General features: G+C 57.5%; 54 protein-coding genes and 1 tRNA gene (1 of these 55 running past the window's edge). 43 read left to right on the top strand and 12 right to left on the bottom strand.

Annotated features, from left to right (window positions below; all coding sequences use genetic code 11):
* Positions 1–131 precede the first annotated feature (131 nt).
* Positions 132–206 (top strand) — tRNA-Gln (locus ABLV64_RS16650).
* A 119-nt stretch (positions 207–325) separates the two neighbouring features.
* On the opposite strand, the gene ubiF is transcribed toward ABLV64_RS16650, so the two are convergent.
* Positions 326–1,501: a 3-demethoxyubiquinol 3-hydroxylase gene (ubiF, locus tag ABLV64_RS16655; RefSeq protein ID WP_217325039.1), complete on the bottom strand. Its 1,176-nt coding sequence runs from the start codon at positions 1,499–1,501 to the stop codon at positions 326–328.
* Positions 1,502–1,680: 179 nt separating this feature from the next.
* On the opposite strand from ubiF, the gene miaB reads away from it, so the two are divergent.
* From miaB to ABLV64_RS16710, 11 genes are all read left to right on the top strand, one after another.
* Positions 1,681–3,105, top strand: a complete 1,425-nt coding sequence (gene miaB, locus ABLV64_RS16660) for a tRNA (N6-isopentenyl adenosine(37)-C2)-methylthiotransferase MiaB (protein ID WP_004885906.1) — start codon at positions 1,681–1,683, stop codon at positions 3,103–3,105.
* A 153-nt stretch (positions 3,106–3,258) separates the two neighbouring features.
* Positions 3,259–4,305, top strand: a complete 1,047-nt coding sequence (locus ABLV64_RS16665) for a PhoH family protein (protein WP_004176871.1) — start codon at positions 3,259–3,261, stop codon at positions 4,303–4,305.
* Positions 4,302–4,775, top strand: coding sequence for an rRNA maturation RNase YbeY (ybeY, locus tag ABLV64_RS16670; protein ID WP_002894722.1), 474 nt, complete (start codon positions 4,302–4,304; stop codon positions 4,773–4,775). Before ABLV64_RS16665 ends, ybeY begins: the two co-directional genes overlap by 4 nt.
* Positions 4,776–4,921: 146 nt before the next feature.
* Positions 4,922–5,800, top strand: coding sequence for a CNNM family magnesium/cobalt transport protein CorC (gene corC / locus ABLV64_RS16675; protein ID WP_004197606.1), 879 nt, complete (start codon positions 4,922–4,924; stop codon positions 5,798–5,800).
* A gap of 127 nt (positions 5,801–5,927) precedes the next feature.
* Positions 5,928–7,466, top strand: a complete 1,539-nt coding sequence (gene lnt, locus ABLV64_RS16680) for an apolipoprotein N-acyltransferase (RefSeq protein ID WP_065904981.1) — start codon at positions 5,928–5,930, stop codon at positions 7,464–7,466.
* Positions 7,467–7,820: 354 nt separating this feature from the next.
* Positions 7,821–8,732 (top strand): amino acid ABC transporter substrate-binding protein, encoded by a 912-nt coding sequence (locus ABLV64_RS16685; RefSeq protein ID WP_348843409.1) that lies wholly within the window; start codon positions 7,821–7,823, stop codon positions 8,730–8,732.
* Between the two features lie 164 nt (positions 8,733–8,896).
* Positions 8,897–9,637, top strand: coding sequence for an amino acid ABC transporter permease (locus tag ABLV64_RS16690; protein ID WP_002894709.1), 741 nt, complete (start codon positions 8,897–8,899; stop codon positions 9,635–9,637).
* A complete protein-coding gene (gene gltK / locus ABLV64_RS16695) occupies positions 9,637–10,311 on the top strand; it encodes a glutamate/aspartate ABC transporter permease GltK (RefSeq protein ID WP_002894707.1) in 675 nt (224 codons plus the stop codon). Before ABLV64_RS16690 ends, gltK begins: the two co-directional genes overlap by 1 nt.
* A complete protein-coding gene (locus ABLV64_RS16700) occupies positions 10,311–11,036 on the top strand; it encodes an amino acid ABC transporter ATP-binding protein (protein ID WP_004885898.1) in 726 nt (241 codons plus the stop codon). Before gltK ends, ABLV64_RS16700 begins: the two co-directional genes overlap by 1 nt.
* A 372-nt stretch (positions 11,037–11,408) precedes the next feature.
* A complete protein-coding gene (locus ABLV64_RS16705) occupies positions 11,409–13,079 on the top strand; it encodes a ShlB/FhaC/HecB family hemolysin secretion/activation protein (RefSeq protein ID WP_065904983.1) in 1,671 nt (556 codons plus the stop codon).
* Between the two features lie 67 nt (positions 13,080–13,146).
* Entirely contained in the window at positions 13,147–14,940 is a 1,794-nt protein-coding gene (locus tag ABLV64_RS16710) for a filamentous hemagglutinin N-terminal domain-containing protein (protein ID WP_348843410.1), read from the top strand.
* 77 nt (positions 14,941–15,017) lie between these two features.
* Here the strand turns inward: ABLV64_RS16710 and ABLV64_RS16715 are convergent, their stop codons facing one another.
* On the bottom strand, positions 15,018–15,500 hold the full coding sequence (locus ABLV64_RS16715) for a zinc ribbon-containing protein (protein ID WP_004885892.1): 483 nt from the start codon (positions 15,498–15,500) through the stop codon (positions 15,018–15,020).
* 226 nt (positions 15,501–15,726) lie between these two features.
* Here ABLV64_RS16715 and leuS point away from each other — a divergent pair, with 226 nt between their 5' ends.
* The 15 genes from leuS (at position 15,727) to lipA (ending at position 31,197) form a co-directional block, all read left to right on the top strand.
* Positions 15,727–18,309: a leucine--tRNA ligase gene (leuS, locus tag ABLV64_RS16720; RefSeq protein ID WP_017899092.1), complete on the top strand. Its 2,583-nt coding sequence runs from the start codon at positions 15,727–15,729 to the stop codon at positions 18,307–18,309.
* Positions 18,310–18,323: 14 nt separating this feature from the next.
* A complete protein-coding gene (lptE, locus tag ABLV64_RS16725) occupies positions 18,324–18,914 on the top strand; it encodes an LPS assembly lipoprotein LptE (RefSeq protein WP_004885890.1) in 591 nt (196 codons plus the stop codon).
* The gene (gene holA / locus ABLV64_RS16730; protein WP_004885888.1) at positions 18,914–19,945 is read left to right on the top strand and encodes a DNA polymerase III subunit delta; all 1,032 of its coding nucleotides are present in this window, start codon (positions 18,914–18,916) and stop codon (positions 19,943–19,945) included. The genes lptE and holA overlap by 1 nt, the downstream gene beginning before the upstream one ends.
* The gene (gene nadD, locus ABLV64_RS16735; protein WP_017899090.1) at positions 19,938–20,588 is read left to right on the top strand and encodes a nicotinate-nucleotide adenylyltransferase; all 651 of its coding nucleotides are present in this window, start codon (positions 19,938–19,940) and stop codon (positions 20,586–20,588) included. Before holA ends, nadD begins: the two co-directional genes overlap by 8 nt.
* A gap of 72 nt (positions 20,589–20,660) precedes the next feature.
* Positions 20,661–21,290, top strand: a complete 630-nt coding sequence (locus ABLV64_RS16740; protein WP_004885883.1) for an adenosylcobalamin/alpha-ribazole phosphatase — start codon at positions 20,661–20,663, stop codon at positions 21,288–21,290.
* Between the two features lie 223 nt (positions 21,291–21,513).
* Positions 21,514–21,831, top strand: coding sequence for a ribosome silencing factor (rsfS, locus tag ABLV64_RS16745; protein ID WP_004859547.1), 318 nt, complete (start codon positions 21,514–21,516; stop codon positions 21,829–21,831).
* Positions 21,832–21,834: 3 nt separating this feature from the next.
* Positions 21,835–22,302, top strand: coding sequence for a 23S rRNA (pseudouridine(1915)-N(3))-methyltransferase RlmH (gene rlmH, locus ABLV64_RS16750; RefSeq protein WP_002894620.1), 468 nt, complete (start codon positions 21,835–21,837; stop codon positions 22,300–22,302).
* A 27-nt stretch (positions 22,303–22,329) separates the two neighbouring features.
* Entirely contained in the window at positions 22,330–24,231 is a 1,902-nt protein-coding gene (gene mrdA / locus ABLV64_RS16755) for a peptidoglycan DD-transpeptidase MrdA (protein ID WP_004885880.1), read from the top strand.
* On the top strand, positions 24,231–25,343 hold the full coding sequence (mrdB, locus tag ABLV64_RS16760; RefSeq protein ID WP_004885876.1) for a peptidoglycan glycosyltransferase MrdB: 1,113 nt from the start codon (positions 24,231–24,233) through the stop codon (positions 25,341–25,343). The genes mrdA and mrdB overlap by 1 nt, the downstream gene beginning before the upstream one ends.
* An 11-nt stretch (positions 25,344–25,354) precedes the next feature.
* Complete coding sequence (rlpA, locus tag ABLV64_RS16765; RefSeq protein WP_348843408.1) at positions 25,355–26,497, top strand: endolytic peptidoglycan transglycosylase RlpA; 1,143 nt, start codon at positions 25,355–25,357, stop codon at positions 26,495–26,497.
* A 139-nt stretch (positions 26,498–26,636) separates the two neighbouring features.
* Positions 26,637–27,836: a D-alanyl-D-alanine carboxypeptidase DacA gene (gene dacA / locus ABLV64_RS16770; protein ID WP_002894539.1), complete on the top strand. Its 1,200-nt coding sequence runs from the start codon at positions 26,637–26,639 to the stop codon at positions 27,834–27,836.
* A 112-nt stretch (positions 27,837–27,948) separates the two neighbouring features.
* Complete coding sequence (ybeD, locus tag ABLV64_RS16775) at positions 27,949–28,212, top strand: DUF493 family protein YbeD (RefSeq protein ID WP_002894474.1); 264 nt, start codon at positions 27,949–27,951, stop codon at positions 28,210–28,212.
* Between the two features lie 104 nt (positions 28,213–28,316).
* A complete protein-coding gene (gene lipB / locus ABLV64_RS16780) occupies positions 28,317–28,961 on the top strand; it encodes a lipoyl(octanoyl) transferase LipB (protein ID WP_004885871.1) in 645 nt (214 codons plus the stop codon).
* A gap of 130 nt (positions 28,962–29,091) precedes the next feature.
* The gene (locus ABLV64_RS16785) at positions 29,092–30,051 is read left to right on the top strand and encodes a YbeF family transcriptional regulator (RefSeq protein WP_217325040.1); all 960 of its coding nucleotides are present in this window, start codon (positions 29,092–29,094) and stop codon (positions 30,049–30,051) included.
* Between the two features lie 180 nt (positions 30,052–30,231).
* Positions 30,232–31,197 (top strand): lipoyl synthase, encoded by a 966-nt coding sequence (lipA, locus tag ABLV64_RS16790; RefSeq protein ID WP_004885864.1) that lies wholly within the window; start codon positions 30,232–30,234, stop codon positions 31,195–31,197.
* A 180-nt stretch (positions 31,198–31,377) separates the two neighbouring features.
* On the opposite strand, the gene tatE is transcribed toward lipA, so the two are convergent.
* Both tatE and ABLV64_RS16800 read right to left on the bottom strand, forming a co-directional pair.
* Positions 31,378–31,584: a twin-arginine translocase subunit TatE gene (gene tatE / locus ABLV64_RS16795; RefSeq protein WP_004885862.1), complete on the bottom strand. Its 207-nt coding sequence runs from the start codon at positions 31,582–31,584 to the stop codon at positions 31,378–31,380.
* Between the two features lie 242 nt (positions 31,585–31,826).
* On the bottom strand, positions 31,827–32,615 hold the full coding sequence (locus ABLV64_RS16800; RefSeq protein WP_043521639.1) for a deaminated glutathione amidase: 789 nt from the start codon (positions 32,613–32,615) through the stop codon (positions 31,827–31,829).
* Between the two features lie 89 nt (positions 32,616–32,704).
* Between ABLV64_RS16800 and crcB the strand changes: the two genes are divergently transcribed.
* Positions 32,705–33,088, top strand: coding sequence for a fluoride efflux transporter CrcB (gene crcB / locus ABLV64_RS16805; RefSeq protein WP_002894459.1), 384 nt, complete (start codon positions 32,705–32,707; stop codon positions 33,086–33,088).
* A gap of 67 nt (positions 33,089–33,155) precedes the next feature.
* Here the strand turns inward: crcB and cspE are convergent, their stop codons facing one another.
* Positions 33,156–33,365, bottom strand: coding sequence for a transcription antiterminator/RNA stability regulator CspE (gene cspE, locus ABLV64_RS16810; RefSeq protein WP_002439184.1), 210 nt, complete (start codon positions 33,363–33,365; stop codon positions 33,156–33,158).
* Positions 33,366–33,559: 194 nt separating this feature from the next.
* On the bottom strand, positions 33,560–34,078 hold the full coding sequence (pagP, locus tag ABLV64_RS16815; RefSeq protein ID WP_004885852.1) for a lipid IV(A) palmitoyltransferase PagP: 519 nt from the start codon (positions 34,076–34,078) through the stop codon (positions 33,560–33,562).
* Positions 34,079–34,415: 337 nt separating this feature from the next.
* Between pagP and dcuC the strand changes: the two genes are divergently transcribed.
* The 4 genes from dcuC to uspG all read left to right on the top strand — a co-directional run bounded on the left by dcuC (position 34,416) and on the right by uspG (position 37,885).
* Entirely contained in the window at positions 34,416–35,789 is a 1,374-nt protein-coding gene (gene dcuC / locus ABLV64_RS16820) for an anaerobic C4-dicarboxylate transporter DcuC (RefSeq protein WP_049093814.1), read from the top strand.
* A gap of 92 nt (positions 35,790–35,881) precedes the next feature.
* Positions 35,882–36,679, top strand: a complete 798-nt coding sequence (gene rna / locus ABLV64_RS16825) for a ribonuclease I (RefSeq protein ID WP_004885850.1) — start codon at positions 35,882–35,884, stop codon at positions 36,677–36,679.
* Between the two features lie 178 nt (positions 36,680–36,857).
* The gene (gene rnk / locus ABLV64_RS16830) at positions 36,858–37,268 is read left to right on the top strand and encodes a nucleoside diphosphate kinase regulator (protein ID WP_004885849.1); all 411 of its coding nucleotides are present in this window, start codon (positions 36,858–36,860) and stop codon (positions 37,266–37,268) included.
* 188 nt (positions 37,269–37,456) lie between these two features.
* A complete protein-coding gene (gene uspG / locus ABLV64_RS16835) occupies positions 37,457–37,885 on the top strand; it encodes a universal stress protein UspG (RefSeq protein WP_002894401.1) in 429 nt (142 codons plus the stop codon).
* A 77-nt stretch (positions 37,886–37,962) separates the two neighbouring features.
* Here uspG and ahpF read toward each other — a convergent pair whose 3' ends face one another.
* On the bottom strand, positions 37,963–39,528 hold the full coding sequence (gene ahpF, locus ABLV64_RS16840; protein ID WP_017899084.1) for an alkyl hydroperoxide reductase subunit F: 1,566 nt from the start codon (positions 39,526–39,528) through the stop codon (positions 37,963–37,965).
* Positions 39,529–39,770: 242 nt separating this feature from the next.
* Positions 39,771–40,334, bottom strand: a complete 564-nt coding sequence (ahpC, locus tag ABLV64_RS16845) for an alkyl hydroperoxide reductase subunit C (protein WP_002894394.1) — start codon at positions 40,332–40,334, stop codon at positions 39,771–39,773.
* A 410-nt stretch (positions 40,335–40,744) separates the two neighbouring features.
* Here ahpC and dsbG point away from each other — a divergent pair, with 410 nt between their 5' ends.
* The 4 genes from dsbG to ABLV64_RS16865 all read left to right on the top strand — a co-directional run bounded on the left by dsbG (position 40,745) and on the right by ABLV64_RS16865 (position 44,554).
* Positions 40,745–41,494: a thiol:disulfide interchange protein DsbG gene (dsbG, locus tag ABLV64_RS16850; protein WP_004885845.1), complete on the top strand. Its 750-nt coding sequence runs from the start codon at positions 40,745–40,747 to the stop codon at positions 41,492–41,494.
* Positions 41,495–41,673: 179 nt separating this feature from the next.
* The gene (locus ABLV64_RS16855; protein ID WP_049093813.1) at positions 41,674–42,606 is read left to right on the top strand and encodes a LysR family transcriptional regulator; all 933 of its coding nucleotides are present in this window, start codon (positions 41,674–41,676) and stop codon (positions 42,604–42,606) included.
* 113 nt (positions 42,607–42,719) lie between these two features.
* Positions 42,720–43,943: a DUF3440 domain-containing protein gene (locus ABLV64_RS16860; RefSeq protein WP_004885837.1), complete on the top strand. Its 1,224-nt coding sequence runs from the start codon at positions 42,720–42,722 to the stop codon at positions 43,941–43,943.
* On the top strand, positions 43,928–44,554 hold the full coding sequence (locus tag ABLV64_RS16865) for a ParB/RepB/Spo0J family partition protein (RefSeq protein ID WP_004885834.1): 627 nt from the start codon (positions 43,928–43,930) through the stop codon (positions 44,552–44,554). The genes ABLV64_RS16860 and ABLV64_RS16865 overlap by 16 nt, the downstream gene beginning before the upstream one ends.
* On the opposite strand, the gene ABLV64_RS16870 is transcribed toward ABLV64_RS16865, so the two are convergent.
* On the bottom strand, positions 44,555–45,700 hold the full coding sequence (locus ABLV64_RS16870; RefSeq protein WP_074384386.1) for a pyridoxal phosphate-dependent aminotransferase: 1,146 nt from the start codon (positions 45,698–45,700) through the stop codon (positions 44,555–44,557).
* Between the two features lie 141 nt (positions 45,701–45,841).
* Here ABLV64_RS16870 and mtnC point away from each other — a divergent pair, with 141 nt between their 5' ends.
* Together mtnC and ABLV64_RS16880 are read left to right on the top strand one after the other, a co-directional pair.
* The gene (gene mtnC / locus ABLV64_RS16875) at positions 45,842–46,531 is read left to right on the top strand and encodes an acireductone synthase (RefSeq protein WP_004885828.1); all 690 of its coding nucleotides are present in this window, start codon (positions 45,842–45,844) and stop codon (positions 46,529–46,531) included.
* Positions 46,528–47,070, top strand: a complete 543-nt coding sequence (locus tag ABLV64_RS16880; RefSeq protein ID WP_004885825.1) for a 1,2-dihydroxy-3-keto-5-methylthiopentene dioxygenase — start codon at positions 46,528–46,530, stop codon at positions 47,068–47,070. Before mtnC ends, ABLV64_RS16880 begins: the two co-directional genes overlap by 4 nt.
* Before the next feature lie 126 nt (positions 47,071–47,196).
* Here the strand turns inward: ABLV64_RS16880 and ABLV64_RS16885 are convergent, their stop codons facing one another.
* Entirely contained in the window at positions 47,197–49,506 is a 2,310-nt protein-coding gene (locus ABLV64_RS16885) for a molybdopterin-dependent oxidoreductase (RefSeq protein WP_004885823.1), read from the bottom strand.
* Between the two features lie 408 nt (positions 49,507–49,914).
* On the opposite strand from ABLV64_RS16885, the gene ABLV64_RS16890 reads away from it, so the two are divergent.
* From ABLV64_RS16890 to ABLV64_RS16910, 5 genes are read left to right on the top strand one after another with little or no spacing between them, the layout of a single operon-like run.
* Positions 49,915–50,895, top strand: coding sequence for a sugar ABC transporter substrate-binding protein (locus tag ABLV64_RS16890; RefSeq protein ID WP_008805613.1), 981 nt, complete (start codon positions 49,915–49,917; stop codon positions 50,893–50,895).
* Positions 50,896–50,939: 44 nt separating this feature from the next.
* On the top strand, positions 50,940–52,442 hold the full coding sequence (locus ABLV64_RS16895) for a sugar ABC transporter ATP-binding protein (protein ID WP_025999138.1): 1,503 nt from the start codon (positions 50,940–50,942) through the stop codon (positions 52,440–52,442).
* On the top strand, positions 52,439–53,428 hold the full coding sequence (locus ABLV64_RS16900; protein WP_065878925.1) for an ABC transporter permease: 990 nt from the start codon (positions 52,439–52,441) through the stop codon (positions 53,426–53,428). Before ABLV64_RS16895 ends, ABLV64_RS16900 begins: the two co-directional genes overlap by 4 nt.
* Positions 53,425–54,429, top strand: coding sequence for an ABC transporter permease (locus ABLV64_RS16905; protein WP_004885814.1), 1,005 nt, complete (start codon positions 53,425–53,427; stop codon positions 54,427–54,429). The genes ABLV64_RS16900 and ABLV64_RS16905 overlap by 4 nt, the downstream gene beginning before the upstream one ends.
* Positions 54,430–54,440: 11 nt before the next feature.
* The gene (locus ABLV64_RS16910) at positions 54,441–55,382 is read left to right on the top strand and encodes a sugar kinase (protein WP_323109167.1); all 942 of its coding nucleotides are present in this window, start codon (positions 54,441–54,443) and stop codon (positions 55,380–55,382) included.
* A gap of 42 nt (positions 55,383–55,424) precedes the next feature.
* Here the strand turns inward: ABLV64_RS16910 and ABLV64_RS16915 are convergent, their stop codons facing one another.
* Together ABLV64_RS16915 and ABLV64_RS16920 are read right to left on the bottom strand one after the other, a co-directional pair.
* Positions 55,425–56,453 (bottom strand): 2-hydroxyacid dehydrogenase, encoded by a 1,029-nt coding sequence (locus ABLV64_RS16915; protein ID WP_004885809.1) that lies wholly within the window; start codon positions 56,451–56,453, stop codon positions 55,425–55,427.
* Positions 56,450–57,671: the 3' portion of an FGGY-family carbohydrate kinase gene (locus ABLV64_RS16920; RefSeq protein ID WP_004885807.1), read on the bottom strand. The gene runs 275 nt beyond the window's last position; the window shows 1,222 of its 1,497 coding nt (coding positions 276–1,497); its start codon lies beyond the right edge, outside the window; it ends in the stop codon at positions 56,450–56,452. The genes ABLV64_RS16915 and ABLV64_RS16920 overlap by 4 nt, the downstream gene beginning before the upstream one ends.

The raw sequence follows: 57,671 nt of genomic DNA on the forward strand, positions 1-57,671 counted from the left end.
AGGCACCGGATTCTGATTCCGGCATTCCGAGGTTCGAATCCTCGTACCCCAGCCAAATTAAAAAGTCGTTCAGCAATGAACGCACTGTTGCTCTTAAACCGGGATAGTGTCGGTCAGGCGCAACAGACAATTGGGGTATCGCCAAGCGGTAAGGCACCGGATTCTGATTCCGGCATTCCGAGGTTCGAATCCTCGTACCCCAGCCACTTAAATGCAAAAAAGCCCACCTCGGTGGGCTTTTTTGCTATTGGCGTATAGCCATCCTGGCGCGTCACTGACTGCCGGGCAGGCGCTTTCCACTACGCCCCCGCCCGGGAAGCCGGAGTTACAAGCCTAACGCATACTTCAGCGCCTGACGCTTCAGCACCCCGGCGCGTTCGGCCGCCATCAGGCCAATATTACGCAGCATCCGCACCGGCGCCAGGTCATTGCTGAATCCGGCGTAAAACAGATCCATCCCCGACTGCATAATAAAATTATCCGCCCGCCGCCGCGCCTGGTAGCGCTTGAGCACCGGCAGGCTGGCCCACTCTTCGCCTCGGCCGCGCGCTTGCGCCAGGATCTCCAGCAGGGCGTCGACATCGCGATAGCCAAGGTTAACCCCCTGCCCCGCCAGTGGATGAATGGTGTGCGCCGCATCGCCCACCAGCGCCAGACCGGGCTGAACATACTGCAGCGCATGACGCCGGGTGAGCGGGAAGGCGCCGGCCGCCTGCGGCGTCACCCGTCCGAGACGCGCCGGGAAATGGCGGGCGATCTCCTGCTGAAGCTGGGGCATGGACATGCCCTGTAGCTGACGGATCCGCGCCGGGGCGTCATACCACACCAGCGAGGCCCAGTTGTCGAACAGCGGCAGGAAGGCGCGCGGTCCGCTGGGGGTAAACTGCTGCCAGGTGCTGTCGCCGGGATCGTCGGCGCATTGGACGCTGATGAGCATACAGGACTGCTGATATTGCCAGGCATGCACGCCGATGCCGGCCATCTCCCGCACCTGAGAGCTGGCGCCGTCGGCGCCGATAACCAGCCGGGCGTGGATCGTCTCCCCCTCGCGTAAACGCAGCGCCGTCTGCGCCTCGCCGCGCTGCATCGCCTCCAGTTCGCCGCCAACGCGGAGGGTAATCCCTTCGTGCGCCGCCAGCGCTTGCCACAGGCCCCACTGCAGGACCTTGTTCTCAACCATATAGCCCAGCTCTGGGAGCTTGAGCTCTGCGGCGTCAAAGGCGACGTGCGCGCTCTCCCACTCCCAGGTCTCCAGACGACGGTAAGCGTGGACGCGCATCGCCCGCACGGCATCCCAGACGTCAAGGCTTTTCAGCAGGCCGACCGAGGCCGCGCTGATCGCCGAGATCCGCACATCCGGGGCGGATGCCGGATCGAAAGCCGGGGGCGCCGTTTTCTCAAGCACCGTCACGGTAAATCCCTGTTGCGCCAGCCCTAACGCCAGGGCGCCGCCGACCATGCCGCCGCCCACGATGGCGACATCTGTTGCGTGAATTGTCATGGCTATTATCCTTAAAGCAGAATCCGTTAAGTTTACCGGATTTTTCGCCCTCTTGCGGTGATAACGCTCGCACTGGTCAGGGGGCGACCAAAGCATTACAATACGCGCCCTGGAATGCGAAATTCACCCTGTATATATCCCCGCGTTTTGGATATCTATTACTGAGCATGAGCAAGTCAATGACAAAAAAACTCCATATTAAAACCTGGGGCTGTCAGATGAACGAGTATGATTCATCAAAGATGGCCGATCTGCTGGATGCGACACATGGGTATCAACTGACCGAAGTGGCGGAAGAAGCAGATGTGCTGTTGCTCAATACCTGCTCAATTCGTGAGAAGGCCCAGGAAAAAGTTTTCCATCAGCTTGGACGCTGGAAGCTGCTGAAAGAGAAGAACCCGGACCTGATTATTGGCGTTGGCGGCTGCGTGGCCTCCCAGGAAGGCGACCATATTCGTCAGCGCGCGCACTATGTCGATATTATTTTCGGGCCGCAAACCCTGCACCGCCTGCCGGAGATGATTAACTCTGTGCGCGGCAACCGCAGCCCGGTGGTTGATATCAGCTTCCCGGAAATTGAAAAATTCGATCGCCTGCCAGAACCGCGCGCCGAAGGCCCGACCGCCTTTGTCTCGATTATGGAAGGCTGCAACAAATACTGCACCTACTGCGTGGTGCCCTACACCCGCGGTGAAGAAGTCAGCCGCCCGTGCGACGATATCCTGTTTGAAATCGCCCAACTGGCGGCGCAGGGCGTGCGTGAAGTCAACCTGCTGGGCCAGAACGTGAACGCCTGGCGCGGTGAGAACTACGACGGCACCACCGGCAGCTTTGCCGATCTGCTGCGCCTGGTGGCCGCTATCGACGGCATCGACCGCATTCGCTTCACCACCAGCCATCCGATCGAATTTACCGACGACATCATCGACGTCTATCGCGATACGCCGGAGCTGGTGAGCTTCCTGCACTTGCCGGTGCAGAGCGGTTCCGACCGCGTGCTGAACCTGATGGGACGGACCCATACCGCGCTGGAGTATAAAGCGATTATTCGTAAGCTGCGTGAAGCGCGTCCGGATATTCAGATAAGCTCAGACTTTATCGTCGGCTTCCCCGGCGAAACCACGGAAGATTTCGAAAAGACGATGAAGCTTATCGCCGACGTCAATTTCGATATGAGCTACAGCTTTATCTTCTCCGCCCGTCCGGGCACCCCGGCGGCCGATATGGTCGACGACGTGCCGGATGCAGACAAGAAACAGCGTCTGTATATTCTGCAGGAGCGCATCAACCAGCAGGCGATGGCCTGGAGCCGTCGCATGCTCGGCACGGTACAGCGCATCCTGGTGGAAGGCACGTCGCGCAAGAACATCATGGAGCTCTCCGGGCGTACGGAGAACAACCGGGTGGTCAATTTCGAAGGCACCCCGGACCTCGTCGGCAAGTTTGTCGATGTCGAAATCGTCGATGTTTACACCAACTCGCTGCGCGGCAAAATCGTGCGCACCGAAGCGGAGATGGGTCTGCGTATCGCTGAATCACCCGAATCAGTGATTGCCCGCACCCGTAAAGAGAACGATCTTGGCGTGGGTATCTATCAGCCGTGATCCCTTCAGGCCTGTCGGTTCCGGCAGGCCTTGTAATTCCTCTCTCCGTCCCTATATCTACAGCAATGCTTGCGCCATTTTCCTGTGACGTAAATAATTTCCTGATTAGCCGGCCACGCGCCGCGTCCGGCCACCTGCGTAAAGAGGAACAGTTTGAACATAGACACTCGTGAAATTACCCTGGAGCCAGCGGATAACGCACGCCTGTTAGCCCTGTGCGGTCCGTTTGACGACAACATCAAACAGCTGGAGCGTCGGTTAGGCATTGAGATCAACCGCCGTGACAATCACTTTAAGCTGACCGGACGCGCCCTTTGCGTACACGCCGCCGCCGATATTCTGCGCAGCCTGTATGTCGACACGGCGCCGATGCGCGGTCAGATTCAGGATATTGAACCAGAGCAGATCCATCTGGCGATCAAAGAGGCGCGCGTGCTTGAGCAAAGCGCCGAGAGCGTGCCGGAGTACGGAAAAGCCGTCAATATCAAGACCAAGCGCGGGGTGATCAAACCGCGTACGCCGAACCAGGCGCAGTACATCGCCAATATCCTCGATCACGACATCACCTTCGGCGTGGGTCCGGCGGGTACCGGGAAAACCTATCTGGCGGTGGCGGCGGCGGTTGATGCGCTGGAGCGTCAGGAGATCCGCCGCATTCTGCTGACCCGTCCGGCCGTCGAAGCGGGTGAAAAGCTCGGCTTCCTGCCCGGCGATCTGAGCCAGAAGGTCGACCCGTATCTGCGCCCGCTGTACGACGCGCTGTTCGAGATGCTCGGCTTTGAGAAGGTGGAAAAGCTGATTGAGCGTAACGTCATCGAAGTGGCCCCGCTGGCCTATATGCGCGGACGGACGCTGAATGACGCCTTTATCATTCTTGATGAAAGCCAGAACACCACCATCGAGCAGATGAAAATGTTCCTGACCCGCATCGGCTTTAACTCCAAGGCGGTGATCACCGGCGATATCACGCAGATTGACCTGCCGCGCAGCACCAAATCCGGTCTGCGCCACGCCATCGAAGTGCTGGCGGAAGTCGATGAGATCAGCTTTAACTTCTTCCATAGCGAAGACGTGGTCCGCCATCCGGTGGTCGCCCGCATCGTGAACGCCTATGAGGCATGGGAAGCCGCAGACCAAAAACGTAAAGCAGAACTGGCCGCCGAGCGCAAACGCGAAGCCCAGGAACAGGAGCAAAAATGAGTCAGGTGATCCTCGATTTACAACTGGCCTGCGAAGAGACCAGCGGCCTGCCGGACGAAGCCCTTTTTCAACGCTGGGTCGACGCCGTCATTCCGCCGTTTCAGGAGGAGTCAGAGTTAACGATTCGTCTGGTCGACGTTGCAGAAAGCCATGAGCTGAACCTGACCTATCGCGGCAAGGATAAGCCGACCAACGTCCTCTCTTTCCCGTTTGAAGCGCCGCCGGGGATTGAAATGCCGCTGCTCGGCGATCTGATCATTTGCCGTCAGGTGGTGGAGCAGGAAGCCAGCGAGCAAGGTAAACCGCTGGAGGCGCACTGGGCGCATATGGTGGTGCACGGCAGCCTGCATCTGCTGGGCTACGATCACATCGAAGATGACGAAGCGGAAGAGATGGAAGGCCTCGAAACAGAGATAATGCTTGCTCTGGGCTATGAGGACCCGTACATTTCCGAGAAGATTGCTGAATAGCCCCCTGCCGGATCGTGGCGCTTGCGCCTCATCCGGCCGCTGTTCATGCATTTTACCCGCCTGAACGTCAGGCAACCCATGCCGTCCGGCGCTGAGTTTACGCGCGACGAGCGACATTAAATCAACATGAGAACCCAAACGACGCCATGAGCGACGACAATTCACACAGTAGTGACACAGTAAACAGCAAAAAGGGATTTTTCTCCCTGTTACTCAGCCAGCTCTTTCACGGGGAACCGAAAAACCGCGATGAACTGCTGGCGCTGATCCGTGATTCCGGGCAGAACGACCTTATCGATGAAGATACTCGTGACATGCTCGAAGGGGTAATGGATATCGCCGACCAGCGGGTCCGCGACATTATGATCCCCCGTTCACAAATGATTACCCTGAAACGCAATCAGACGCTGGACGAGTGCCTCGATGTCATCATCGAATCCGCTCACTCGCGCTTCCCGGTCATCAGTGAAGATAAAGATCACATCGAAGGGATTCTGATGGCCAAGGATCTGCTGCCGTTTATGCGCAGCGACGCCGAAGCCTTCAGCATGGAAAAAGTGTTACGGCCGGCGGTTGTCGTTCCGGAAAGCAAGCGGGTCGACCGCATGCTGAAAGAGTTTCGCTCACAGCGCTACCATATGGCGATCGTTATTGACGAATTCGGCGGCGTCTCCGGTCTGGTGACCATCGAGGATATCCTTGAGCTCATCGTCGGGGAAATTGAAGACGAGTACGACGAAGAAGAAGATATCGATTTCCGCCAGCTGAGCCGCCATACCTGGACGGTACGCGCCCTGGCCTCCATCGAAGACTTCAACGACGCCTTCGATACGCACTTCAGCGATGAAGAAGTGGATACCATTGGCGGGCTGGTAATGCAGGCCTTTGGCCACCTGCCAGCTCGCGGCGAATCTATCGACATTGATGGTTACCAATTCAAGGTAGCAATGGCAGATAGTCGTCGTATCATTCAGGTGCATGTTAAGCTGCCGGATGATGCTCCCCAGCCGAAGCTGGAAGAGTAAGCGGCGGCGCTGAAGGTCACGGCCAGCCGGGAGACAGACCGTGGCGATACTCGGTTGTCCCCTCCCCCGGCTGGCAAACAGCATAGCCTGTGGCAACAGGCGTTAATTTACGGGACGATTAGCCTAAATGGTATTTGCCTCTCTTCTTGAACGCCAGCGCGTACGTCTGCTGCTGGCGCTGCTATTCGGAGCCAGCGGAACGCTGGCTTTTTCACCTTACGACTTCTGGCCCGCAGCGATTATTTCACTGGTCGGTCTGCAGGCGTTAACCCTCAACCGCCGCCCGCTGCAAAGCGCCGGCATCGGCTATTTCTGGGGACTTGGCCTGTTCGGCACGGGAATCAACTGGGTTTATGTCAGTATCGCGCAGTTTGGCGGTATGCCGGGTCCGGTTAACGTCTTCCTCGTCGTTTTGCTGGCGGCCTATCTGTCGCTCTACACCGGCCTGTTTGCCGGCCTGCTCGCCCGGCTGTGGCCCAAAACCAGCTGGCTACGGGTGGCGATCGCCGCCCCCGTCGTCTGGCAGATCACCGAGTTCCTGCGCGGTTGGGTGCTGACCGGCTTTCCGTGGCTGCAGTTCGGCTATAGCCAGATCGACGGCCCGCTGAAAGGCCTGGCGCCGGTGATGGGGGTTGAGGCGATCAACTTCCTGCTGATGATGGTTAGCGGCCTGCTGGCTCTGGCCCTCGTGCAGCGCAACGGGAAGGCGCTGGTGATCGCCGCGGTGCTGTTCGCCCTGCCGTTCCCGCTGCGCTATATCCAGTGGTATCAGCTGCTGCCGGAGCGCGCGACGCAGGTCTCGCTGGTGCAAGGCGATATCCCGCAGGCCATGAAGTGGGACGAGAACCAGCTGGTTAATACCCTGAAAACCTACCTGGCGCTGACCCAGCCGCATATCGGCCACTCGCAGCTGATTATCTGGCCTGAATCGGCGATCCCGGATCTGGAGATCAACCAGCAGCAGTTCCTCAGCATGATGGACGATCTGCTGCGCGCAAAAGACAGCTCGCTGATCACCGGCATCGTCGACGCGCGTCTTAATAAGCAGAATCGCTACGACACCTACAACACCATCATTACCCTCGGCAAAGATAACCCGTACCGCTACGACTCGACCAACCGCTACAACAAGAACCATCTGGTGCCGTTCGGCGAGTTTGTACCGCTGGAGTCGATTCTGCGTCCGCTGGCGCCATTCTTCGACCTGCCGATGTCCTCCTTCAGCCGCGGTCCCTACGTGCAGCCGCAGCTGATGGCGCATAACCTGAAGCTGACCGCGGCCATCTGCTACGAGATCATCCTCGGGGAACAGGTGCGGGATAACTTCCGTCCGGATACCGACTTCCTGCTGACCATCTCTAACGACGCCTGGTTCGGCAAGTCCATCGGCCCGTGGCAACACTTCCAGATGGCGCGGATGCGCGCCCTGGAGCTGGCCCGCCCCCTGCTGCGCAGTACCAACAACGGCATTACCGCCGTGATCGGCCCGCGCGGCGAGATCCAGAAGATGATCCCGCAGTTTACCCGTGAGGTGTTGACCACCACCGTGACGCCCACCAGCGGCATGACCCCTTACGCTCGCACTGGCAACTGGCCGCTGTGGGCGCTGACGGCGCTGCTCGGCTTCGGTGCGCTGCTGATGAGCCTGCGTCAGCGTCGCCGATAAGTTCTCTACCGGCGACGCCCGTCGCCGGCTTTTTTCTTCCCGTCATTTGCCACCCTGGCACAGTCATTGCTTTATTTAATCGGGTAGCGCCGTCCTCCGGCCCAGTGCAACCGGGTTGCACCATAAACGATCGGTGGTCGCGCTATTTTGGTGCAATGGAAGATATTTGCCTCCCATTGGTGCGGAGCGCTTCGCAAAAATAAACAATAAAGCAGCAAAATATTTACATTAAGCCAAACTAAATGCTAACAAACACATACAAATGCGGCACGTGGATGCGTGCCCCTAATAACAACACACACAATCACAATGGGTATCAATAGCGTCGGTGACGCTGCGGATAAGGAGTTGGATATGCAATTACGTAAACTGGCCACGGCAATGCTGGTAATGGGAATGACCGCTGGTCTGGCGCAGGCGGAAGATGCTGCCCCGGCGGCTGGCCAGAGCACTCTGGATAAGATCGCGAAAAATGGCGTTATCGTTGTCGGCCATCGCGAATCTTCCGTCCCTTTCTCTTACTACGATAACCAACAGAAGGTTGTGGGTTACTCTCAGGACTACTCCAACGCCATCGTCGATGCCATCAAGAAAAAACTGAACAAACCCGATCTGCAGGTCAAACTGATCCCGGTCACCTCGCAGAATCGTATTCCGCTGCTGCAGAATGGCACCTTTGATTTCGAGTGCGGCTCTACCACCAACAACCTCGAGCGCCAGAAACAGGCGGCCTTCTCCGATACTATCTTCGTCGTCGGCACCCGTCTGCTGGTGAAGAAAGGCGGCCCGATCAAAGATTTCCCGGACCTGAAGGATAAAGCGGTCGTCGTCACCTCCGGGACCACCTCTGAGATCCTGCTGCATAAGCTGAACGATGAGAAAAAAATGAATATGCGCATCATCAGCGCCAAAGATCATGGCGACTCTTTCCGTACTCTGGAAAGCGGACGCGCGGTGGCCTTTATGATGGATGACGCTTTGCTGGCCGGCGAACGCGCCAAGGCGAAGAAACCGGATAACTGGGAAATCGTCGGCACCGCGCAGTCGAAAGAAGCCTATGGCTGCATGCTGCGTAAGGACGATCCGACCTTCAAGGCATTGGTCGATGAAACCGTTGCCCAGGCCCAGACCTCTGGCGAAGCGGCGAAGTGGTTCGACAAATGGTTCAAAAACCCGATTCCGCCAAAAAATCTTAACCTGAACTTCGAGCTGTCGAACGACATGAAAGCGCTGTTCAAATCACCTAATGACAAAGCACTGAACTAATTATAACAACCAGGGGCGGGATATCCTGCCCTCCCGATGATTGTCACAGCACGGACAGACTATACGGCGGCTGGTCGTTCCCCAGCCGCCGCGAATACCGAAACAAGCTGGACAACCGTCTTCGAGGGTAGCAATGGCTACCCTTTTTTTTCCAGGAGTCATGTATGTCAATAGACTGGAACTGGGGGATATTCCTGCAACAGGCCCCCTTCGGCAACACTACCTACCTGGGCTGGCTGTGGAGCGGTTTTCAGATCACCGTCGCCCTCTCCATCTCGGCCTGGATCATCGCTTTTCTCGTCGGCTCGCTGTTCGGCATTTTACGCACGGTCCCCAATCGCTTCCTCTCGGGCATTGGCACCTGCTATGTCGAACTGTTTCGCAACGTGCCGCTGATCGTGCAGTTCTTTACCTGGTACCTGGTGGTGCCGGAATTCCTGCCGGAAAATATCGGCATGTGGTTTAAATCGGAGCTGGACCCAAACATTCAGTTCTTTGTCTCCTCCATGCTGTGCCTGGGGCTGTTTACCGCCGCTCGCGTCTGCGAGCAGGTACGCGCCGCTATCCAGTCGCTGCCGCGCGGGCAAAAGAACGCCGGTCTGGCGATGGGGTTGACCCTGCCGCAAACCTACCGCTACGTGCTGCTGCCGAACGCCTATCGCGTTATCGTGCCGCCGATGACCTCGGAGATGATGAACCTGGTGAAAAACTCGGCCATCGCCTCCACCATCGGTCTGGCCGATATGGCCGCGCAGGCGGGCAAACTGCTGGACTACTCCGCTCATGCCTGGGAGTCTTTTACCGCCATCACCCTGGCCTATGTTTTCATCAACGCGGTGATTATGCTGATTATGTATGTGGTCGAGCGTAAGGTTCGCCTGCCTGGCAATATGGGAGGCAAATAATGTACGATTTTGACTGGAGTTCGATCGTTCCCTCCATGCCCTACCTGCTGGCAGGGCTGGTGATCACCCTGAAGATTACGGTGATCGCCATCGTGGTCGGCATCGTCTGGGGCACCCTGCTGGCGGTCATGCGCCTGTCCAGCTTTCTGCCGCTGGCCTGGTTTGCTAAATCCTACGTTAACGTGTTCCGTTCTATCCCGCTGGTGATGGTTCTGCTGTGGTTCTACCTGATTGTCCCGGGCTTCCTGCAGAACGTGCTGGGACTGTCGCCGAAAACGGATATTCGCCTGATCTCGGCGATGGTGGCCTTTTCGATGTTCGAGGCCGCCTACTATTCAGAGATTATCCGCGCCGGTATCCAGAGCATCTCCCGCGGCCAGTCAAGCGCCGCGCTGGCGCTGGGAATGACCCACTGGCAGTCGATGCGGCTGGTGATCCTGCCGCAGGCCTTCCGCGCCATGGTGCCGCTGCTGTTAACCCAGGGGATCGTCCTGTTCCAGGATACCTCGCTGGTGTATGTATTGAGCCTCGCCGACTTCTTCCGTACCGCCTCCACGATTGGCGAGCGTGACGGGACCCAGGTCGAAATGATCCTGTTCGCGGGCGGCGTCTATTTTGTGATTAGCCTCAGCGCCTCGCTGTTGGTCAGCTGGTTGAAGAAAAGGACTGTGTAATGATTACCCTGAAAAACGTTTCAAAATGGTATGGTCACTTTCAGGTGCTGACCGATTGCTCCACGGAAGTGAAAAAAGGCGAAGTCGTGGTGGTCTGCGGGCCGTCAGGCTCCGGTAAATCCACGCTGATTAAAACCGTAAACGGCCTTGAGCCGGTGCAGCAGGGGCAGATTATCGTCGATGGCACCGTGGTTAACGATAAAAAGACCAATCTTGCCAAACTGCGCTCGCACGTCGGAATGGTGTTTCAGCATTTTGAACTGTTCCCGCACCTGTCGATTATCGACAACCTGACGCTGGCGCAGGTTAAGGTTCTCAATCGTGACAAAGCGTCGTCGCGCAAGAAGGGTCTCAAGCTGCTGGAGCGCGTTGGCCTGGCGGCGCACGCGGAAAAATATCCGGCGCAGCTCTCCGGTGGCCAGCAGCAGCGCGTGGCCATTGCCCGAGCCCTGTGTATGGACCCGATCGCTATGCTGTTTGATGAGCCCACCTCAGCGCTCGACCCGGAGATGATCAACGAGGTACTGGACGTCATGGTGGAACTGGCCAACGAAGGGATGACCATGATGGTAGTGACCCATGAAATGGGCTTCGCCCGTAAGGTGGCCAACCGGGTGATCTTTATGGATGAAGGAAAGATAGTCGAAGATGCCGATAAAGAGGCCTTCTTCGCCAATCCACAATCCGATCGCGCTAAAGATTTCCTCGCCAAAATTCTGCATTAATCGTTATTCGCTGCGCATACCACCCGGTATGCGCAGTTTATCTTTCCCGCCATATTATTCGCCAATATTATTTGTGCGCGCCATTACCGCCAATATCATTTACATAATAAATAAACTTCAGCGAGACAAGCTGAACTTATTTATTAAATCGATCAATTCATAAAAAAATCACTAATGAATTCGTGGACCGGTATTTCCACCACCGCTAGCATATAACGCCTCGTAACAGGTTCGTCGCATGATTATGGAATTAATTAAATATAATATCCTTGCCTGACCTTGCCTGCGCCGAAATAAAGGCCATCAATCATTTTGCCAGAGGTAATGGTATTGATGCGTCGCCGAACCAATGAAACAAATGGATATTGCTTCATGTTAATTCGATCTCGCTCGCTCACCGGGCTGCTGTTTATAACGCTGGCTGGCGCCTCTGCCGTCAGTGCTGCGCAATTGACCACCTCAGCTCATCAGACCGAGCAGGATAAAGCTCGCCAGGAGGCGCTGACCCCGCAGCAACAGGAGTTTCAGTCCTCACAACAGCGCGGGGCGCCGCAGGGTATCCACTTTCCTGAGGAAGCACATTGCAGATTAATCAATAAAGTCGACATCGATTCCGATAACCAGGCGCTCACCCGGAAATTACTGGCGAAAACCGCGCAGCAGGCACAGGGCCGCTGTCTGGGTAGCGAGGGTATACGCCTGCTGGCGTATAGGCTTCAAAACGAACTGATCGTGCAAGGCTATATCACCTCTCTGATTGATGTTCCCTCCCAGTCGCTGGAGCAAGGCATCCTCCGGCTGACACTGAAGTATGGCAAAGTGGGCGCTATCGACTATGCCGGCGGATCAGACATCACCCGTCTGTGGAATTCACTGCCCCTGTCTCCCGGCGCTATCCTGCGTTTAAGCGACCTTGAGCAGGGTATGGCCAATCTGCAGCGCCTGCCGGGTTCTACGGCGCATATGAAACTGCTGCCTGGCCAGCGCGAGGGGGAAAGCGATCTTCAGATCGCCCGCAGCCTGGAGAAAAAATGGCAGCTTGGCGCCTGGCTTGACGACGCCGGCAGCAAAGCCAGCGGCCGCTATCAGGCCGGTGGCGCCCTCTATCTCTATGATCTGACCACTCTTAACGACATTCTGTATATTTCCGGCGGGGGCGATATTGAATTCAACCAACACAATGACGGCAACCACAACGGTAGCCTGTACTACTCCATCCCCTTTGGCTACTGGTCACTGAGCGCCTACGGGGCATATAGTCAGTATCGCCAGCAGTTCAACGGCAACTGGTCAACGATGGATTATAAGAGCAAGAATCGTTACTACAGCGCCACGTTGAGCCGACTGCTCTCCCATACCCGCCAGCAAAAAACCACCGCCGACCTGCGAATTGCCAAGAGCACCTCGCACTATTACTTCGGCGGCAGCGAACTGCAGGTCATGCGCAAGCAAACGCCATCATGGGAGCTTACCCTCAACCATCAGCGCTATTTTAATAAAAAAATCGTCGACGCCAGCATTGGCATCCAGCGCAGCCTGCCGTGGCTCAGCTCAACGGCAACGCCGGAGGAGAAAGCCGGGATGTACAGCCCGCTGTCGCGGATCGTCCATGCGAACCTGCAGGCGATGATGAAATTTGACGCGGCTGGCGACGCATTTACCTGGGCGCCCCGATTGAGCGCGCAGTTCAGCCCGGACCCACTCTCCTCGGATAATAAATTCAATATTGGCAGCCGCTGGACCGTGCGCGGGTTCGACGGGGAAAACAGCCTGTCCGGCAATCAGGGATGGTACTGGCGCAATGATTTTATCTGGGATATCCCGACGCCTGACCGCCAATTTTATTTTGGTGTAGATATAGGTCGTATAACAGGAAACGAGCAAAACCAGAGGGGAAAAACGCTTTCTGGCGCAGTAAGCGGTATTCGTGGCTCGCTGCTCGCCACGCAGTATGACTTTTTCATGAGTACCCCTTTAATCAAACCCGTTCGTTTCCATAGCGATGCTCTTAACCTGGGCTTCTCATTACAATGGAGGTATTAACTTCAAAAATAACAAAAAACATAAGGCTTAAATTTCTTAACCACTCTTAATTAAAGGAATAAATATGATGTTCAAATTTAATTTAACTTATGTCGCACTCGCGGCAGCCCTTAGCTCATCGTTTGTCTATGCCGACCCAAACACATGGACGCACTCATCAGGCACAACCGTTGTTGATATTGAAAAACCTAACGCGGCTGGCGTATCTCACAATATGTACCGTGATTTTAACGTCGGCAGCAACGGGATGATTTTGAACAACAGCGGCGACGATCTTACCCATGACAAATTTGGCAATATTGCCAGGAATAATAATTTAACCAACGGCAGCGCATCCGTTATTCTCAATGAAGTGACCTCAAATAAGTCCAGTTCCCTCAACGGATTTATAGAAGTCGCGGGTCAAAAAGCCGATGTTATTATCGCTAACCCGAACGGTATCTCCTGCTCAGGCTGCAGCTTCATTAATACCAATTCAGCAGTATTAACGACCGGGCAGGTGAAACTTAACGATAACGGAGGGATCGGGTCCTATACCGTCAGTAAAGGCAAGATTACTATCGGCAAGAACTGTATGGATGCCACGAACAACTATGCCCTGCTGCTGGCGGAAACTATTGCTATCAATGGTACGCTCAGCGCTGCCAACGCTACATTAGGCGCAGGAAGTTTTACCTTTGATAACACAACACAAAAGATGACTTCCGCAGGTAAAACCCCAAGCGTTATGCAGATGCTATTTCCTGAATACAGTATCGACATTAGTAATCTTGGCGGAATTAAAGCTAATAGCATCAGTATGATGGGTAACGATTATGGTTTGGGCGTGCGTAATAAAGGAAGCATTGTTTCTAACAGCATGCTGTCGATGACCAGCAGCGGAGCATTGGTCAACGAAGGCTCAATCACCAGCAATGGTCTGCTCACGCAGATGACTTCGGCCGGCAGCTTTAAAAATACAGGGAGTATAACAACAACCAATACGACTATAATTAACAGCTTACAGTCCCTGACTAACAATGGGGCTATTACGGGCACCAGGCAGCTGATGGTTAACTCCGCGGGGAATCTGGAGAATAACGGTACTATAAGAAGCAACACGGTGTTAAGCGTAACCACTAACGGGAATTTGAAGACATCATACGGCTCCTATCTGCTTTCCGACGACCAATTATTGTTAGGGGCTCTCGGAAATATCGAAAACGGCGGTTCTGCTCGCGCAAAAAATACCACTGTCTCTTTTAGCGGTGACTCGTTCAATGTGACAGGCAACATCTACGGAACAGAAACTCTCGCCATTCAGTCTATCAAAGACAGAGAGATTTCGTCTGGTGCGATAAGCAACTCAGGGACCATCAAAGGTGGTAATATTGCGATCCAAACAAAAGGGAGCATGGTATTTAATAGAGATAGCCAACTCCTTGTCACAGATATACTGACAGCAGAGAGTAATAGTTTTAATAATAAAGGCGGTACGATTCGTGGCGATAAGGCAGTCATGAACTTTACTCATAGTGGAATGCAAAACAGCGGAGAAATCATTGGCGGAACTGTCAGTATCAATACTAAATCTGATTTCCTTAATGAATGGCTGATTCAATCTTTTGGTGACATGACCATTGATACCAACAAAAAAGGCAATATTATCAATCGCGAACTCATCCACGCTGACGGAACCATGACGTTAAATGCCAAACAGATTGTTAATGGCGGATATAAGTGCGGATTCCTGGGTATGATGACCTGTGAAAAAGGAACGCTCAGCGGCAATAAATTGATCGTCAACGCTTCGCATAACTACGCGAGTGAAATAGGTGGAAATCAGTACTTCAAGTCAACTGAAATTAACACGCTCAAATAATTGATAAAACACTAAAATTACAGCTACTGCTGGTGTCAACAGCGCCAGCAGTAGATCCCGAGTTTAGCGTTTACTCTTTATGGCTCAAAGGGCCGCCTTTGGAACTGGTCGTGACCACATTTTGGGCAACGCGGCAGTACGTCAGGCGTATACACCGGAAGGTGATAATGACATTTTTCACACACCAGGTTACCCAACCCCACCACTTCGCCGCTGTGATAGACACCGTGATGGTTGAGATCCTGAAACACCTCGCGCCACTCAAGCTGGGTTTTATCGGTAATATCCGCCAGTTCCTGCCAGAGACTCTCTTTGATCACCCGCATAAAGACGCTATCAGTCAGCTCATCCTGACTCTCTTCATAACTGAGGGCGAACTCTTCCAGATCGCGTCGAACAGCGCGGATCACATTGTTGATTTCGCTCTGCGTTAACTCGCCGGACTGGCTAATCTTGACCCTGGCCTGCTCCACCAGCGCATCAATATCACGTTCTCCATTGCGTAACCGCTCGCTGAGCGTCGACACCAGCTCTCGGTAGAACTGAGCAACCTTGTTCATCTTTTCGCCTCCGGTGTGGTTAACTTCTTCTTATGATAGCCGTTATCTGCGGATAGCTCTGCCAGCCAAGCCACAGAGTCGCGAAATATTCTCCACCGCTTTCCTCTCTGTAAATGTGTGAAAGGCTGTTTTGACGTTGGCGTTTGGGCTATGCTATGCCGATCTGAAATAACACATCCATTGGCTACATTTTGTAGCTGTATTGAAAACAGGACCACTGGCTGCCATGCAAGAGCAATACCGCCCGGAAGAGATAGAATCGAAAGTCCAGCTTCACTGGGACGAAAATCGTACATTTGAAGTAACTGAAGACGAGAGCAAAGAGAAGTATTACTGCCTGTCGATGCTTCCTTATCCTTCTGGTCGACTACACATGGGTCACGTGCGTAACTACACCATCGGCGACGTGATTGCCCGCTATCAGCGCATGCTGGGTAAAAACGTCCTGCAGCCAATTGGCTGGGATGCGTTCGGTCTGCCGGCGGAAGGGGCGGCGGTAAAAAACAACACCGCGCCAGCGCCGTGGACCTACGACAACATCGCCTACATGAAAAACCAGCTCAAAATGCTGGGCTTCGGCTATGACTGGAGCCGCGAGCTGGCAACCTGCACCCCGGAATACTACCGCTGGGAGCAGAAGTTCTTCACTGAGCTGTATAAAAAAGGCCTGGTGTACAAAAAAACCTCCGCAGTGAACTGGTGCCCGAACGACCAGACCGTGCTGGCCAACGAGCAGGTTATCGACGGCTGCTGCTGGCGCTGCGACACCAAAGTCGAGCGTAAAGAGATCCCGCAGTGGTTTATTAAAATCACCGCCTACGCCGATGAGCTGCTGAACGATCTGGATAAGCTGGACCACTGGCCGGACACCGTGAAGACCATGCAGCGCAACTGGATCGGCCGTTCTGAAGGGGTGGAAATCTCCTTTGACGTCAACAACTACGCCGACAAGCTGACCGTCTATACCACCCGCCCGGACACCTTTATGGGCTGTACCTACCTGGCGGTCGCTGCGGGTCACCCGCTGGCGCAGCAGGCTGCGGCGAACAATCCGGCGCTGGCCACCTTCATCGACGAATGCCGCAACACCAAAGTGGCGGAAGCCGACATGGCGACGATGGAGAAAAAAGGCGTCGATACCGGCTTTAAAGCTATCCACCCGCTGACCGGCGAAGAAATTCCGGTATGGGCGGCTAACTTTGTGCTGATGGAGTACGGCACCGGCGCGGTGATGGCCGTTCCGGGCCACGACCAGCGCGACTACGAGTTCGCCAGCAAATACGGGCTGAACATCAAGCCGGTGATCCTCGCCGCCGACGGCTCCGAGCCGGATCTTTCCCAGCAGGCGCTGACCGAGAAAGGCGTCCTGTTTAACTCCGGCGAATTCAGCGGGCTCGATTATGAAGCGGGCTTCAACGCTATTGCCGACAAACTGGCTGCCATGGGCGTAGGTGAGCGTAAAATTAACTACCGCCTGCGTGACTGGGGCGTATCCCGTCAGCGCTACTGGGGCGCGCCGATCCCGATGGTTACCCTGGAAGACGGCACCGTGCTGCCGACCCCGGAAGATCAGCTGCCGGTGATCCTGCCGGAAGACGTAGTCATGGACGGTATCACCAGCCCGATCAAAGCCGATCCTGAATGGGCCAAAACCACGGTTAACGGCCAGCCGGCGCTGCGCGAAACCGACACCTTTGACACCTTTATGGAATCCTCCTGGTACTATGCGCGCTACACCTGCCCGCAGTATCAGGAAGGGATGCTGGATTCGCAAGCGGCCAACTACTGGCTGCCGGTCGATATCTACATCGGCGGCATCGAACACGCGATCATGCACCTGCTCTACTTCCGCTTCTTCCACAAGCTGATGCGCGACGCGGGGATGGTCAACTCCGATGAGCCGGCGAAACAGCTGCTGTGCCAGGGCATGGTGCTGGCTGACGCCTTCTACTACGTAGGCGAAAACGGCGAACGTAACTGGGTCTCCCCGGTTGACGCCATCGTCGAACGTGACGAAAAAGGCCGCATCGTGAAAGCGAAAGACGCGGCGGGTCACGAGCTGGTGTACACCGGCATGAGCAAGATGTCCAAGTCGAAAAACAACGGCATCGATCCGCAGGTCATGGTTGAGCGCTACGGCGCGGATACTGTCCGTCTGTTCATGATGTTCGCATCCCCGGCGGATATGACCCTCGAGTGGCAGGAATCTGGCGTCGAAGGGGCGAACCGTTTCCTGAAACGCGTCTGGAAGCTGGTCTACGAACACACCACCAAAGGGGACGTTGCGGCCCTGAACGTGGCGGCGCTGAGTGAAGATCAGAAAGCGCTGCGTCGCGATATCCACAAAACTATCGCCAAAGTGACCGATGACATCGGCCGTCGTCAGACCTTCAACACCGCCATCGCGGCGATCATGGAGCTGATGAACAAGCTGGCGAAAGCGCCGCAAGAAGATGAGCAGGATCGCGCCCTGATGCAGGAAGCCCTGCTGGCGGTAGTGCGTATGCTCAACCCGTTCACCCCGCACGTCAGCTTCACCCTGTGGCGTGAGCTGAACGGCGAAGGTGATATCGACAACGCGCCGTGGCCGGTGGCGGATGAAAGCGCGATGGTGGAAGACAGCACCCTCGTCGTCGTCCAGGTCAACGGCAAAGTTCGTGGTAAAATTACCGTTGCGGTAGACGCAACTGAAGAGCAGGTCCGCGAGCGCGCCGGCCAGGAGCATCTGGTGGCGAAGTATCTCGACGGCAAAACCGTGCGTAAAGTGATTTACGTCCCGGGTAAACTGCTCAATCTGGTCGTTGGCTAAGCGCGGGAGGAAGCGTGCGATATCTGGTAACAATGTTGTTATCTCTGGCGGTGCTTGCCACCGCCGGCTGTGGCTGGCATCTGCGTAGCACTACCAAGGTGCCCACCACCATGAAAACCATGATTTTCCAGTCGAGCGATCCGAATGGCCCATTAAGCCGCGCGGTGCGCAATCAGCTGCGTCTTAACGGCGTGGAACTGATCGACGCCAGCACGCTGCGTAAAGATGTCCCTTCTCTGCGCCTCGATGGTTCGTCGATTCAGAAAGATACGGCCTCGGTGTTCCAGGACGGTCGTACGGCGGAATATCAGATGGTCATGACCGTCCATGCCAGCGTTCTGATCCCGGGTCACGATATCTATCCGATAACCACTAAGGTCTATCGTTCGTTCTTTGATAACCCGCAGGCGGCGTTAGCCAAAGACGCCGAGCAGGATATGATTATCCAGGAAATGTACGATAAAGCGGCGGAACAGCTGATTCGTAAACTACCAAGCGTTCAGGTAGCGGATGTTGAAGCCACCCAGCAGGAAGAAAAACCGGTCGCGGGCAGCACCGCGCCGGCGTCCTCGGGTAACCGCGTCTCCACCACGCTGGGTCAATGATGATTCGGTTGTACCCGGAACAGCTCCGCGCGCAGCTCACTGAAGGGCTGCGCGCGGCCTATCTGCTGCTTGGCAACGATCCTTTGCTATTGCAGGAAAGCCAGGACGCTATTCGCGAAGCCGCTGCCGCACAAGGCTTTACCGAACACCATACCTTTTCTATCGACAACAGCACCGACTGGCAGGCGCTTTTCGCCTTAAGCCAGGCGATGAGCCTGTTTGCCAGCCGGCAAACCCTGTTGCTAATCCTGCCAGAGAATGGCCCCAACGCGGCGATCAACGAACAGCTGGCGACGCTGGTCGGTCTGCTGCACGACGACCTGCTGCTGATAGTTCGCGGTAGTAAGTTGACCAAAGCCCAGGAGAATGCCGCGTGGCTCACCGCGCTGGCGCAGCGCGCCGTCCAGGTCAGCTGCCAGACGCCGGAATACGCGCAGCTGCCGCGCTGGCTTGCCGCCCGGGCCAAACAGCATCAGCTGCAGCTCGACGACGCGGCCAGCCAGCTGCTGTGCTACTGTTACGAAGGCAATCTGCTGGCGCTGGCGCAGGCGCTGGAGCGTCTGGCGCTACTCTGGCCGGACGGTAAGCTGACGCTGCCCCGCGTTGAGCAGGCGGTGAACGATGCCGCGCACTTTACCCCTTACCATTGGGTCGATGCCCTACTGGCAGGCAAAAGTAAGCGCGTGCTGCACGTTCTGCAGCAGCTCCGTCTTGAAGGCTGCGAGCCGGCGATCCTGCTGCGTACGCTACAGCGGGAGCTGCTGCTGCTGGTGACCCTCAAGCGCCAGTCGGCACAGACGCCGCTGCGTTCGCTGTTTGATAAACATCGGGTCTGGCAAAACCGCCGTCAGCTGCTCAGCGACGCCCTCGCCCGACTGAGCGGCGAACAGCTGCGCCAGGCGGTGACTCTTCTGACCCGCGCGGAACTGACCTTTAAACAGGATTACGGGTACGACGTCTGGCCCGAACTGGAAAGTCTTTCGTTGTTGCTCTGCCACAAAGCCCTGGCGGACGTTTTTATTGATGGTTGATATGACTCACTTACAGGCAATCTATGGCGGCACCTTCGATCCGGTGCATTATGGTCACCTCAAGCCGGTCGAGATCCTGGCGAATCAGATTGGCCTGAGCAAGGTCATCATCATGCCTAATAACGTCCCGCCGCACCGTCCCCAGCCGGAAGCCACCAGCGCCCAGCGCGTGCACATGCTGAAGCTGGCGATTGCCGATAAGCCGCTGTTCACGCTCGATGAACGCGAACTGCGGCGCGATACCCCCTCCTGGACAGCGCAAACGCTGCAGGAGTGGCGCCAGGAGCAGGGGCCGCACAAGCCGCTGGCGTTTATCATTGGCCAGGATTCGCTGCTCACCTTTCCCACCTGGCACCGCTATGAAACCATCCTCGACAATGTCCACCTGATTGTCTGCCGCCGGCCGGGTTACCCACTGACCATGGCCCATGAGGCCGATCAGCGCTGGCTGGATCGCCATTTAACCCACGATGTGGAATCTCTGCATCGCCGCCCTTCCGGCGTAATCTACCTGGCTGAGACACCGTGGTTCGATATTTCGGCGACGATCATTCGCCAGCGCCTCGAGCGCGGCGAGTCCTGCGCCGAGATGCTGCCGGCCGCGGTGCTGGACTACATCCGCGAGCAGGGTCTCTATTGCTGACCCCGCGCTGGGCCTGACGCGAAAAAAGCGCTATCGTAACGCCACCTCTCCATCGCCTGTCAGAGCCTGTACATGAAATTATGGTTAGTTCGCCATGGCGAAACCGAAGCCAACGTTGCCGGGTTATACAGCGGCCATGCCCCAACGCCCCTGACGCCGCGAGGCGTCGCTCAGGCGCGAGCGCTCGGCGAACGGCTGCGCGCGGTGCCTTTCGATAAAGTCTTCTGTAGCGAGCTGGCGCGGACCGGGACAACGGCCGATCTGCTGCTTGGCGATCGCGCTATCCCACGCGAATGCCATGCCGCGCTCAATGAGATGTTTTTCGGCGACTGGGAGATGCGTCATCATCGCGACCTTCAACGAGAAGATGCGCAAAACTATGCCGCGTGGTGTGCTGACTGGCAGCACGCGGCACCCACTAACGGCGAAAGCTTTCAGCGTTTTGCCCGCCGCGTCAGCGAGTTTATCCCCACGCTGACCGACTGCCGCCATCTTGACCATCTGCTGATCGTCGGCCATCAGGGCGTTCTGAGCCTGCTGACCGCCCTGCTGTTGCAGATGCCCGCCGCGGCGATGTGGCACTTTCCGATAGCCCATGGCGCCTGGAGCCTGCTCGAAATCCGCCACGATTTCACCACCCTGCGGGTATTAAATAGCCAGGCCGTCTGGCAGTCGGAAGAAGAATTCCCGCCGAACCATTGACAGGCCAGAGCAGGCTGCTATTCTCCGCTGCCAGGCAGCATCCGCCAAAGCCGCTTTGCAGAAAATTGTTTTACAAAAATGGCGATGCAATCCTCGGCGAGGGATGGGATGATACCCCGCCGCGAACGCCTGCCGACAGACATTTCACCCGACTTTTTCATCAGTTCAGGTATACTGTCAGGCTCTTTATGATTATCAATCTTCACGCACCCAGGGGGAACACTTGCAGGGTAAAGCACTCCAGGATTTTGTTATCGACAAAATTGATGACCTGAAAGGTCAGGACATCGTTGCCATTGATGTACATGGCAAATCCAGCATCACCGATTGCATGATTATCTGCACCGGCACCTCCACGCGTCATGTGATGTCCATCGCCGACCACGTGGTTCAGGAATCCCGCGCCGCCGGCATGCTGCCGCTGGGCGTTGAAGGGGAATCCGCCGCCGACTGGATCGTCGTCGACCTCGGCGACGTGATGGTTCACGTCATGCAGGAAGAGAGCCGTCGTTTGTACGAGCTGGAAAAACTCTGGAGTTAATGCGTGAAGTTGCAGCTGGTGGCCGTTGGCACCAAAATGCCGGACTGGGTACAGACCGGCTTTAGCGAGTATCTGCGCCGTTTTCCCAAAGATATGCCGTTCGAACTGGTGGAGATCCCAGCCGGTAAGCGCGGCAAGAACGCTGATATCAAGCGCATCCTCGAAAAAGAGGGCGAGATGATGTTAGCCGCTGCCGGTAAAAACCGCATCGTGACCCTGGATATTCCGGGTAAACCATGGGATACGCCGCAGCTGGCGCGCGAACTGGAACGCTGGAAACAGGACGGGCGCGACGTCAGTTTGCTGGTCGGCGGCCCGGAAGGCCTCTCTCCAGCCTGTAAAGCAGCGGCGGAACAGAGTTGGTCGCTCTCCACCCTCACCTTACCTCACCCGCTGGTGCGCGTACTGGTGGCCGAGAGCCTGTATCGGGCGTGGAGCATTACCACCAACCATCCGTACCACCGTGAGTAATGATGATCAGGGTAGACTGAGCAGCGAATGAAATTACAGAATTCTTTCCGCGACTATACGGCTGAATCCTCGCTGTTCGTGCGCCGGGCGCTGGTCGCTTTTTTGGGGATTTTGCTGCTTACCGGCGTTCTGATCGCCAACCTGTACAATGTGCAAATCGTTCGCTTCGACGACTATCAGACGCGTTCGAACGAAAACCGCATCAAGCTGGTGCCGATCCCGCCGAGCCGCGGCATTATTTACGATCGTAACGGCACTCCGCTGGCGCTTAACCGCACCATTTATCAGCTGGAGATGATGCCGGAGAAAGTCGATAACGTGCAGCAAACGCTGGATGCGCTGCGCGACGTCGTCGATTTAACCGACGATGATATCGCCGGCTTCAAAAAGGAGCGCGCCCGCTCCCATCGCTTTACCTCGATTCCGGTAAAGGTCAACCTCAGCGAAGTGCAGGTGGCCCGCTTTGCCGTCAACCAGTACCGCTTTCCCGGCGTGGAAGTCAAAGGCTACAAGCGCCGTTACTATCCCTATAACTCGGCGCTGACGCACGTCATAGGCTACGTTTCGAAAATTAACGATAAAGACGTCGACCGCCTCGATAAAGAGGGCAAACTGGCCAACTACGCCTCGACCCACGACATCGGTAAGCTGGGTATTGAGCGTTATTACGAGGACGTCCTGCACGGTCAGACCGGCTACGAGGAGGTTGAAGTGAACAACCGCGGCCGCGTGATTCGTCAGCTCAAAGAGGTGCCGCCGCAGGCCGGACGCGACATCTACCTCACCCTCGACCTCAAGCTGCAGCAGTATATCGAAACGCTGCTGGCTGGTAGCCGCGCCGCAGTGGTGGTCACCGACCCGCGTACCGGCGCCATTCTGGCGCTGGTTTCGACGCCGAGCTACGACCCGAACCTGTTCGTCGACGGCATCTCCAGTAAAGATTACTCCGGCCTGCTCAACGATCCGAACACGCCGCTGGTCAACCGTGCGACGCAAGGGGTCTATCCGCCGGCATCGACGGTCAAACCGTACGTCGCCGTCTCGGCGCTGAGCGCCGGGGTGATCACCCGCAATACCAGCCTGTTTGACCCGGGCTGGTGGCAGCTGCCCGGCTCAGAAAAACGCTATCGTGACTGGAAAAAATGGGGCCACGGCCACCTGAACGTCACCAAAGCGCTGGAGGAGTCCGCGGATACCTATTTCTATCAGGTCGCCTATGACATGGGCATCGATCGCCTCGCGGAGTGGATGAGCAAGTTCGGCTACGGCCACTATACCGGTATCGACCTCGCCGAAGAGCGCTCGGGCAACATGCCGACCCGCGAATGGAAGCTCAAACGCTTTAAGAAACCCTGGTACCAGGGGGACACTATTCCGGTGGGCATCGGCCAGGGTTACTGGACTGCCACGCCGATCCAGATGAACAAAGCGCTGATGATCCTGATTAACGACGGGGTGGTGAAAGTGCCGCACCTGCTGCAAAGCACCGTGGAAGACGGCAAGCCCGTTCCGTGGGTCCAGCCTCATGAGCCGCCGGTAGGCGACATTCATTCCGGCTACTGGGAAATCGCCAAAGACGGCATGTTCGGTGTGGCCAACCGCGGCAACGGCACCGCGCACAAGTATTTCGCCAGCGCGCCGTATAAAATCGCGGCCAAGTCCGGTACCGCCCAGGTGTTTGGCCTGAAGGCCAACGAAACCTATAACGCGCACCGAATCTCTGAGCGTCTGCGTGACCATAAACTGATGACGGCGTTTGCGCCTTATAACAACCCGCAGGTTGCCGTGGCGATGATCCTGGAAAACGGCGGTGCCGGCCCGGCGGTCGGTACGATTATGCGCCAAATCCTCGATCACATCATGCTGGGCGATAACAACACCACGCTACCAAGCGAAAACCCGGCGGTGACCGCAGGGGAGGATCAATAATGACGGATAATCCGAACAAAAAATCGCTGTGGGATAAGATCCATCTTGACCCCACCATGGTGCTGATCCTGCTGGCGCTGCTGACCTACAGCGCACTGGTTATCTGGAGCGCCAGCGGTCAGGACGTCGGCATGATGGAGCGTAAAATCGGCCAGATCGCCATGGGCGTGGTGATCATGATCGTCATGGCGCAGATCCCGCCGCGGGTCTATGAAGGCTGGGCGCCCTATCTCTATATTTTCTGTATTATTCTGCTGGTGGCCGTCGACGCCTTCGGCGCCATCTCCAAAGGGGCGCAGCGCTGGCTGGATCTCGGTATCGTCCGCTTTCAGCCGTCGGAGATTGCAAAAATTGCCGTGCCGCTGATGGTGGCGCGCTTTATTAACCGCGACGTCTGCCCCCCTTCGCTGAAGAACACCGGTATTGCCCTGGTGCTGATCTTTCTGCCGACGCTGCTGGTAGCGGCGCAGCCTGACCTCGGGACCTCGATTCTGATCGCCCTCTCCGGTCTGTTTGTGCTGTTCCTCTCCGGCCTCAGCTGGCGACTGATCGGCATTGCGGTGGTGCTGGTCGCCGCCTTTATCCCGATTTTGTGGTTCTTCCTGATGCACGACTATCAGCGCCAGCGCGTGATGATGCTGCTCGATCCGGAAACCGACCCGCTGGGCGCGGGGTATCATATTATTCAGTCTAAAATTGCCATTGGCTCTGGCGGTCTGCGCGGCAAAGGCTGGCTGCACGGCACCCAGTCGCAGCTGGAGTTCCTGCCGGAACGCCATACCGACTTTATCTTCGCCGTTCTCGCCGAAGAGCTGGGCCTGATTGGCGTGCTGATCCTGCTGGCGCTCTATATTCTGCTGATCATGCGCGGACTGTGGATCGCCGCTCAGGCGCAGACCACCTTTGGCCGGGTCATGGCCGGTGGTTTAATGTTGATTTTATTCGTTTATGTCTTCGTAAATATTGGTATGGTGAGTGGTATTTTACCGGTGGTGGGCGTACCGTTGCCGCTGGTGAGCTACGGGGGCTCCGCCCTGATCGTATTGATGGCCGGGTTTGGTATCGTGATGTCGATCCATACCCACAGAAAAATGTTGTCGAAAAGCGTTTAAAGGGGTTCGCAATGCGTAAGCAATGGCTGGGGATCTGCATAGCAGCGGGGCTGCTGGCGGCATGTTCGAGTGATGACGTGCAACAAAAGACGGTCAGTACTCCACAGCCGGCCGTCTGTAATGGCCCGACGGTTGAGATCAGCGGCGCCGATCCGCAGTATGAAACGCCGAACGCGACGGCGAATCAGGATTATGAGCGCGACGGTAAGCGCTACAAAATCGTCCAGGAGCCGGCAAACTTTACTCAGGCCGGTTTCGCGGCGATCTATGACGCGGAACCCAACAGCAACCTGACCGCCAGCGGTGAAACCTTCGACCCGACGCAGTTGACCGCGGCGCACCCGACGCTGCCGATCCCGAGCTATGCGCGGATCACCAACCTCGCCAACGGGCGCATGATCGTCGTGCGGATTAACGATCGCGGTCCCTACGGCAACGATCGGGTTATCTCGCTCTCTCGCGCGTCCGCCGACCGCCTGAACACCTCGAACAACACCAAAGTGCGTATCGACCCCATCATCGTCGCGCCTGACGGTTCGCTTTCCGGCCCGGGAATGGCTTGTACCACCGTCGCCAAACAGACTTACGCTCTGCCCGCCCGTCCGAATCTGGACGGCGGTGACGCTGCTGGCATGAACCAGCCTGCGCCCACTGACGTTCGCCCGATCAGCAACAGCACGCTGAAGCCGGAAGATAGCGTTGGCGCTCCGGTGAACAGCGGCGGTTTCCTCGGCGCCCCGACGCCGCTGAACAGCGGCGTGCTGGAGAGCAGCGAACCCGCGGCCGCCACCGCGACCGCACCTGCCGCCGGCGCCACGCCAGCAGCGCCGGTGACCGCCCCCGGCTCCATCCAGGGTAGCGTCGCGCCCGCAGCGGCCGCAGCCGCCGGCGCCGTTGCCGCTTCCTCTTCCGCCACCTCCAGCGCCAGCGGTAACTTTGTCGTCCAGGTGGGCGCAGTGAGCGACCAGGCGCGGGCGCAGCAGTATCAGCAGCGTCTGAGCCAGCAGTTCTCTGTGCCAGGCCGGGTCATGCAAAACGGCGCGGTGTGGCGTATTCAGCTGGGACCATTTGCCGACAAGGCGCAGGCCAGCGCCGTTCAGCAGCGCCTGCAAAGCGAAGCGCAGCTGCAGTCCTTTATTACTCGCGCCAACTAAAGGCCGCGGGCAGCCCGTTCACCTTGCGCATGTAAAAGTCATTAACAAACTCATGCGCAATGTCGGATGCTGGCCCGCAGAGCATTTGCTATAGTAAGGCACTTTTTTTAACTCCATCACGGATGCCGTTGTTCTGACCATGAAGACCTCTTTCACCGCTCGTTTACTCATCACGGCGCTCTCCGTTGCAGCGCTCTCCTCCGCTGCCCGCGCCGATGACCTGAATATCAAAACGATGATCCCAGGCGCCCCGCAGATTGACGCCGAATCCTGGATCCTTATCGATTACAATTCTGGCAAGGTGCTGGCTGAAAACAACGCCGACTCCCGCCGCGACCCGGCCAGTCTGACCAAAATGATGACCAGCTATGTTATTGGTCAGGCGATGAAAGCGGGCAAATTCAAAGAGTCCGATCTGGTCACCGTCGGCAACGACGCCTGGGCCACCGGCAACCCGGTATTCAAAGGCTCTTCCCTGATGTTCCTCAAACCGGGGATGCAGGTGCCGGTTTCCCAGCTGATCCGCGGTATCAACCTGCAGTCCGGTAACGATGCCTGCGTGGCGATGGCCGACTATGTCGCCGGCAGCCAGGATGCCTTCGTCAGCCTGATGAACAACTACGTCAACGCCCTCGGCCTGAAAAACACCCATTTCCAGACCGTTCACGGCCTCGACGCTGACGGCCAGTACAGCTCGGCGCGCGACATGGCGCTGATTGGCCAGGCGCTGATCCGCGATGTGCCGAACGAATACTCGATCTATCGTGAGAAAGAGTTCACTTTCAACGGCATCCGCCAGCTGAACCGTAATGGCCTGCTGTGGGATAACAGCCTGAACGTCGACGGCATCAAAACCGGCCACACCGACAAAGCAGGCTACAACCTCGTCGCTTCCGCCACCGAAGGCCAGATGCGTCTGATCTCGGCGGTAATGGGCGGCCGGACGTTCAAAGGGCGTGAGTCGGAAAGCAAAAAACTACTGACCTGGGGCTTCCGCTTCTTCGAAACCGTCAACCCGATTAAAGCCGGCAAAGAGTTTGCATCCGAACCAGCCTGGTTCGGCGACAGCGATCGCGCTTCGCTGGGGGTGGATAAAGACGTCTACCTGACCATCCCGCGCGGCCGGATGAAAGATCTGAAAGCCAGCTACGTGCTGAATAACACTGAGCTGCATGCCCCGCTGCAGAAAAACCAGGTCGTCGGCACCATTAACTTCCAGCTGGATGGTAAAACCATTGACCAGCGCCCGCTGGTGGTGCTGCAGGAAATTCCGGAAGGTAATTTCTTCGGTAAAATTATTGATTACATTAAATTAATGTTCCACCACTGGTTTGGTTAAAAATCGAACGCTTGAAAGTGTGATTTCCATCCCCATATACTATTCATCCAAGTAACCTGATAACTCCCGCCCTTGGTGGGAGTTATTATTTTGTCGTAACACCGGAGCTGACATGAAAACCAAACTTAACGAACTGCTTGAATTCCCTACGCCATTTACTTACAAAGTAATGGGGCAGGCGTTGCCTGAGCTGGTTGATCAGGTGGTGGAAGTGGTACAGCGCCATGCGCCTGGTGATTACTCGCCGTCAGTAAAACCGAGCAGCAAAGGTAACTACCACTCGGTCTCCATCACCATCAACGCCACCCACATTGAACAAGTGGAAACGCTGTACGAAGAGTTAGGCAATATCGATATCGTTCGGATGGTGCTGTAACCCTTTCCCTGACCCGGCCGCCGTGCCGGGTCTTCTCATTCCCTTTCACACGGCTGTGATATACTCCCCGACCTGAATTCTCTCTTCCCGGCGGAGATGTTGTTTTGCAGCACAATAAAATTCTAATCCGGCAGCTTGGCCTGCAACCTTACGAACCCGTCTCGCAGGCGATGCATGAATTTACCGACGCCCGTGATGAAGATACCCTCGATGAGATCTGGCTGGTAGAACATCACCCGGTCTTTACCCAGGGTCAGGCCGGCAAAGCGGAACACCTGCTGGTGCCCGGTGATATTCCGGTGATCCAAAGCGATCGCGGCGGCCAGGTAACCTATCACGGCCCGGGACAGCAGGTAATGTACGTCCTGTTGAACCTCAAGCGCCGCAAGCTGGGGGTGCGTGAACTGGTGACGCTGCTGGAGCAAACGGTCGTCAATACCCTTACCGAATATGGGATTGAGTCGCACCCCCGCGCCGATGCCCCTGGCGTCTACGTCGGCGATCGCAAAATCTGCTCTCTGGGATTGCGGATCCGTAAAGGCTGCTCTTTCCACGGCCTGGCGCTCAATATCGCGATGGATCTGACGCCGTTTCTGCGTATCAACCCCTGCGGCTATGCCGGTATGGAGATGACGCAAATGCGCCAGTGGCTACCGGAAGCCACCCCGGAGACTGTCGCTCCGCGGCTGGTCGCCAATCTGCTGGCGCTGTTGAACCATCCCCCGCACGAATACCTGCCTCAGGGTTAAGCGGCAGATCAGCGCCCCGCTTACGGCGGGGGGCTGAACAAGTAACACATTATTTTTGCAATCAATTGTCACGCACGGCAACGCCGCGGGCCGCTATACTTGGCCTATCATTCCCAACCGGACTCATCGCGTGCCAGAGAATACGCCGCCGTCAGAATCTCCTGACAGACAGGACGAACGTTACGACCGTCAGATGTTTCGCATCCTGCGTAATATTGACCTCAATCTGTTGACCATCTTCGAAGCCGTGTATGTACACAAAGGTATCGTCAATGCCGCGAAGATACTCAATATCACGCCGTCGGCCATTAGCCAGTCAATTAACAAACTGCGGGCGCTGTTCCCCGATCCGCTGTTTATCCGCAAAGGCCAGGGCGTGACGCCCACCGCCTATGCCACCCACCTTCACCAGTACATCAGCCGCGGTATGGAGGCTTTCCTTAGCGCGCTGGATATCACCGGCAGCCCGGACCAGCAGCGGGTGATCACTATCGCCACTACGCCAGCCATGGGGGCGCTGCTGATGCCTTGCCTGGCCAGCGCGCTGAAGCCGGCCTTTCCGCAGATCCTGCTGCACAACATCGCCCTTACCGACGCCGCGCGGCAGCTCGACCAGCGCCAGGTGGATCTGTTAATCGACACCCATCTGCACAGCGGTCAGGCGCTAAGCCATCACGTGCTGTATCAGGATCGGGTGCAGATGTACTGCCGCGCTGGGCATCCTGCGCTGGACGGTCCACAAGATGAATCCGCCCTCGCGCAATACGAGTTTGCGCTGCTGCTGCCTGAAGGCCAGCGCTACCCTACGCTGCATCGTCGACTGCAGGAGGAGATGGGCGAGCGCCGCTGCGGTTTCAGCACCTTCAACCTGCTGACCCAGGCGGCAATGATCGCCGAGAGCGATATGCTGGGGCTAACCACCGAGCGCCTGTTCGCCATGGTATCCCGTCTCTGGCCTCTGCAAACCCTGGATGTTCCCTCCCTGCGGGAAGAACATATTGATGTTGCGCTGCACTTCAATAAGCAGAGCGGGAAAGAGCCATTGCTGAAAGAGATCATTGAGACCGTGATCCAGGCGTTTAAGGCGTAGCGCACGGAAGGGAAAAGGATAAAACAACAACTATTTTACAATTTGCCGGGCAGGCAGGCTGCTTTCTGCCCCTTTTCAATGGTATACTGCCTGCTCTTGATTCAAAAATAGTTGATAATTGCAACATTTCATTGAATTAATTCGCTTTCCTTCGTGACTCGCAACTGGAACACGCACGCTATGAGTAAACCCATTGTGATGGAACGCGGTGTTAAGTACCGCGACGCCGATAAAATGGCCCTTATCCCGGTGAAGAACGTGGCAACTGAGCGTGAAGCTCTGCTCAGAAAACCGGAATGGATGAAAATCAAACTTCCGGCAGACTCGTCCCGTATCCAGGGAATCAAAGCAGCGATGCGTAAGAACGGCCTGCACTCCGTATGCGAAGAGGCCTCCTGCCCGAACCTTGCAGAATGCTTCAACCACGGTACCGCGACCTTTATGATCCTCGGCGCGATCTGTACCCGCCGTTGCCCATTCTGCGACGTCGCGCATGGCCGCCCGGTCGCGCCAGATGCGAACGAGCCACAGAAGCTGGCGCAAACTATCGCCGATATGGGGCTGCGCTACGTGGTGGTCACCTCGGTGGACCGTGACGACCTGCGCGATGGCGGCGCACAGCATTTTGCCGACTGCATCAGCGCCATTCGCGAGAAAAACCCGACGATTAAAATCGAAACGCTGGTCCCGGATTTCCGCGGCCGCATGGATCGCGCCCTGGAGATTCTGACGGTGACCCCGCCGGACGTCTTCAACCACAACCTCGAAAACGTACCGCGCCTCTATCGTCAGGTGCGTCCGGGCGCGGATTACAACTGGTCGCTGAAGCTGCTGGAGCGTTTTAAAGAAGCGCACCCGGAGATCCCGACAAAATCCGGCCTGATGGTGGGCTTGGGCGAAACCAACGACGAGATCATCGAAGTCATGCGCGACCTGCGCCGTCATGGCGTCACCATGCTGACGTTAGGCCAGTATCTGCAGCCGAGCCGTCACCACCTGCCAGTGCAGCGTTACGTTAGCCCGGAAGAGTTTGAAGAGATGAAAGCAGAAGCCATGGCGATGGGCTTCACCCACGCCGCCTGCGGCCCCTTCGTTCGCTCTTCCTATCATGCCGACCTGCAGGCTAAAGGGATGGAAGTTAAATAACCTGCCGCTTCTCCCGCTGCGTCACTTCCCGGCGCAGCGGTGCTCTCCGCTTCGCCTTCCCGTAACAATTAGTTGCATCTTTCCTGAGCGGCGTCGATAAAAACGACAAAGGCCGCAACGTAAACGTCGCGGCCTCTTCGCCGAACCTTCCGCATCCCGCCAGGGGACGCAGCCGGAGAATTACTCTTTATGAGAGAGCTTCTGCGCCGGTACTTCGTCTTCAGCGGTGGTTTTCTTCGCGCTATCGTCATCTTCGTTCATGGCCTTTTTAAAGCCCTTGATAGCCGAACCCAGGTCGCCGCCCAGCGTACGTAATTTCTTGGTACCAAACACTAAGATAATCAGTGCTGCAACGACCAGCAGTTTGGTAATACTAATCTCACCCATAGCTAACCTTCTTCTCTATACAAGCTGCGAATACGCCATCATACACGTATTTATCCGTCATATTGTAATCCACCTGTGCGCGGGCCGCGTGATTCAGCCCGAGGCCTCCCCTCCGGGAGTGAGCGCTGGGGTGTCCGTCCTGACGTGCACAGCGAATTATTGGGATAAACAATACGGGTATTTGGCGCGCGGACACAATAGCAATCTGTAACAAGGTGAATCAAGCCTTGTTTAAAAAAACGTCACAATAATTGCGGTGGCGCAAACCGTCGGTTCTGCAGCACCGGCAAACGCTCGCGAACCCGCGTAAGGTAGTCTGCGGAAATATCGGCATAGATCAGCTGCGGCTCGCTCCCCGCGCCCGCCACGGTGGTCCCCAGCGGATCGATGATGCGGCTCTGCCCGATGTTACGCGTCCCGCATTCGCCTGCCGCCACGACGTAGCAGGTCGTGTCCAGCGCGCGCGCCGCCAGCAGCGTCGCCCAGTGATGCTCTTTTTGCGGCCCTTTCACCCATGCGGTGGGCAGCACCAGCAGCTGCGCACCGTTCAGCGCCAGCGACAGCGCCAGTTCCGGAAAACGCAGATCGTAACAGGTCATCAGGCCAACGCGAAATCCCGCCACGTCAATCACCGGGGGAATTTGCCTGCCGGGATCCACCCGCCGGGACTCCTGCATTGCGAAGGCGTCGTATAAATGAAGTTTGTGATAATGGGCAATGATTTTCCCTTCACGCAATACCACCAGCGTGTTGGTTGCTCTTCCCTCCCCCGACGGCACATGCAGCGTCAGGATCGTCGTCAGGCCGTTACGCGCGCTCTCGGCCAGCAGCAGCTGCAAAAACGCCCCATCCAGCGTTTGGGCCGATTTTACCGACAGATCCGGGTCGTTGTCATCACGTGCCAGCAACGCCTCCGGCAGCACCAGCAGCGCCGCCCCTTCACGCGCCGCCTGCTGCATCATCGCCACACAAGTGTGCGCATTCGTCTGCCATACTGGCGTGACGATAAACTGCCCTGCCGCTACCCGCATGTTTTTCTCCCGTCAGGTTATGAATAGCCAATTGCGCCCGTTGCGCGCTACACTTGACACTCTCTTACATCAAATAGCAGGAAACGACCGTGTTTCAACTTCTTTGCGCCGTTTTTATTGGCGGCGGCACCGGCAGCGTTTTGCGCTGGTGGCTCGGCATGAAGCTCAATCCTGTGCACCATGCTATCCCTATTGGAACGCTGACCGCCAACCTGTTAGGCGCCTTTGTGATCGGCGCCGGGCTGGCGTGGTTTAATCGACTGACCGGCATTGACCCGATGTGGAAGCTACTGATCACCACGGGTTTCTGCGGCGGGTTGACCACCTTTTCCACCTTCTCTGCGGAAGTGGTGTTTCTTCTGCAGCAGGGGCGAGTGAGCTGGGCGCTCCTCAACGTTGCGGTGAACTTGCTGGGTTCGTTTGCCATGACGGCTGTCGCCTTCTGGCTCTTCTCGCAGGCCGCCAGCCGCTAAAGGCGTAATCAACAGGCAAAAAAAAACCCGCTGTTTAGCGGGTTTTTATATTCTACTGACGCGTTGCTTACAGAGCGATTACGTTTGCAGCAGAAGGGCCTTTGGCACCGTTAGTGATTTCGAACTCTACGCGCTGACCTTCAGCCAGAGTTTTGAAACCGTTGGACTGGATTGCAGAGAAGTGTACGAATACATCTTTGCTGCCATCTTCCGGAGTAATGAAACCGAATCCTTTGGACTCATTAAACCACTTAACGTTACCTTTAATCTTAGACATCAAAATTACCTTTATATGAAAAATCGACACTAATGCTGTGTCGGGTATCAGTACACCAATTGTGGTACCTTTTGTCCAGTGCAACTTTGCTAAAAAGTGATAAAAGTCGCTATCTTTTTTAGTGGGTAACGCTTTAGTCCTTGTTTTTCCACAAGACGCCTCGCTTATCTCATTTATTGCTAAGACTTAGCGAATTAAAACTGTATGCGAGCCCAGGCGAAGTAAACGTTACCGTTATTGTAGGTGCCGGGAATGTAGGTCATCTGGAACGTTGCCGGACCGTAACCTATTGACGCTAATGGCAAGATCACCGGAATCGGAATGTAGTTCCAGTTATCGCGCGCCGTCACCCCAAGGGTATAGCCGAGACCGAGGCGGAAGTTCTGATCCGTCAGCGGGCGCCAGGTTTTCTCCCAGCCGTAGCCGCCAATGGGCTCCCACTTATTGAAAGAGTCTTTAAACGCCATCAGGTACAGACCGTGCCAGTTCCCTTTCTCATCCCAGCGGGAGACGCCGAAACCGGCCCCCCACGGACGTTCGTTATACTTATCCGTCTTTTCCTTATCGTAGGCAAAGCGCGCGTGCCAGGTGATGGCTGGAACGTACAGATCATAGTGCTCTGGCTCGTTCCAGGTCTGCGCAACGTTATTACTTAAGGTATGGTAACCTTCGCTAAGGGTCGATGAAAACGACGCGCTGGCGTTTCCGGACACCAATAACCATCCTAAAAAACCAAGAGAAAACAATGAAAAACGACGTAACATCAACACTTTTCTATTACCACTTTCATTTAAAAGCCACCTAAAATAGCAAAGATAGTCTCAATACAGGTTGAACGAAATAAGGCAAACTCCTGATTTTCTCCCGCTGACCATCAGAACCACTTAACTATCCATCTGGTGATTATATCCAGGCGTAACGGGGACGCGTAGTTCTTGTCGCTTTATTGATTTGCATCAGCGAGTTTCGTCCGTTTTTTCGGCACATTCGCACATTAAAATTTGGTGTGACGCTTTTTCACTACATATTCTTTGGGCTTAGGGGTAATAAATGCTGACGTTTATTGAGATCCTGATCGGGATCGTGGTCATTGTGGGCGTCGCCCGCTATATCATCAAAGGCTACTCGGCCACCGGGGTGCTGTTCGTCGGGGGCTTAATCTTATTGATCGTCAGCGCCCTGCTGGGACATAAAGTCTTACCAGGCAATACCGCGGGCACCGGTTACTCCGCCACTGACATTATTGAATACATTAAGATTCTCCTCATGAGCCGTGGCGGCGATCTGGGTATGATGATCATGATGCTGTGCGGCTTCGCCACCTATATGACTCATATTGGCGCCAATGATATGGTGGTGAAATTAGCCTCAAAGCCATTGCGCTATATCAATTCGCCCTATCTGCTGATGATTGCCGCCTACTTTGTCGCCTGCCTGATGTCACTGGCCGTCTCCTCCGCGACCGGCCTCGGCGTGCTGCTGATGGCGACCCTGTTCCCGGTGATGGTAAACGTCGGTATCAGCCGCGGGGCGGCGGCGGCCATCTGCGCCTCGCCGGCGGCGATTATCCTTTCGCCCACCTCGGGCGACGTCGTGCTGGCGGCCAAAGCGGCCGAAATGCCGCTGATCGACTTTGCCTTTAAGACCACGCTGCCGATCTCCATCGCCGCTATCATCTGCATGGCGATCGCCCACTTCTTCTGGCAGCGCTACCTGGATAAAAAAGAGAACATTTCCCACGAAATGCTCGACGTCAACGAGATCACCACCAACGCTCCGGCGCTGTACGCCATCCTGCCGTTTACGCCGATTATTGGCGTGCTGATCTTCGATGGCAAATGGGGACCGGAACTGCACATTATTACCATCCTCGTCGGTTGCATGCTGCTGGCGGCGATCCTCGAATTCCTGCGCGGGTTCAACACCAAAAACGTCTTCAGCGGACTGGAAGTCGCCTACCGCGGGATGGCTGACGCCTTCGCCGGCGTGGTGATGCTGCTGGTCGCCGCCGGCGTTTTTGCTCAGGGATTAAGCACCATCGGCTTCATCAATGGTCTGATCTCCATCGCCACCTCCTTCGGCTCGGCCAGTATTATTCTGATGCTGGTGCTGGTGATCCTGACCATGCTGGCGGCGATGACCACCGGCTCCGGCAATGCCCCGTTCTACGCCTTTGTCGAGATGATCCCCAAGCTGGCGCACTCCTCCGGTATCAATCCGGCCTATCTGTCGATCCCGATGCTGCAGGCCTCAAACCTTGGCCGCACAATATCGCCAGTCTCTGGCGTGGTGGTGGCCGTCGCCGGGATGGCGAAGATTTCCCCGTTCGAAGTGGTCAAACGCACCTCGGTGCCGGTGATGGTTGGCCTGCTGGTGGTGATCGTCGCGACCGAGATCCTCGTCCCCGGCAGCGCGGCCCACTAATGGTCTAACCACGTGAAAAGGCGCCAGCAGGCGCCTTTTTTATGCTTTAATAACCCCCCGTTATCTTTTGCCATCCACAATCAGGAATAAACATGTTCAGGAAGGAATTCGCCGCGCTTGCCCTTGTGCTTACCGCCACTCAGGCCGGCGCTGAACCGCTCACCGCGACGCGATACGCTGATTTTGACCGCTATGTCCTGGCCCTCTCCTGGCAAACCGGATTCTGTCAGAGCATGTATGACCGTAACCGCAATGAACCGGAAGAGTGTCGCCTGCAGCAGGAAACCGCGAATAAAGCCGATTTTCTGACCGTGCATGGCCTGTGGCCCGGGCTGCCAAAGTCCATTGCCGCGCGCGGAGTGGATGAACGACGCTGGATGCGCTACGGCTGCGCCACGCGCCCGGTGCCCGACATGCCGGAGGTGAAAGCGAACCGCAAATGTCAGGCGGCGGAGACCGGGTTGTCGCTGGAGATGGCCAACAAACTGAATAGCGTGATGCCGGGCGCGGGCGGCACCTCCTGCCTCGAACGTTACGAATACGCCAAACATGGCGTCTGCTTCGGCTTCGATCCCGACAGCTATTTTGGCACCATGGTGCGCCTGAATGGAGAAATTAAGCGCAGCCCGGTAGGCGATTTCCTTGCCAAACACTATGGCCAAACCGTTAGCCGCGCCGACTTCGACGCCGCTGTGGCCCGCGCCTGGGGTCCGCAGAGCGTGAAGGCGTTTAAATTAACCTGTAACGGTAATCCGGCCTATTTGACCGAGATGCAAATCTCGCTCAACGCCGCGACCATCAATGCCCCGCTGGCCACTTCCGCCTTTTTGCCTCAGCCTCACCCAGGTAACTGCGGCGCGCAGTTTATCCTCGATAAGGTTGGCCACTAGCGCGACGCGGCGTGCTGACCAGAAAACGTCGTTCGCCGGGGGGCGTTGCGCGCTGATTGTGCGTTTCATCACTTCAAACTGCCGGCAACTCTCAGTATGATGGGAGAACCTTAACCCTTGCCTTTTTCGGCGAGGGTTTTCTTTTACGGACAGGTTCCTGGATAACATGGAGTATGCAATGACCAGACCCGCAATCATCATTAACGAACTGGATGCCGAACGTATCGACAGGCTGCTGGAGCAGCCAGCTTTCGCCAGCTCGCCGGTTGCCGATGCCCTGAACGACGAGCTCGACCGCGCGCAAATGCTGGCGCCGGAAGCGATGCCGCACGATGTCGTCACCATGAACAGTACGGTTAAATTCCGCGATTTAACCAGCGGCGAAGAGCGCGTGCGGACGCTGGTGTTTCCGTCGCAGGTGACCGACAGCGCCAGCCAGCTCTCGGTCCTCGCGCCGGTGGGCGCCGCTCTGCTCGGCCTCAAGGTCGGCAGCACCATTCACTGGGAGCTGCCGGGCGGGGCGTCGACGCACCTGGAAGTGCTGGCGCTGCTGTACCAGCCGGAAGCCGCTGGCGAATTCCACCGCTAATCTCCGCTGCCTGAGGCGTATCGCGCTTTATTCAGAGGATGTCCACACATCCTCTTTCTGCTGTCTTGCCCCCCGCTAACCTTTTTTTACGCTTTGCGCCTGCCTGACTGACAGTTTTGCGACCTGAATGACACAATATCCGCATATAATATGTTGATATAGACGCAAACGAACAAGGAGGATTGCATATGTATAAGACTATCATTATGCCGGTTGATGTCTTTGAGATGGCGCTGAGCGATAAAGCCGTCCGGCACGCGGAGTTTCTGGCCCAGCAGGACGGGGTAATCCATCTGCTCCACGTATTACCCGGTTCAGCGAGCTTCACCATGAGCCGGTTTACCGCCGACCTGCGGCGTTTTGAGGAGCATCTGCAGCATGAGGCGGAAACCCGCCTGCAGACCATGGTCAGCCATTTCAGCATTGACCCCTCACGTATCAAGCTGCATGTGCGTTTCGGCAGCGTGCGCGACATGGTCAACGAACTGGCCAGTGAAATAAACGCCGACGTGGTGGTGATTGGCTCACGCAATCCCTCCATCAGTACCCACTTGCTGGGATCCAACGCCTCGAGCGTCATCCGTCATGCCCATATCCCGGTGATGGTCGTCAGGTAAGGGTGAGGAAAAAGAGCATAAAAAAAGAGGCTACCCCAGGGTAGCCTCTTGGTTATGCAGGTCTATTGTCTGACTTGTTATGCGGTTTTCGTGCGGATCAGGTAGTCAAAGGCACTCAGCGACGCTTTCGCCCCCTCCCCTGCCGCGATAATAATCTGCTTGTACGGCACAGTGGTGCAGTCACCGGCGGCGAATACGCCTTTGACGTTGGTTTCGCACTTCGCATCGATGATGATCTCACCCATACGGTTACGCTCAACCGCGCCTTCCAGCCAGGTGGTGTTAGGCAGCAGGCCGATCTGCACGAAAATCCCCGCCAGCGCGACATGATGCTCATCGCCGCTCACCCGGTCACGGTACTGCAGACCGGTGACCTTACTGCCGTCGCCTTTCACTTCCGTAGTCTGCGCATTGAGAATGATATCGACATTCTTCAGACTGCGGACTTTATCCTGCAGCACCTGGTCGGCCTTCATCTCCGGTGCGAATTCCAGCAGGGTCACGTGCTCCACGACGCCCGCCAGGTCGATAGCCGCTTCCACGCCGGAGTTACCGCCGCCAATTACCGCCACGCGTTTGCCCTTAAACAGCGGACCGTCGCAGTGTGGGCAGTAGGTTACGCCCTTGGTGCGATACTGATCTTCGCCAGGCACGTTCATATTGCGCCATTTCGCCCCGGTGGCAATGATGACGCTGCGCGCCTTCAGCACCGCGCCGGAGGCGGTTTCGATCTGGTGCAGGCCGCCCTCTGTCGCCGCCGGCGTCAGTTTGGTCGCGCTCTGGGAGTCGATCACATCGACGTTATAGTCGCTAACGTGCGCTTTCAGGGCCCCGGCCAGCTTCTGGCCTTCGGTTTTCGGCACCGAAATGTAGTTTTCGATATCCACGGTATCCAGCACCTGGCCGCCGAAGCGTTCGCCCATCAGGCCGGTACGAATCCCTTTACGCGCAGAGTAAACCGCGGCCGCCGCGCCGGACGGGCCGGAACCGACGATCAGCACATCGTAAGCGTCACGCTGATTCAGCTCTTCCGCTGCGCGTTTTTCCGCACCGGTATCCACTTTGGCGACGATTTCCGTCAGCGTCATCCGTCCCTGACCAAACTCCTGGCCGTTCATGAACACCGCCGGCACGCCCATCACGTTGCGCTCGGTGATCTCATTCTGGAACGTCCCGCCGTCAATCGCCGTATGTTTGATACGCGGGTTGAGCACCGCCATCAGGTTCAGCGCCTGGACCACGTCCGGGCAGTTATGGCAGGAGAGCGAGTAGTAGGTTTCAAACTCAAAGTCGCCATCGATATCGCGGATCTGCTCCAGCAGAGACTGGGCCTCTTTCGACGGATGACCGCCGGTCCACAGCAGCGCCAGCACCAGCGAGGTAAACTCGTGGCCCAGCGGGGAGCCCGCAAAGCGTGGGCCCTGGTCGGAACCTGGGTTAGTAATCAGGAACGATGGCTTGCGTACCGCCAGCGTGTTGTCTTCTTTAAAGGTGACTTTGTCTGACAGTTCAGCAATTTCAGCCAGCAGTTCCCTGATTTCTGCCGATTTAGCGCTGTCATCCAGCGTGGCAATCAGCTCAACAGGCTTAGTCAGCTTCTCAAGATAGGCCTTGAGCTGGGTTTTCATGTTGGTGTCGAGCATTGTTATCTCCTGGGCTTAAAACATCATCATGCAAGCGGCCTTGTCAGGCTGCCTGAATGCGCTTGCATCATGGTGTTGGAATAAAATGGGCGCCAAAGCGCCCTGATAATCTACGCATTTTCCTGAGCATGTCGCGCCAGAGCAAGGCGGCTAGCCTGAGAATCCCCGGGAGCTTACACCTGTAAGTGACCGGGGTGAGCAGGCAACGCCAACGCCGCTATAGCGTGAAAGGCGACGGAAATTTAGATTTTACCGACCAGGTCCAGAGATGGAGCCAGCGTCGCTTCGCCTTCTTTCCATTTCGCCGGGCACACTTCGCCTGGGTGGGAAGCAACATACTGCGCCGCTTTGATTTTACGCAGCAGGTCAGACGCATCACGGCCGATACCTTCAGCGGTAACTTCGATTGCCTGGATGATACCCTGCGGGTCAACCACGAAGGTGGCGCGGTCAGCCAGACCTTCATCTTCACGCATGTTGTCGAAGTTACGGGTCAGGGCGCCAGTCGGGTCGCCAATCATCGCGTATTTGATTTTCGCGATGGTTTCAGAGCTGCTGTGCCACGCTTTGTGGGTGAAGTGGGTATCGGTAGAAACAGAGTAAACGTCTACGCCCAGCTTCTGCAGTTCTTCGTAATGGTCAGCCACGTCGCCCAGTTCGGTCGGGCAGACGAAGGTGAAGTCAGCCGGATAGAAGAAGAAGACGCTCCAGCGGCCTTCGGTGTCTTTCTCGGTGACTTCGATGAATTCACCATTTTTGAATGCCTGATTTTTGAACGGTTTGATTTTGGTGTTAATTAAGGACATCTATACTTCCTCCGTGTTTTCGTTGAGGTCTAAGTTAACGAATTTTTCCTGACCCGACCAATGCGTTTACATTATCGAATCAATAAGCGTTATCTAACAACCGGAACAAGACAACTTTGTGAACCTGGCGACGCGTTCAGCGCTGTTCGCTGTTTTTCGCATCATTTGCCGCGACAAAAGTAAAAAGGCCACCTTTTCAGGCGGCCCCGTTACCTGAAATACCCGAAGGTAGGTTCAGCGCCAGTCAGACTGGCTATGTGTTGCGCTCTACATTACCTTAATGTAACAGCATCCAGGATTACATCACCCACGCCAGGAAAGGGCAATCCGTCGTTCTGCTGATCCTGCCTATAACTGTAATAGGTTTGGCAATCTTTCTTCCTTTCCTGCTGATTTTACAAGGAATACTCATGTTAAAACGTCTGCTGTTGCTCAGCCTTTTGCCTTTTTGCAGCTATGCGGAAGAACTACCCGCCCCGGTAAAAGCTATTGAAAAACAAGGAATTACTATCATCAAACCCTTTGACGCGCCGGGGGGAATGAAAGGCTGGCTGGGTAAATACCAGGATATGGGCGTCGCCATCTACCTCACGCCAGACGGCAAACATGCCATTTCCGGCTATATGTATGACGAGAACGGCAACAACCTCAGCGAGCAGTTGTTTCAAAAAGAACTCTACACGCCGGCGGGACAAGAGATGTGGAAGAAGATGGCCAGCGCCCACTGGCTGCAGGATGGCAACAAAGACGCCCCCATCGTGCTATATGTCTTTGCCGATCCCTTCTGCCCTTACTGCAAACAGTTCTGGCAGCAGTCCCGTCCCTGGGTAGACGCCGGTAAAGTGCAGATCCGCACCCTGCTGGTGGGCGTGATCAAGCCGGAGAGCCCGGTCACTGCCGCAGCGATTCTCGCCAGTAAAGATCCGGCGAAAACCTGGCATGATTACGAGCAATCGAACGGCAAAATGGCCCTGACGATCCCAAAGGCTATCCCGCCCGAGAAAATGAAAATGCTCAACGTCAATCAGCAGCTGATGGACGATCTGGGGGCCAACGTCACGCCAGCCATTTATTATATGAATAAGGACAATATGCTGCAGCAGGTGGTCGGCCTGCCGGATAAAGAGAAGCTACAAATTATGATGGGTGAAAAGAAATAATCTTATTGTGGAGTGGCGCCAGACAACAACCACCGCTGGCGCCGCTATCGACAATAAGATATATTAAGCAAAGCTTAATATTACTGGCCAAAAATAAATTCACACCACGCATATTAAGCCATTCAACATTCTTATTATGAATATTTCAATTCGCACTGATAATACACAGGACTGCATTAATGGCAAATCTTTACGACCTGAAAAAGTTCGATTTAAACCTATTGGTTATTTTTGAGTGTATATATCAACATTTAAGCATCAGCAAAGCGGCGGCGACGTTATTTATCACCCCGTCGGCGGTGAGTCAGTCATTGCAGCGTCTGCGCCAACAATTAAATGATCCGCTATTTGTTCGGGTCGGGAAAGGCATGACGCCCACCACCGCCTCCGTCAATCTTCATTATCATCTGCAACAAAACCTTGAACAACTCGAAAAAACAATCAATCTCAATAAACGCACCGAACTGCGAAAGCGTATTGTGATATATGGCCCGCCGCTGTTCTGTTCAGTAAACAGCCATTTTATGATTAACCAGCTCTGTCATCAGGCTAATTTACAGATTGAGCACCATAACCTGACCACCACGGAATCGGCGGAGGAGTTGCTGGCGTATCGCCAGGCGGATCTGGTATTCACCCGAATGCCCATCAACAACCGCGCTACTATTTGTCAGCCCTATAAGACGGTGCAGACGCTGGCGTTGTGCCGGATGGACCATCCGCGGCGTGAGGAACTCACATCGGTTGAAGCGCTGGCGCAGGAGTTTTTTACCCACTACATCACCAACGATCCCGTGATTCAGCGCGTTCAGCAGAGCAGCATGCCGTGGCTGAACCCGAACAATATCGCCTTTCGCAGTGACTCGTTTATGACCATTCTTAATATGATCAGTAAAACCGACTTAATTGGCTTCGTTCCTTCCTATTTATTTGATTTTATTTCACCCACTATGCAGCTTCACGTCATCAATATAGACAATCTCTTCCCGGATATCACAATATACATTAACCACCATCATTCATCTTCGCAGAATCATTTCTTATCTGAATTAATCAGCATTCTAATGGATGATAGAGTAGCATCACAACCACAAATTAATAACAATGGATAACATATCCACTATTTACCCCACATTGTCCGAATAAAAAAACGACCATTAAACTCCCGGCCCTCATCGTTTATACTGACCAAATGGGAATATCTCGTATTAAAGGATTAATGGTCATGTCGTTTATTAAATATCCCTTACCGGAGTCGGTGCTGCAGGCGACGGAGCAGCGGATCCAATGGGTTCTGGATAATTTTTCACGCGTTTGCGTCTCTTTCTCTGGCGGAAAAGACTCCACCGTTATGCTGCATTTAACCGCGCAGGCAGCTCGGTTACAGGGTAAGAAAATCAGCGTACTGTTTATTGACTGGGAAGCACAGTTCTCTTGCACCATCGCCCACTGTGAAAAACTGCGCGCCCTGTATCAGGATGTCATCGACACCTTTTACTGGGTCGCCCTGCCGCTCACGACCCAAAATGCCCTGACGCAGTATAAGCCGCAATGGCAATGCTGGGAGCCCGGAGCCCGCTGGGTCCGCCAGCCGCCGCCAGGGGCGATCGCCCACCCGGATTATTTCCCCTTCTACCAACCCGGAATGAGCTTTGAGGCTTTCGTCAGCCATTTTGCCGAGTGGTTTTCCCAGCGGCGGCCCGCCGCCGTGCTGGTGGGCATTCGGGCTGATGAGTCGCTGAATCGCTTTATGACCATCTCTTCCCAGCGCAAACAACGCTTCGCTGACGATAAACCGTGGACCACCTCGGCGCCGGGGGGACACGCCTGGTACATCTACCCGCTCTATGACTGGAAAACCGCCGATATCTGGACCTGGTTTGCCAGAAGCGGCCAGCCCTATAACCCGCTGTACGATCTGATGTATCAGGCCGGGGTGCCGCTGCGCTACATGCGCATCTGCGAACCCTTCGGTCCGGAGCAGCGCCAGGGGCTGTGGCTGTACCATGTGCTGGAGCCGGAACGCTGGGCCGCGATGTGTCAGCGGGTCAGCGGCGCGCACAGCGGCGGCGTCTATGCCGGGCATGACAATCAGTTCTACGGTCACCGAAAAATCGACAAACCCGACCATTTGACATGGAAAAGCTATGCTCTTTTCCTGCTCGACAGCATGCCGGAAACCACCGCCGAGCACTATCGCAATAAAATCGCCGTCTACCTGCGCTGGTATCAGAAAAAAGGGATGGAAGATATTCCCGACACCCAGCCCGGGGACATTGGCACAAAGGATATCCCCTCCTGGCGACGAGTCTGCAAAGTGCTGCTCAATAACGACTACTGGTGCCGTCAGCTCTCGTTCAGTCCGACCAAAAGCAGTCACTATCAGCGCTACCGAAAACGTATGGAAAAACATCGTCAACAATGGGGGATATTATGCAACAACAACTAACGCAGGCGCTGGACGCTTTCCTGCAAACGCTGGATGATGAAGCGCGCATCGAGGCTATCAACGCGTTTCGCCATGTGCTCCACCAGCGCAGCCCCTTCCGCTCCCAGCCGGTTGACTGCGTGCTGTGGGTCAAACAGGAGCAAGTCGCCCCCAATGACTACAATCCGAACAACGTGGCGCCGCCGGAAAAACGTCTGCTGCAGACCTCGCTGGAAGCCGATGGCTTTACCCAGCCGGTGGTGGTCATCCGCCAGGGTCCGCAGGCGTATACCATTGTCGATGGTTTTCACCGTCATGAACTGGCCTGCAGCAAAGCGTCATTGAAAAATGCCCTGCATGGCTATCTGCCGGTGACCTGTCTGCCGAATGAAACCGCCTCCCGCGATGGGCTGATGGCGGCAACCATACGCCACAACCGGGCGCGGGGACGTCACCAAATCCACGCCATGTCGGAGATTGTGCGCGAGCTGACCCGGCTCGGCTGGACACCGCAAAAGATCGGCAAAGAGTTGGGGATGGATGCCGATGAGGTACTGCGTCTGAAGCAAATCAGCGGCCTGACGGAAATGTTCGCCGGCCGCCAGTTCTCTCAGGCATGGACCATTAAATAACTATAGCTGGCACAAACGCGCCGCCGCGGCCAGCAGGGTCTCCGGTTGTTTAGCGAAGCACAAACGGATCAGCTTGTGCGGGAACGGGTCGGCGCAGAAGACGGAGAGCGGGATCGCCGCCACCCCAACCTCTGTCGTCAGCCAGCGGCAGAAGCTCACGTCGTCAAGATCGGAGAGGGCGCTGTAGTCCGCCAGCAGGAAGTAGGTGCCCTCACATGGCAGGAGTTTCAGCCGGCTGGGGCGCAGCGCCTCAATAAACAGATCGCGGCGTTCACGATAAAACGCCGGCAGCTCGAGATAGTGCTCTGGCGCCTCGCGCAGCATATCGGCGATCGCCAGCTGCGCCGGGGTATTCACCGAGAAGGTCAGATACTGATGAACCTTACGCAACTCCGCGCTGATGGCCGCCGGGGCCACGCAGTAGCCAACCTTCCAGCCGGTCATATGAAACGTTTTGCCAAACGAAGAGACTGCCACCGCCCGCTCGCGCAGCTGCGGATGCGCCAGCACGCTGGCGTGGCCGTTTTCGGCAAAGTTGATATGCTCATAGACCTCGTCGCTGAGAACATAGATCTCACGTTCGGCTATCGCCTGCCACAGGGCGGCAAAATCCTCGCGTTGCCAGACCGTGGCCGAGGGGTTGTGCGGGGTGTTGAGGATCACCAGCCGGGTTTTGTCGCTCAGCGTCGCGGCAAACTGCTGCCAGTCGACGCGAAAATGCGGCGGCTGAAGGGCAATACGGCGTAATTCGCCGCCGGCCAGCGCCACCGCGGGAGCATAGCTGTCGTAGCTGGGATCGAAACAGACCACCTCGTCGCCACGGCGCACCAGGGCGGTGATCGCCGCGTACAGGGCCTCCGTCGCCCCGGCGGTGACCGTGATATCGCTGTTGACGTCGGGTCGATATCCATACAGCTCCGCCGTCTTGTCAGCGATCGCCTCGCGCAGCGCCGGCACGCCGGTCATCGGGGCATACTGATTCGCCCCCTGCGCCACGTGGTACGCCAGACGCTCCTGAAGATAGCGCGGGCCGTCAAAATCGGGAAAGCCCTGAGATAGGTTGATGGCCTGATGCTGCTGGGCCAGGGCGCTCATCTGGGTAAAAATGGTGGTACCGAGCGCCGGAAGTTTACTCTCTGGAATCAACGGGTTATTGCTCATTCTTGTTTTACCGATTGTAATGCTGTTGTTGAAGCCACTATAACACGATGTTAATATTTGGCAATCAAGACGCTTAGACGTCTAAATGCTAATGTTATTCCACGCTACGCCCACTCTGGAGAAACCATGATCCGCGCCATCGTGACCGACATCGAAGGCACTACCAGCGATATCCGCTTCGTGCATAACGTGCTGTTCCCCTACGCCCGCGAACGACTGGCCGGCTTTGTGACCGCTCAACAGCACGCTGAGCCGGTGAGAACGATTCTCGACAACTTGCGCCGAGAGACAGACTCCCCCGCCGCCAGCACCGCCGACCTGATTGCTACCCTCTTCGCCTTTATGGACGAAGACCGTAAATCCACTGCGCTGAAGGCACTCCAGGGGATCATCTGGCGCGATGGCTACCTCAACGGCGACTTTACCGGCCATCTCTACCCGGACGTGCTGCCGGCGCTGGAGAAGTGGAAAGCACAGGGCATTGATTTGTATGTATATTCTTCTGGCTCCGTGGCAGCGCAGAAATTGTTATTTGGCTACAGCGATGAAGGTGATATTACTCATCTGTTTACGGGCTATTTCGATACCCTGGTAGGCGCTAAACGCGAAGCGCAGTCCTACCGCAACATTGCTGAACACCTGGGCCACGCCCCCGGGGCCATCCTGTTCCTGTCGGATATCCATCAGGAACTCGACGCCGCCGAAGCCGCGGGGTTGCGCACTGTCCAGTTGGTACGCGGCGATCGCGACCCGGCAAGCCACCACCCTCAGGTTCAGCGTTTTGACGACATTCATCCGGAGCAGATCCCAGCATGAGCGCATTAACCCTATTTTCTGTGACCGATCCGCAAACGCCGGTCTGGCACAGCACCGACGCCAAAGCGATTCAGGAGCAGCTTAACGCCAAAGGCGTCCGTTTCGAACGCTGGCAGGCCGACCGCGACCTCGGCGCAGACCCCAGCGCAGAAACGGTGATTGCCGCCTATCAGCATGCGATTGACAAACTGGTCGCCGAAAAGGGCTATCAGAGCTGGGACGTCATCAGCCTGCGCGCCGATAACCCGCAGAAAGAGGCGCTGCGGGAAAAATTCCTGAATGAGCACACCCATGGCGAAGACGAGGTCAGGTTTTTTGTCGAGGGCGCCGGTCTGTTCTGCCTGCACATTGGTGACGAGGTGTTCCAGGTGCTGTGCGAAAAGAACGATCTGATTTCGGTTCCTGCCCACACTCCGCACTGGTTTGATATGGGATCAGAACCGAACTTCACCGCCATTCGCATTTTTGATAACCCGGAAGGCTGGATCGCCCAGTTTACCGGCGACGATATCGCCAGCGCCTACCCACGGCTGGCGTAACGTCGTCCTGTCATCCATTACCGCCTGGTCAGGAGCCTTAAACTGCCTGGCCCGCGCTTTCCCGGAGGCGGCGCATACTGCGCCTTCTCCGGGCTATCCGCCCCGCCGCCGGCGATCCTCCCACGCTTAAACCGCAATAAACTTCGGCGGGTCAAAGGCGGTGATCGGCGGCAGTTCCTCTCGCCACGGGGCGATTTCCACCCAACAACTCTGGGCGCTACAGCCCTGCCCCAGGCGCGAACTGCCGCGATCCGCGGTTAACACGTTGGGATTACCGTGCTTATCGAGGGTTCCTTTTTCATTCGGATCCAGAGGGTCATACCAGGCGCCGGTGGACATCTGTACCACCCCCGGCAAAATCTGTTCACTCAAATGCACGCCCGCCAGAATCGCCCCGCGGTCGTTATACACCTTCACCACGCTGCCTTCGTGGATGTCTCTTGCCTGCGCGTCCCGCGGATGCATCCACAGCGGCTCGCGTCCCTGAATTTTCGTCGCCCGACTGACGCTGCCGTGATCATACTGGCTGTGCAGGCGGGCGCGTGGCTGACTGGAGAGCAGATGAAGCGGCCAGCGCGCCGCCTCCAGTCGTTGCCGGGCAGCCTCTTCCTCATCCCACCAGGGATGGCCAGGGCATTCGCGATAGCCAAACCCGGCGACGGTAGAGGAAAAGAGTTCAATCTTGCCGGAGGGCGTGGAAAGCGGATAGCGCTGCGGATCGGCGCGAAAATCGGCGAGAAAGACCTGCGGCCGCTCCGGCGCGCTGTACTCCAGCACCCCTTGCTGCCAGAAATCCTCGAACGAGGGCAGCGCAATGCCCTCCTCCTGCGCCCGCGGCCTTGACTCCTCATAGAGATGGCGCAGCCACTGCCCGGCGTCCCGCCCCTCGCTGAACAGTTCTCCGAAGCCCAGCCGCCCGGCAAGATCGCGGAAAATAGCGTAATCATCACGCGCCTCGCCCACCGGCGGGATCTGCGCGCTCATGGCAATCATAAATCCGTCATGACCGCCGCTGCCGATATCCTCTCGCTCCAGCGAGGTGGTAGCCGGCAGGACGATGTCAGAGAATTTGGCCTGCGCGGTCCAGTACTGCTCATGCACCACCACCGTCTCCGGACGGCGCCAGGCCTCGCACAGTCGGTTAATATCCTGGTGATGGTGAAACGCATTGCCTCCCGCCCAGTAGACCAGACGGATGTCGGGATAATGCAGCAGCTGACCGTCGAACTCATAGGCTTCTCCCGGGTGCAGCAGCATATCGGACAGCCGCGCCACCGGGATAACGCTGTCCACCGCATTTTCGCCGGCGGGCAAGCGCGGGCCGGAAAACGCTTTTCGCACCGCCCCCGCCAGGTTGGTACAGGCATAGCCAAACCCGAGGCCGCCGCCCGGCGTGCCGATCTGTCCCAGCAGCGCGGTCAGGGCCACCGTCGCCCAGTAGGCCTGCTCCCCCTGACGGGCGCGCTGGATGGACCAGGAGATATTCACCATCGTCCGGTGGCGGGCCATCTCCCGCGCCAGCTCGGCGATGCGCTGGGCGTCAAGGCCGGTAATTGCCGCCGCCCACGCCGGTGTTTTCGCTATGCCGTCATGCTCGCCCAACAGATACGCGCGGTAAGGGGCAAACCCGACGGTATGGCTGGCGATAAACGCCTGGTCGTAGAGGGACTCAGCGATCAGCACATAGCTCAGCGCCAGCAGCAGTGCGGTATCGGTGCCCGGCCGAATGGCCAGCCACTCGGCGTCGGGCACCGCGCTGAGGTCATTGCGCACCGGACTGATATTAATAAACCGCGTGCCGTTGGCCTGCATCTTATCCAGCCAGTACGGCAACATATGGTCATTGGCGCCGCCGCCGTTGACCTGGGCATTGCGCAGCGGCAGGCCGCCAATCGCGACAAACAGCTGACACTCCCGCGCCAGCTCGGAAAAATGGGTATGCTGACGATGCAGCGGGCTCAGCGGCCCAAGGATATGCGGCAGAATACGCTCGCCCGCGGCGCTGCTATAGGTATTGGTGCTGGCGGTATACCCGCCAAAGCCCTTAAGAAAACGATGCAGCTGGCTCTGCGCATGGTGAAAGCGCCCGGCGCTGGCCCAGCCGTAGGAGCCGCCGTAAATCGCCTCATTGCCGCAGCGCGCCTTGACCGAGCGCAGCTCGCGAGCCACCAGGTCCAGGGCCACCTCCCAGCTGACTTCGACAAAGGGCTCCTTGCCTCGCCCTTCTCGTGACGCCGGCCCGTGCTGCAGATAGCCGGCGCGTACCGCCGGGCGACGAATGCGCGTTTGGCTGGTCACCGCGTCGGGGAGCGACTGACCGATGCGTGAAGGGTTTTTATCCCAGGGCACCGGCTTAACCGCCACGATCTCGCCCTCGCGGCTCTCCACCTGCCAGGTTCCCCAGTGCATCACCGTATAATTATGCTGTTTCTTCATAGCGCCCGCGTTCTTCTCAGCCTAAGGTTCGTTAAAATAAAGCGGGGAAATGCAGTAATATTGCTTACCCGGCCAGACATTGCGCTGCTAAAAAAAGCTTTAGCCCGCGCAATCTTCTCTTTTTCTCTGTAGATGCCGTATTTCCCATACACTCATAATAAACAGAAAATTGTCTTTATCTGCTAAATAAACACGGAACAAGCCAAAAATAAAACCACAAAATAAAAAGGCCTATCCGCCATCATGAAATATTTTCAGGTTCTTCATGACAAAATAAACTTTTTCTCTGGCGTTTCCGCGATATAACATTGCCGGCATAACTTAGACTTATTTTGTATTTGAGGTGGCGAGGTGCTTCTTGTCATGCTACCGGTCCGCAACCACCTTCATCACAGGATCATAATAACAATGTCGCAGAAGAGAAAATTATTGCCTGCCGCGCTGGGACTGCTTTCCCTTGCCTCGCTGAGCGTCACTGCCGCGGACGCCCTCTCCTTACAGGGAAAAACCATTGGCGTTGCCGTAGTAGGCACCCAGCATTTCTGGGATCGCGAAGCTTTTAAAGGCGCGACAGAGGAAGTGGAGAAACTGGGAGGCAAAGTCATTGGCGTCGATGGCGGCCGGGATAATCAGGTTCATGCCAATAATCACGATATTTTACTGTCACGCAAGGTGGATGCGGTAATTAGTATTCTCGGCGACAGCGCCGTCGAACCCAAATTTAAAGCATTACGTGATGCTGGTATCCCGGTATTCACCGTGGATCATGTTTCACAATATTCGGTCAATAATACCACCTCCGATAACTACACTCTGGGCTCCACCATCGGTCGCTACATGGCGGACGAATTAGGTGGTAAAGGCAACGTCGCTGTATTTAATGCGTTCTCCAGCGCGCTGCGTATTTGCGGAATTCGTTACGATCAGTGGAAATATGTCCTTAAGGATTACCCGGATATTCATATTATCCAGCCCGAGCTCGCGGAACAGTTCGCCAACTCGCCGGAAGACGCGCGGAAGAAAACCCTCGAATTACTCAGCCAGTATCCGAAAGGCAAACTGGACGCCATCCATGTCGCCTGCTGGGATCAACCGGCCATCGGTATCGTCCAGGCGCTGGAAGAGACCGGCCGTGATAAGGACGTGAAAGTGACGGCCATCGACGCCGGTCCGGAAACGCTGGAGATCATGGCGGAGCCCGGCAGTCCCTTCGTGGCTAACGTCGCGCAGCAGCCGCATCTGATCGGCCAGACCTCCGCCGACAACGTGGCCCGCTACTTTGCCGGTCAGAAACTGCCGGTGCAAACCTTTATCCCGGTGATACCGGTGAAAGGTCCGCAGGAAGCGAAAGCGGTGTATAAACAGTTGGGATACGGCGAACTGCAGTGATAAATCAACACCCTGGCGGGGAGCGCCCCGCCGCGGGTCTGGTCATGGACCAGATCGGCAAACGTTTTGCCAGCGTAATGGCGCTTAATGCGGTTACCCTGCGCCTCAATCCGGGGGAGATTCATGGCCTGATTGGCGAGAACGGCGCCGGTAAATCGACGCTGATCAAGATCCTCGCCGGCGTTTATCAGGCCGACAGCGGCAGCGCGACCCTCGACGGTCGCCCGCTGCCCCTCGGCAACCCGGCAGCCATCGAAGCCGCTGGCATCCGCGTTATCCACCAGGAGCTCAACCTGATCCCGCACTTTACCGTCGCGGAATCGGTGTTTCTGGGCCAGGAGTATCGCACCCGCTGGGGGGCGCTGGATCGCCGACGGATGAAGGCCGCCACGGCGCAATTTTTCCAGCAAAACTGGCAGTTGGCGATCGACCCCGAACGTCTGGTGCGAGACCTGAGCCTGGCCGAGCGCAAGCTGGTGCAGATTGCCCGCGCGCTGATCGACGGCGCGGCGCGGCTGGTGGTGTTCGACGAGCCCACCGCCCCCCTCGAGGCCCAGGAGGCCAGTCTGGTCACCTCCGCCATCCTGCGCCTGCGCGACCAGGGCATTGCCATTCTGTATATTTCCCACTATCTCAATGAGATAGCCAGCCTCTGCGACCGTGGCACTGTGCTGCGCAACGGGGAAGTGGTCGGTTATCCCGACCGCGACCTGCTGCAGAATACCGAGGCGCTGATCGCCATGATGGTCGGCCGGGAAATCGACCAGCTGTATACTCCGCGCCAGCGCCCGGCGGCAGACAACGGGGAGGCTCCGCTGCTCTCGGTGCGCCAGCTGAGCGACGGACGGCAGCTGCAGGATCTCTCTTTTGATATTCACCCGGGGGAGATCGTCGGCGTCGCCGGCCTGCTCGGCGCCGGGCGCGATGTGCTGGTGGACTTACTCTACGGCTTGCGCCCGGCGGAGCGAGGCACTATCCATCTCGACGGCCTGCCGCGACGAATCCGTACGCCAAAGCAGGCGATCCGCGCCGGAATGGCGCTGGTCCCGCGCGACCGCCGCCATCAGGGGCTTATCCTCTCCTTCACCACCGCCGACAATATTAATCTCGCCTCGCTGCCGGAGACCGCCACCTTTGGCTGGGAGCGGCGGGGGATCGCCGAGAGGAAAGCGCGCGACTGGATAGAACAGCTGGCGATCCGCCCGGGTCGCCCGGCGCTGCCGGTACGCTACATGAGCGGCGGCAACCAGCAAAAAGCGATCCTCGCCCGCTGGCTCGGCACCGATGCCCGGCTGTTTATTCTCGATGAACCCACCCTCGGGGTTGATATCGGCGCCCGCCGCGATATTTATCAACGTACGCGCCAGCTGGCCGATAAAGGGCGGGCGGTGCTGGTCTCCTCCAGCGACGCCACCGAACTGCTCGGACTATGCGACCGGATCCTCGTCCTCTGGCGCGGTGCGCTGGCGGCGAATCTGCCCACCCGCGGGCTGACCCTCGACGCCCTGCTGGTGGCGATCAACGGCGGACAGGAGCCTTCACCATGAATACCGCTATCCATCGTCGCGGCCGTCCGGGCCTGGCGACGCTTGTTGAAAAATTCCCCCTGATCCTGTTTCTGGCGCTGCTGGTGTGGCTGAGCGTGCAGTCGCCCTACTTCCTCAGCTGGCAAAATATCAGCCTGATGCTGGTCCAGAGCGTTCCGCTGGCGATCCTCTGTTTCGGCCTGGTCTGCGTCATCGCCGTTGGCGGAGATGACGTGGTCTCCGGCGGCATCGACCTCTCCCTGCCGGCGACGGCGGTGCTCGGCGTAGCGCTGCTCAGCCTCGGGCTGGCCGAATGGCACACGCCGTATCTCCTGCTGCTGGCGCTGCTGGCGGCGGTTTGCCTGCTCTGCGGGGCGATCAACGGCTTCCTGGTGCTGGCGGCCGGCCTGCCGCCGCTGCTGGCTACCCTCTCGACCTCCGTGGCGTTTACCGGCCTGACGGACCTGCTGACCGGCCAGCGGCGCATCGCGGTCAGCGATCCGCTGATGGTCGCCTTTCGCGATAACAGCCTCCTCGGCCTGCCCTGGCCGCTGGTCTATCTGCTGGGGGTATTTATCCTGTTCCAGTTCCTGCTCCATCACTCCCGCTTCGGTCAGCATGTGCAGGCGGTGGGCGGTAATCGCGATATGGCGCAAATGAGCGGCCTGAACGTGCGCCGCTTAACCCTGCAGGTCTGGCTGTTAGCCGGCATCGCCGCCGGGCTGGCTATTCTGCCGCTGCTCAGCCAGGGCTCCGGCAGCTCCAGCGGAACGGCCACGCCGCTGCTGCTGGAAACCGTGCTCGCGACCTTTATCGGCGCCGCCTTCTCCCGCCGTCGGGTAGTCACCATCTGGGGCGCGCTGCTGGGGGCGATTCTGGTTAACGCCCTCTCTAACGGACTCGGCCTGTTGGGGGTCAATATCTTCTGGATGGGCGCCATTAAAGGCGGCCTGATCCTGGTGGTACTGGCGGCCTCGGCGGTCAGACACAAAGGAGGCGAGGCATGAGCCAAATCACTCTGAAAACCCCAGCTCCTGCGGAACAGACGGCCAGCAGCCCGCTGGCCTGGCTGTCGCGGGCCGGATTCGGCATCATCACCCTGCTGGCCATCGCCCTGTTCGGCTGGGCGAATCCAGTATTTTTAACCGTGGATAACTGGGCCAACCTGCTGCAGGGCAGCGCGATCCTGCTGATTGTGGCGATGGCGATGACCCTGATTGTCAGCGCCGGGGCGATTGACCTGTCGGTGGGCGTGGCGCTCGATTTCGGCGCCGCCTTCGCTCTCGTCGCCCTGAAAACCTGGCATCTGCCGTGGCAGGCGGCGGTGGGCTGCGCCCTGCTCGGCGGGGTGCTGATTGGCCTGCTCAATGCCTTTCTGATCCTCATCTGCCGGATCCGCCCCTTCCTCGCCACCCTCGGCACCTGGTTTATCGCCAGCAGCGCCGAACGTATCTATACCGATGGCGGCGGCGCGATAGCCTATCGGCGGATGGCTCCCGAGTATCACGACCTGGCGGTGGGTAACCTTGGCGGGATCCCCACGCCGGTAGCGATCGTGCTGGTGCTGTGGCTGGCGGCCTGGCTGGTGACCGAGCGCACCCTGTGGGGCAAATATATCCGCGCCATCGGTCAGAACAGCGAAGCGGCGCGCATCGCCGGGATCCGCGATCGCCTGACCATGCTCGGCGTGCTGGTGGCCGCCTCAGCCCTCTGCGCCGTCGGCGGGGTGATCCTCTCCGCCAACCTGCGGCAATTTACCCCGCTGGCCGGGCAGTCTTACCTGATGGACGCCATTGCGGCGGTGTTTATCGGCACCGCCTTTAACCGTCTGGGCCGGGTCAGCATCGCCGGCACCCTCGGCGGCGTGCTGTTCCTCGCCATTATTGATAATGGTCTGAACCTGATGGGCCTCAATTATCTGGTGAAGGACGCGCTGGTCGGCGTGATTCTGGTGGTGGCCCTCGCCCTATCCTTCTGGCAGGCGCGTCTGCGCCAAACGCATCGCTAAACGGGAGAACGATGGCAACCTTTGACGCCGTATTTGTCGGCCTGACTATTCTGGATATTGCCGGGCGCCCGGTGGTGGCGATCCCGCCGCGCGGTGGCGTCGCTTTTATTGAGCAAATTCGCCTCAACCCCGCCGGCACCGCCGCGGGGGCTAATATTAACGCCGCGAAGCTCGGGATCCGCACCGCGGCGGTGGCCTGCCTGGGCGAAGATGAAAAGGCCGACTTTATCCTCGCCAGCTATGCCCGGCTGGGCATTGACTGCTCGCTTATCCAGCGCACCGCGCTGAAGGAGACCTCGGCGACGATCCTGCCGATTCGCCCCAACGGCGAACGTCCGGCCCTGCACTGTCGGGGCGCGTCTGACGCCCTGTTCGTCAGTGAAGCGGAATTTGACGCCGTCCTTGACTGTCGCTTCCTGCATCACGGCGGGACCGGACTGCTGGCGGCAATGGACCAGGGACAGAGCGCACGGCTGCTGCAGGCGGCCAAAACGCGTGGAGTCACCACCAGCTTTGACCTTATCGCGCCGAATGAACACACCCTGGAACTGCTGCGGCCCCTGCTGCCGTCGGTGGATTATTTTATGCCTTCGCTGGAGGAAGCCGCCTTTCTCTCCGGGGAGACGCAGCCGGAGGCCATCGCCCGCTTTTTCTTCGCGCTGGGCGTGGGCACCTGCATTCTGAAAGACGGCGAGAACGGCTCCTGGCTTATCGGCCGCGATGGCGCGCTGGAGCATATTGCGCCGTGGCCCGTCGAGGCGGTGGATACCACCGGCTGCGGCGACAGCTACTGCGGCGGGTTTATTGCCGCGCTGGCGCGCGGGCTCAGCGTGAAAGCGGCGTGCGACGTCGCCTCGGCGGTGGCCGCGCTGGTGGCGACCGGGATGGGCTCGGATGCCGGGGTGGTAGACTGGGAACAGACCCAGGCTTTTATGGCGGCCCATCGCCCCTGACGTTGGACCCACGCCGCTGCAGGACGCGGCGGCGCAAGCGGCTTAACGCCACTGGTACAGCAGCGGCTCCCCGGCGACATAGCGCTGAAGATCGGCGGCGATCATCGCCGTGTGTTTGGCGATACTCTCCCGGGTGGCCCCGGCGATATGCGGCGTGATAATCACGTTATCGAACTCGGTGACAAAAGGGTGATCGCGCCACAGCGGTTCGCGATGATACACGTCCAGCGCCGCGCCGCCCAACGGGCCGTGACGCAGAGCCTCAATCAGCGCCGCTTCGTCGACCACCGCCGCGCGGGAGGTATTGATCAGCAGCGCGCCGGGCTTCATGCTGTTTAACAGCGCCGCATTCACCAGCCCGTCGCTGTGCGGCCCGCTGCTCAGATGCAGGCTGACGATATCCGCCTCACGGAACAGCGCCTCCAGGGTGGTTTTCTGTAGCCCTGGCTCATTGATATCCTCTGCGGCGACGAACGGATCCACCACCCGCACCGCCATACCGAACGCCCGGGCGATACGCGCCACCCGGCGGCCAATGTTGCCATACCCCACCAGGCCCAGCGTTTTATTGCGCAGTTCACTGCCCTTAAACACTTCATAGGGGCTTTCCGGACTCACGTCCCAGACCACATCCCGGCGCAGCCCCTGCTGGGTGGCGGCGGCGGCATTGTCAGCCTGCGTGAATTCCCCCCGCTTCAGCGCCGCATGGGATTGCGGAATATGGCGCGCCAGGCTGAGCATCAGGCCAAGCGTCAGCTCCGCGGCGGCATCGGCATTGCGCCCCGGGGTGTAGAGTACCCGGATGCCGCGCGCCTGCGCGGCCTGGGTATCAATATTCACCGGATTCGCGCGGGTACAGGCGATCACCTGCAGGCGCGGACAGGCGGCCATCACCGCATCCGTCACCTCATCATAGCTGGTCACCAGCACCTCAGCGTCGTGGGCCAGCTCAATCAGCTGACCGGCGCTGAGTTTCGGTTTGCCCAGCGCCCACCCCTCCACCAGCAGCTCACCCAGCTGGTGGAAGGCGCTAAGGTCGCCAGCATGCTCGGCGGTAAAAACGATTTTCATGGTTGTACTTCCTGAGAAAGACGTTGAAGAGCGGCCTGCCTGGCCTGCCATACCGGCAGCATCTGCTCACGCAGCAGGCGATAAACGGGATACAGCGCCGCGTAGCGGGCATGCGCCTGAGGGCGCGGCTGATAGCGGGTCTGCGCCAGCGGAGGCGTCTCGGCCAGCGCCGCGACGCTGCGGGCCGCCAGAATCGCCGCACCGCGCGCGCTTAGTTCATTAAAGGCGCTGGAGACCACCGTGCGCCCGGTACAGTCGGCGATAATCTGCAGCCAGGTGGCCGAGGCTGCGCCGCCGCCGGTCAGATACAGCTCGCCGCCCTGGGGATAACCCTGCAGCGCATCGACAATGGCGAAGGCCAGGCCTTCAAACACCGCGCGCTGTAGTTCGGCGCGGGTGGTGTGCGGGCTAATGCCGATAAAGCCGGCCCGCGCGTCAGGGCTGTAAAACGGCGCGCGTTCGCCATTAAGATACGGCTGCCAGAAGACGCCGCCGCTGCCTGGCTCCACCTCCGCGATCGCCTGCTCCAGCCGACCCAGATCGGCGTCCAGCGAAATATGCTGCTGCAGCCAGTCAATGTTTGGCGTACCGGCCTGCATCGGAAACAGCGAGATCACCTGCCCGGCTTCGGTGTGAGTGACGAAGCGCGTCGCCTCGTTCACCGTCTGCGGACCGCGGCAAACGATTCCGGTACAGCAGGTGGTGCCGAGGATCGTGTAGATATCCCCTTCGTTGACCGCGCCGCAGCCCAGCGCGGCGCTACAGACATCCAGCGCCCCGGCGGCCACCGGCGTCGCGGCGGGCAGTCCGGTCAGCGCCGCCACCGCGTCGCTCAGCGTACCGGCCGGAGCGTCCGGGGCCAGCAGAGGGGGAAACAGCGGCAGCAGTTCGTCCAGCCCCATCTCGTTCATCACCACCGAGGACCAGCTGCCGCTCTGCTGATTGAGTAATGAGCTGCTGGCGTCCGTCAGTTCCAGCGCCGCCACGCCGGTCAGGCGAAAGCGGATCCAGTCCTTGGCGAAAAACAGATAGCGCGCGGCCGCCAGCCGCTCCGGCTGATACTGTTTCAGCCAGTACAGCTGCAGGCTGGTATTGCACGGCTGCAGGTGGGTGCCGGTATCGGCGAAATAGCGGCGGTCAAAACCGGGCCGGCGCAGCAGTTCGCTCATCAGCTCGTGGCTGCGGGTATCGCTCCACAGGATCCCCGGCCCCACCGGT

Origin of the sequence: Klebsiella sp. JB_Kp031 (genome assembly GCF_040064295.1) — a bacterium.
In the GTDB taxonomy this organism is placed as follows: Bacteria; Pseudomonadota; Gammaproteobacteria; order Enterobacterales; family Enterobacteriaceae; genus Klebsiella; species Klebsiella quasipneumoniae.

Coding starts and splice junctions, on each gene's coding strand:
- ABLV64_RS16685 (WP_348843409.1), top strand. CDS start 7,821: ATGCAATTACGTAAACTGGCCACGGCAATGCTGGTAATGGGAATGACC.
- rna (WP_004885850.1), top strand. CDS start 35,882: ATGTTCAGGAAGGAATTCGCCGCGCTTGCCCTTGTGCTTACCGCCACT.
- ABLV64_RS16885 (WP_004885823.1), bottom strand. CDS start 49,506: ATGAAGAAACAGCATAATTATACGGTGATGCACTGGGGAACCTGGCAG.
- ahpF (WP_017899084.1), bottom strand. CDS start 39,528: ATGCTCGACACCAACATGAAAACCCAGCTCAAGGCCTATCTTGAGAAG.
- nadD (WP_017899090.1), top strand. CDS start 19,938: ATGGTTGATATGACTCACTTACAGGCAATCTATGGCGGCACCTTCGAT.
- rlpA (WP_348843408.1), top strand. CDS start 25,355: ATGCGTAAGCAATGGCTGGGGATCTGCATAGCAGCGGGGCTGCTGGCG.
- ybeY (WP_002894722.1), top strand. CDS start 4,302: ATGAGTCAGGTGATCCTCGATTTACAACTGGCCTGCGAAGAGACCAGC.
- dacA (WP_002894539.1), top strand. CDS start 26,637: ATGAAGACCTCTTTCACCGCTCGTTTACTCATCACGGCGCTCTCCGTT.
- dsbG (WP_004885845.1), top strand. CDS start 40,745: ATGTTAAAACGTCTGCTGTTGCTCAGCCTTTTGCCTTTTTGCAGCTAT.
- ABLV64_RS16900 (WP_065878925.1), top strand. CDS start 52,439: ATGAATACCGCTATCCATCGTCGCGGCCGTCCGGGCCTGGCGACGCTT.
- mrdA (WP_004885880.1), top strand. CDS start 22,330: ATGAAATTACAGAATTCTTTCCGCGACTATACGGCTGAATCCTCGCTG.
- ABLV64_RS16915 (WP_004885809.1), bottom strand. CDS start 56,453: ATGAAAATCGTTTTTACCGCCGAGCATGCTGGCGACCTTAGCGCCTTC.
- holA (WP_004885888.1), top strand. CDS start 18,914: ATGATTCGGTTGTACCCGGAACAGCTCCGCGCGCAGCTCACTGAAGGG.
- gltK (WP_002894707.1), top strand. CDS start 9,637: ATGTACGATTTTGACTGGAGTTCGATCGTTCCCTCCATGCCCTACCTG.
- mrdB (WP_004885876.1), top strand. CDS start 24,231: ATGACGGATAATCCGAACAAAAAATCGCTGTGGGATAAGATCCATCTT.
- ABLV64_RS16880 (WP_004885825.1), top strand. CDS start 46,528: ATGAGCGCATTAACCCTATTTTCTGTGACCGATCCGCAAACGCCGGTC.
- ABLV64_RS16710 (WP_348843410.1), top strand. CDS start 13,147: ATGTTCAAATTTAATTTAACTTATGTCGCACTCGCGGCAGCCCTTAGC.
- ABLV64_RS16895 (WP_025999138.1), top strand. CDS start 50,940: ATGGACCAGATCGGCAAACGTTTTGCCAGCGTAATGGCGCTTAATGCG.
- uspG (WP_002894401.1), top strand. CDS start 37,457: ATGTATAAGACTATCATTATGCCGGTTGATGTCTTTGAGATGGCGCTG.
- ubiF (WP_217325039.1), bottom strand. CDS start 1,501: ATGACAATTCACGCAACAGATGTCGCCATCGTGGGCGGCGGCATGGTC.
- ABLV64_RS16910 (WP_323109167.1), top strand. CDS start 54,441: ATGGCAACCTTTGACGCCGTATTTGTCGGCCTGACTATTCTGGATATT.
- ABLV64_RS16715 (WP_004885892.1), bottom strand. CDS start 15,500: ATGAACAAGGTTGCTCAGTTCTACCGAGAGCTGGTGTCGACGCTCAGC.
- mtnC (WP_004885828.1), top strand. CDS start 45,842: ATGATCCGCGCCATCGTGACCGACATCGAAGGCACTACCAGCGATATC.
- ABLV64_RS16905 (WP_004885814.1), top strand. CDS start 53,425: ATGAGCCAAATCACTCTGAAAACCCCAGCTCCTGCGGAACAGACGGCC.
- ahpC (WP_002894394.1), bottom strand. CDS start 40,334: ATGTCCTTAATTAACACCAAAATCAAACCGTTCAAAAATCAGGCATTC.
- ABLV64_RS16800 (WP_043521639.1), bottom strand. CDS start 32,615: ATGCGGGTAGCGGCAGGGCAGTTTATCGTCACGCCAGTATGGCAGACG.
- dcuC (WP_049093814.1), top strand. CDS start 34,416: ATGCTGACGTTTATTGAGATCCTGATCGGGATCGTGGTCATTGTGGGC.
- leuS (WP_017899092.1), top strand. CDS start 15,727: ATGCAAGAGCAATACCGCCCGGAAGAGATAGAATCGAAAGTCCAGCTT.
- miaB (WP_004885906.1), top strand. CDS start 1,681: ATGACAAAAAAACTCCATATTAAAACCTGGGGCTGTCAGATGAACGAG.
- ABLV64_RS16860 (WP_004885837.1), top strand. CDS start 42,720: ATGTCGTTTATTAAATATCCCTTACCGGAGTCGGTGCTGCAGGCGACG.
- cspE (WP_002439184.1), bottom strand. CDS start 33,365: ATGTCTAAGATTAAAGGTAACGTTAAGTGGTTTAATGAGTCCAAAGGA.
- ybeD (WP_002894474.1), top strand. CDS start 27,949: ATGAAAACCAAACTTAACGAACTGCTTGAATTCCCTACGCCATTTACT.
- ABLV64_RS16690 (WP_002894709.1), top strand. CDS start 8,897: ATGTCAATAGACTGGAACTGGGGGATATTCCTGCAACAGGCCCCCTTC.
- lipA (WP_004885864.1), top strand. CDS start 30,232: ATGAGTAAACCCATTGTGATGGAACGCGGTGTTAAGTACCGCGACGCC.
- ABLV64_RS16740 (WP_004885883.1), top strand. CDS start 20,661: ATGAAATTATGGTTAGTTCGCCATGGCGAAACCGAAGCCAACGTTGCC.
- ABLV64_RS16865 (WP_004885834.1), top strand. CDS start 43,928: ATGCAACAACAACTAACGCAGGCGCTGGACGCTTTCCTGCAAACGCTG.
- rnk (WP_004885849.1), top strand. CDS start 36,858: ATGACCAGACCCGCAATCATCATTAACGAACTGGATGCCGAACGTATC.
- corC (WP_004197606.1), top strand. CDS start 4,922: ATGAGCGACGACAATTCACACAGTAGTGACACAGTAAACAGCAAAAAG.
- ABLV64_RS16700 (WP_004885898.1), top strand. CDS start 10,311: ATGATTACCCTGAAAAACGTTTCAAAATGGTATGGTCACTTTCAGGTG.
- ABLV64_RS16705 (WP_065904983.1), top strand. CDS start 11,409: ATGTTAATTCGATCTCGCTCGCTCACCGGGCTGCTGTTTATAACGCTG.
- ABLV64_RS16855 (WP_049093813.1), top strand. CDS start 41,674: ATGGCAAATCTTTACGACCTGAAAAAGTTCGATTTAAACCTATTGGTT.
- tatE (WP_004885862.1), bottom strand. CDS start 31,584: ATGGGTGAGATTAGTATTACCAAACTGCTGGTCGTTGCAGCACTGATT.
- lnt (WP_065904981.1), top strand. CDS start 5,928: ATGGTATTTGCCTCTCTTCTTGAACGCCAGCGCGTACGTCTGCTGCTG.
- ABLV64_RS16890 (WP_008805613.1), top strand. CDS start 49,915: ATGTCGCAGAAGAGAAAATTATTGCCTGCCGCGCTGGGACTGCTTTCC.